Genomic DNA, 57,671 nt, shown 5'->3' with positions numbered 1-57,671 from the left:
GATGGGGGCAATCTGCGACCGCACGGTGTCACGCTGGGGAAAATTCCGTCCATGGCTATTATGGATGGCGCTTCCGTTTGGTCTAGGCGCGGTACTGATGTTCACTACCCCAGAACTCAGCATGAACGGAAAGATTATCTATGCCTGGGTTACTTATCTGGTCATGTCGCTGATTTATACCGCGATTAATATTCCCTATTGCTCCGTCGGCGGCGTCATTACCCTCAATCAAAAAGAGCGCATGGGTTGTCTGTCATGGCGCTTTTTCCTGAATGGCCTGGCAACATTAATTATCTCCTCCTCTATTCTGCCGTTAACCGACTGGCTGGGTAACGGCGACCGCGCCTCCGGTTTCCAGCTGACCATGGTCATTATGGGCGGGGCGGCAACGCTGATGTTCCTGTTCTGCTTTTCCAGCATTAAAGAGCGGGTGGTATCGGTTAAGCAAAACGAGTCGTTGAAGAAAGACCTGCGGGATATTATCAAAAACGATCAGTGGCTCTTAATGATCTCTATTACTTTCCTGAACGTTTTTCCGGCATTTATCCGCGGTGGCGTCACTATTTATTATGCGACTTATGTCATGAAGGCGTCTGTCGGATTTATTACCTTCTTTATGGCGCTGGGCGTGGCCTGTAATATGCTGGGCAGCGTGCTTGCCAAACCGCTTACCGATCGCTTTGATAAGCTGGCGCTGTTCCGTATTATTAATATTATTCTCGGGTTTCTGTCATTGGCGCTGTGGTTTATCGATCCGCAATCATTGACCCCGCTGATGGCGCTATTTATCGTCATTAACGTTCTGCATTTAATTCAATCTGGCCCCATTCTGTGGGCGATGATGTCCGATGTCGATGACTACGGTGACTGGAAGTTCGGTAAACGCCTGACCGGTATCTCTTTCGCGGGTAACCTTTTTATGCTCAAAATGGGGCTGGCGGTGGCTGGCGCAATCGTCGCCTGGATTCTGGCGTTTACCGGCTATATCGCTAATGAACCACAGCAAAATTCCCAGACCATTCAAGGCATTATCATGATGTTCTCACTGCTGCCGATGGTGAGTTATTTCATTAGTGCGTATCTGGTGCGCTACTTCAAGCTGAATAACGCCTTCCTTGAAAAAATCAAAGCCGATCTTGCAAAACGTGAACTGGAAAAAGGACGCGGTTAATGGGTAGGGGAGCAGGCTATCCGTATTATTTATCATTCAATATCAGTCTTAATGAAACTAGAATGTTTTAAGTGATTTTCTTTTCATATCAGAGGAGGTTCTTTATGACGCATAATAATTATTATGACGTGACGCAGTGGCATATCGGTAATCCTTATAAGGATATTGGGGAGGTTATTAACAGTATTATCCTCGATATTAAAAAACGACAAACCGCAACTGATGTTAATAACGGCGGGAAACCTGGCGCCGTTATCTATATTCCGCCCGGCGATTATCATCTCAAGACGCAGGTTTTTATCGATATCAGTTATTTAAAAATTATGGGTGCCGGACACGGTTTTGTCTCCTCAAGTATTCGTTTCAATACGCCGGCTGTCGAGTGGGCGTATTTGCATGATGTTTGGCCGGGTGGTAGCCGTATTCTGGTCGATATTTGTGTGCATCCCGGCGATGAAGAACATGCTGGCGCTGCATTTTACGTGAAACGCAGCGGAGCGCCGCGAATTAGTTCGGTGGCGTTTGAAAACTTCTGTATTGATGGCCTGCACTTTATTGATGATGGATTGGGAAACAACGATCCGGAAAATAGCTATATTAACGGCAAAACAGGGATTTATATCGCCAGCGCTCAGGATGCTTTCCGGATTACAGGCATGGGATTTATCTATCTTGAGCATGGTCTCACGACGTACAATAGTGATGCTATGGCTATCCATAATAACTTTATCGCCGAATGCGGCAACTGCATCGAGCTTCGTGGCGCCGGACAGGCTTCTAAAATAACCGATAATCTGATTGGCGCAGGCTATAAAGGTTATTCGATTTATGCCCAAAACTTCGGTGGGTTATTGATTTCCGGTAACAATATCTTTCCGCGTGGCGCCAGCAGCGTTCATTTATCTGGCGTTGTTCGTTCTAGCGTTACTAGTAATCGATTGCACTCATTTTATCCAGGAATGTTGGTTCTTGAAAATAACTGTGCGGAGAATCTCATCGCTGCAAATCATTTTTTCCGCGATCGCGAACCCTGGCCGCCGATGCAGACCTATGACAATGGCCTGGATGATGCCTATGGTCTGCTGCATATCAATGGTAGTAATAACTCGGTTATTGCCAATCATATTTCCGAAACTATTGATATCCAGTATCTTCGGCCACAGGGAATAAAGCCGGTCATCATCCGGCTGGTTGCCGGTAAAGGAAACTACCTTGCGAATAATCATATTGTTGCGACCACGGAAGCGTCAGTGCAGCAGGCGCACCCTTCCGAAGAGGACGCTTGCTTTGCGGCTCAGGTCAGCGCTTTGCTGACGACGGATAGATTAAAAGCCCTTGATGCGGTCGCGGTGCTGGTAGAAAAAGCGTCGTCTCAAAACACGATACTTGATTGCGGCAATAGCCAACAGGTGATGATGGACAGAGCGACGAATGCCTTCAGGGCTACGCCAGCTCCCGGCAATATAGAGATGGAATAAACCGGCAGGAGACGCAACGGCGCAGAGTAAGTCGTCCTACTCAGCGCTGAAAACGGCTGCCCCACTCAGCACAGCGAGGCAGCCATGATTTCACGCCAGATAAAACACTTCTTTGAGCTCCGCGCTCAGCGGGCTGTTGTCCGGGTTGCTGGGCATCACCTCGCGCATGTATTTCCACCAGCGCTGGCATACTTCCGTGCTGGCAACCGCCTCCCAGCGGGCTTCCGACTCAATCTCCACCGTCGCGAACAGCAGATGGCGTTCTTTATCGAGATAAATGGCGTAATGGTGCGCGCCGTGGTCCTTCAGCACCGCTTCCAGCTCCGGCCAGATGGGGTTATGGCGGCGCTGGTACTCCTCGTGCGCGTCGGGGTTCACCTGCATGACGAAAGCTTTACGGATCATAAGGCCTCCAGATAGAGCTCGCGAACCTCATCGCGGCTGGCGGGGCGCGGGTTACACGGCGCGCAAGGGTCGGCCAGCGCTTTATCCAGCCAGCCTTCGATATCGGCTTTGCTGACGCCAAGCTGGCTGAAACCCTGGGGGATCCCTACGCGTTTGCTCAGCGTGCGGATGGCATTGATGGCCTCCATGCTGGCAGCCTCGTCGCTCATGCCGCGGGTATCGACGCCCATCGCCTGCGCCACGCGGGCAAAGCGCGCCACCGCGTTCGGGCGGTTAAAGTTTTCGATGATCGGCAGCAGGATAGCGTTGCACACCCCGTGCGGCAGGTTGTGGGTGGCGCCAGGCTGATGGGCCAGGGCGTGTACCAGCCCGAGACCGGCGCTATTGAACGCCATGCCCGCCAGGTATTGGCCAAACGCCATCTGCTCGCGGGCCTGCAGATCGTGACCATCGTCTACCGCTTTCGGCAGCCACAGGTTGATCAGGCGAATGGCCTCGAGGGCGTTGGCGTCGGTCAGGGGATGGGCGCCAACGGAGACAAAGGCCTCGATGGCGTGGGTCAGGGCATCCATGCCGGTGGCGGCGGTAACGGCTGGCGGGATGTCGAGCATCACGCTGGCGTCGTCGACGGCGATATCCGGGATCAGGTTCGGGTCGATAATCACCTCTTTTACCTGCCGCTCGCTATCGATAATCACGGCGTTGCTGGTCATCTCCGCCGCCGTGCCGGCGGTGGTGTTGATGGCCACCAGCGGCACGCCAGCGTTTTTCACTTTGCCGACGCCGGAGTATGCGGTGGAGGGACCAGGGTTGGCGGTGAGGATTTTTATCGCCTTGGCGGTATCAATCGGGCTGCCGCCGCCGAAGGCGATCAGGTAATCGCAGCGGGCCGCCTGGTACGCCGCGTAGCCTTGCTGCACCAGCGCTTCGGTGGGATTGGGGTACACGCCGTCAAACAGCTGATAAGCCATCTGCTGTTCATCCAGCGCAGAAAACAGACTGTCCAGCAGGCCCAGCTTCACCAGTTGACCGTCGGTGACGATCAGCGCCTTGCCCCATTGTTTGCCCGCTACCAGCTTGACCATATCACCGATAGCGCCTGCACCGTGGAGGCTGATTTTAGGTAGTGCCAACATAAAACTCATGATAATTCTCCTTAATGTTGATTTTGGAAAATCCGTTTCCCCTCACCCCAGCCCTCTCCCGCAGGGAGAGGGGGAAAACCGGTCCCGGACTACAGGCTGCCTGCGTGCGCCGGGCAGTCCCCTCTCCCTTGGGGAGAGGGCCAGGGTGAGGGGGAAATTAACATCGTCTTCGCTGCATCATCCGCCGGGTAATAATCGGCAGGGAGATCACCACGATCAGCATGGCGCCGATAATCACCGACATCACGATGCCGGGGACGTTCAGCAGGCTCAGGCCGAAGGTCACCAGCCCCATCAGAAAGGCGGCAATGATCACCCCGGGCATGCTGCCGGAGCCGCCGAGAATATTGACGCCGCCGAGCACCGCCATGGTGACAACCGCCAGCTCCCAGCCCATCGCCAGGGTGGGGCGGGTACTGCCGAGCCGTGAGGTCAGCAGGACCGCCGCCAGCCCGGCCATCAGCCCGACCAGCGCGAACAGCACCAGGTTATGACGCTTAACATTGATCCCCGAAAACCAGGCGCCGGTCGGGTTATTGCCGATGGCGTAGGTCCGGCGACCAAAGTTGGTTTTATGCAGCAGGAAGGTGAAGGCGGCCGCGAGGAGGATAAACAGCGCAAACTCAAAAGAGAGCGCCCCCCACACGTAGCCCTGGCCGAACCAGGCAAAGCTCTCCGGATAGTGATTGAGCGCCTGATCGCCCAGCAGGATATAGGTGATGCCGCGATACAGGCTCATGGTGCCGATGGTGATCACAATGGACGACAGGTTAAAGCGAGTCACCAGCAAGCCGTTGAACAGGCCGCACAGCAGACCTACGCCCAGGCCGATGATCACCAGCAGCGGCGTGTCCACCCCCGCTGCCGCGCAGAAGCCCATCACCGTTGAGCTGAGCGCCATCGTCGAGGCCACCGACAGATCGATTTCCCGGGCGATAATCAGCATCGCCATCGGCAGGACGACGATCGCCTTCTCGGTAAAGGTAAAGGTCGCGTCCGAGAGGTTCCAGATATTGAGGAAGTACGGGGAAGCCACCGCGTTGCCGATAAATACCGCCAGGGTGACCGCCAGTAAAAACCCTTCCCAGCACAGCAGGCGGCGCAGCGGCGACGGCGCGGCCGGGGCGTTTTTCATCTCTTCAGATACCATCATTTTGCTCATGATTTCACCGCCTGTTTCTGTCGGGCTAACGCCGCGTTGCGCAGGATTAACCGCCCGTGACCGCGATTGCCGCGCTCGTTGAGCAGCACCGCCATGACGATCACCGCCCCGGAAATCGCCATTTGCCAGAAGGGCGAGATGCCGATCACCGGCAGGGCGTTATTGATGACCCCGAGGAACAGCGCGCCGCACAGGCAGCCCAGCACCCGTCCGCTTCCGCCCATGGTACTGATACCGCCGATCACGCAGGCCGCGACCACCTGCAGTTCAAAGCCGTTCGCCACGTCGACATAGGCGACGGCGAAGCGCGAGATCCACAGATAGCCGCAGAAGCCGGCCAGCGCGCCGGAGAGACAGAAACTGACGAACTGCATTTTTCCGGCGTTAATGCCGGTGTAGTACGCCGCCGTCGCGTTGCCGCCTGCGGTGTATAAGGCCCGGCCGGTGCGGCTGTAGCGCAGGAAATAACCCACCAGCAGCAGCGCGGCGATGGCGCACCAGCTCAGAAGCGGTAATCCCATGAGCGTGCTGCGCGGCAGACTGAGAAAATCAGCGCTCATCTGATGTGAGTTAACCCAGCCGCCGTCAGTCAGCAGGAAGATAATGCCGCGATAAATGCTCATGGTGCCCAGGGTCACCACGATGGCGGGAATGCCGAGGCGCCAGACCAGCAGGCCGTTAATCATCCCCATCAGCAGGCCCAGCAGGGTTGCCAGTGCCAGCAGCGCCACCACCGGAATACCCGGATAGTGGGCGTTAAGCAGGGCGACGATCATCCCGGTCAGCGCCAGGTTGGCGGCCATCGACAGATCGATGCCTTTGGTGAGCAACACCATCATCTGGCCGAGGGCGAGAATGATAAGGATGGCGGTATCGTTAAACATCTCCACCAGATTGCCCGGTGAAACGAACGACGGCGCCCGGCTGCCGATGGCGCCGATCATCAAAATGATGACCAAAGCCAGCAGCGCTTCGCGATGTTTAAGCCATGCGTGTCCCATCATGCCGCCTCCTGGCCGATGCCGCTGGCCGCGCTAACGATGGTTTCCGCTGTCGCTTCACCGGCCTGGTATTCGGCGACCATCAGCCCTTCGTGCATCACGATAATCCGGTCGGCCATGCCCATCACTTCCGGCAGCTCTGACGAGACCATAATCACCGCCAGTCCCTGGCTGACCAGCTCGGACATAAACTGATGCACGGCGGCTTTTGAGCCGATATCAATGCCTTTGGTCGGCTCGTCGAGGATAATCACCTCGGGATGGGTCGCCAGCCATTTGCCGATCACCACTTTCTGCTGATTGCCGCCAGAGAGGGTCTCCACCGGCTGCCGCCAGCTGAAGGCTTTAACCTGCAGGCGCGAGGCGTACTCGTCCGCCAGCCGCCATTCCCGGGCGTCGTTCAGGACGCCGTTAGGATTGAGCTTGCTGAGCTGCGGCAGACTGATGTTCTGGGCGATGGACAGGGCGATGATCGCCCCCTGTTTCTGCCGCTCTTCCGGCACGCAGACGATGCCCGCGCGGATGGCGTCGGCGGGCTGGCGAAAGCGCATGGGGCTGCCGTTCAGGCGGATCTCGCCGGAGGAGGGACGCGAGACACCGGAGAGCGCCTGCATCAGCTCGGTGCGTCCGGCGCCCACCAGGCCGTAAAAGCCGAGAATTTCGCCCTTGCGCAGGCGGAAGCTGATATGGGCAAACTCGGTAGGATGACAGAGATCGGTCACCTCCAGCACCGTTTCTCCGGGCGTGCAGCCGACTTTCGGGTAGGTTTGGGTGATCGCCCGGCCCACCATCATCGACACCATCCGCTCTTCGGTGATGTCGCTTATCGCCCCGGAGCTGACGTACACCCCATCACGCAGGATGGTGTAATAATCGGCCAGTTCGAAAATTTCATCGAACTTATGCGAGATAAACAGGATCGCTTTGCCGTCCTGCTTCAGACGCTCAACGATGTGATAAAACTCCAGGATTTCATGCTGGGAGAGCGCGGCGGTCGGCTCATCGAGGATCACCACCTGGGCGTCGAAAGCCAGCGCCCGGGCAATCGCCACCATGTGTCGCTGGGCGATGCTGAGGGTTTTCAGCGTGGCCCGCGGGTCGATCTGGACTTCCAGCCGGGTGAGGATCTCGCTGGCTCTGCGGTGCATCGCCGGCCAGTCGAGCGTTTTGAGCAGTCCCTTATACAGATACTGGCCGACGAAAATATTTTCACTGACCGAGAGTTCGTCAAACAGCACGGTTTCCTGGTGAATGGCGGTGATCCCTACCTTATGCGCCGATTCCGGCGTTGGCAGATGAATAGGGATCGCTTTATAGAGGATCTCGCCCTCTTCGGGCTGATAAATACCGGTCATCACTTTGACCAGCGTGGATTTCCCCGCGCCGTTTTCGCCGATTAAGGCGGTCACTTTGCCGGGCCAGAGATCAAGCTGCACGTTCTCAAGGGCGCGCACACCGGGAAAAATCTTGGTGATCCCCTTCAGCGACAGCAGTGGCGTTGATGCTGACATGATAGTTCTCCACAAAAATCACCCCTCACCCTAACCCTCTCCCCAAAGGGGCGTGGGAACGGTCCGGCGTCCGCTGGCCACATCGTGCAGAGGACCAGCCTTTCCCCCTCTCCCTCCGGGAGAGGGCCGGGGTGAGGGAACAAGGGTTAGAAAATTTTCGAGAACTTATCGATGTTGCTCGCATCGTAGACGAACGGCTCGGCCATCGCGCCATTCCCCTCAGCATCCAGCTTCACTTTGCCCAGCTTGCCCATACTGGCTTCGGTTTTGGTCGCCGTGCCTTTGACTAAATCGTCGGCCAGATAGGTGGCGGCGTAGCCCAGGTCAATCGGGTTCCAGATGGCGAAGCTTTTGCTGGCGCCGGACTTGATCGCGCCGGCCATTTCCGACGGCAGCCCCAGCCCGGTGACATAGACTTTGCCGATTTTGCCCTGATCCTTCACCGCCTGCGCGGCGGCAACAATGCCCACCGATGACGGCGAAACAATGACTTTCAGGTCCGGATATGATTTCAGCAGGCCCACCGCTTCGCGGTAGCTTTTATCCGACAGATCGTCACCGTAGGCGACAGTGACCAGCTGCACGGACGGATACTGCGGCAGCACCTTTTTCATCTCCTCAATCCAGATGTTCTGGTTAGTGGAGGTTGGGGTGGCGCTTAACACGGCCACCTCGCCTTTCTCAACGTTCAGCGCCTTCAGCGCATCGGCGGCGAGCTTGACGTTGGTTTCGCCAATTAAGGCGTTATTCGAGGGGTTAAGATGGATCTGGCGGCCTGCCGGCGCCACGCCGGAGTCCCACGAGACCACCTTGATGCCGCGCTGCATCGCTTTTTTCAGCATCGGTACCACGGCGTCCGGATCGTTGGCGGAAATGGCGATCGCATCCACGCCCTGGGCGATCAACCCGTTCAGCACATCGATCTGCGCTTCGGCGGTGGTAGTGGTCGGGCCGGTGTAGATCACTTTGACATCACCTAACTCTTTGGCTGCCTGTTGGGCGCCAACGTTGGCGGCTTCGAAGAAGCCATTTCCCAGCGATTTCGCCACAAGGGCGATCTTAACTTCTGCTAAGGCGGAACCGGACAACGCCAGGGCGGCAACGGTGAGGATCAAGCTTGTCTTTGTTTTCATTGCTTTTACTCCACATGAGTTAGTTTTGTAGGGTTTGCAGGTGATGTTTCGCCCCGTCTCGGTGAGCGGGGCGCGATGTTGTTATGGATAAAGATCTAAAGCGGACTGCAGCGGCTGCACGTTGAAGCGTTTGCCAAGGGCGATAAGCTCTTCGCGGGTGATGGTCTGCTTCATCCCGCCCATGGACAAGACTTTCACCAGCACTTCGGCGGACTTCTCGGCGGTGTCGATCAGGCCGAAGGTCTCATCCAGCGTGGGGCCGCTGCCGAAGACGCCGTGGAATGGCCACAGCACCAGCGAGTGTTTTTGCATGGTTTCGGCGGTCGCCTGGCCGATTTCATCGGTGCCCGGCACCATCCACGGCAGAATGCCGACGCCGTCCGGGAAGACCACCAGACATTCGGTGCTACCTTCCCACAGCTTGCGGGTGAACAGATCGCTGTGGTTCTCCAGAACATAGGTCAGGGCGATCAGGTTGGTGGCATGGCAGTGCATGATCACCCGGTCTTTGCCGCCGGTCAGTTTGATGCGCTCGCTATGCGACAGGAAGTGTGCCGGCAGCTCGGAGGTCGGTACGGCATCCTCGGTGAGGCCCCACAGGATATGGTATCCCGCGCCATCGCTGTCGACCTTTACCACGCCGAGGTTAGCGGCCGGGTCGAGCTGGACGTTACGGAAGAATTTGCCGGAGCCGGTGACGATAAATGGCTGGTTGGCCAGGATTGGCATCGGCTGGCTGAGGGCGATGTAACGCGGTTTGGCGTGGAAATCCGCCGCATAAGGTTCGATATCCGCTTCATCCAGACGCAGCGTCAGGTTGCCGCCGTTGCGTTCGTCCCAGCCTTTCAGCCAGGCGTCGGAGGTGGCTTTGATCATGCCCTGGACGAACCAGGCGTCGATAATGGTCTGCATAGTCTTGTCTTTCCTGTTGATTTGGTGGGGGTAGCCCCTCACCCTAACCCTCTCCCCACAGGGGAGAGGGAACTGTTCGGTGCGCTCTGGCAACATCGCGCAGTTCGTAGCCCGGGTAAGGCGTCAGCCGCGACCCGGGAAAGCCCGTGCATTACCCGCGCTGGCTCAGAACCGCATTCTCATAAGCCCGTACGTTGTCCAGCCACTGACTGCCCGCCGGCGTGTCGTGACGCTGACAGTACATCTCCCAGATGGCCTGCCATGGCAGCGATTTTTGCTCTTCGAGCAGCGCCAGGCGGGCGGTGTAATCGCCGTCGTTCTCCAGCTGACGAAGCTGAGCGGTCGGTTCCAGCAGGGCGCGCAGCAGCGCTTTTTTCATATTGCGGGTACCAATTACCCAGGCCGCGATGCGGTTGATGGAGGCATCGAAGAAGTCGAGGCCGATGTGCACGCGGTCAAACAGGTTGTGGCGAATGATTTCACTGGCGATGGCCTGGGTTTCATCATCCAGCAGCACCACGTGGTCGCTGTCCCAACGTACCGGGCGGCTGACGTGCAGCAGCAGGCGCGGGATGTAGAGCATGGCGGCAGAGATTTTGTCGGAGATCACTTCCGTCGGGTGGAAATGGCCGGCATCGAGACACAGCGCCGTCTGGCGGCTGGTGGCGTAGCCCATATAGAACTCGTTGGAGCCGACGGTGTAGCTTTCGGCGCCGATGCCGAACAGCTTGCTCTCCACGGCGTCAATATGGTGCGCCGGGTCGAGCTTCTCGCTGATCACCTCATCAAGGGCATTCAGCAACCGCTGGCGCGGCGCGAAGCGGTCAACGGTAATATCTTTCATGCCGTCCGGCACCCAGATATTCATCACCGATGGGGTACCCAGCTGTTCGCCAAAATAAGCGGATACGCGACGGCTGGCTTTGCAGTGGTCGATCCAGAACTGGCGGATCTCATCGTTGGCGTGCGACAGGGTAAAGCCGTCGGCGCTCAGCGGATGCGAGAAGCAGGAGGGGTTGAAATCCAGCCCCAGTTTGTTGGCTTTCGCCCACGTAACCCAGTTTTTAAAGTGCTCCGGCTTAATCTCATTGCGCGCTACCGGCGCGTCGGATTCCAGGTAAATAGCGTGCAGGTTGAGACGCTTTGGTCCCGGGATCAGGCTCAGCGCCTGCTCAAGGTCGGCGCGTAGCTCTTCAGCATTGCGCGCTTTGCCTGGGTAGTTGCCGGTCGCCTGGATGCCGCCGGTCAGGCTTCCCGCCGGGTTTTCGAAACCGGCGACGTCGTCACCCTGCCAGCAGTGCATGGAGACGGGCAGACGGTCCAGCTGGCGCAGGGCCTCCTCGACATCCACGCCGACGGCGGCGTAGCGCTGCTTAGCAATTTCCCAGGCTTGTTCAAGTTGAGTGGTCATGCGCAAAGCTCCTTGGTCTGTTGTGGCTGAAACTGCGCCACGAAACGGGCAATTTCACTATCAGGATTGGGGGTAAAAGCGGTGAGCGCCGCGTTGTCGCGCACCACTTGACGAAACTCATCGACATTGGCCAGCTCGTCGAGGGTCATTAACTGGATGCCGATATTGCCGAGGGTGGAGGCCTCCACCGGGCCGGCCACGACGGCGATCCCGCAGGCGTCAGCGCACAGCTGGTTAAGCAGCGCGTTCTGGCAGCCGCCGCCGACGATATGCAGCTGGCTGAAGGGCTGGCCGCGCAGCGCCACCAGCTCGTTAAGCACCCGGGCGTAGAGCAGCGCCAGGCTGTCGAAAATGCAGCGCGCCAGCTCGGCATCGCTTTCAGGAACGGGCTGCCCGGCATCGCGACAGGCGGCCTGGATCTCGGCGCTCATACTGGCCGGGTTGATAAAGCGGTCATCGTTGCAGTCAATCATGAAGCGGCACGCCGGTAGCGCGGCGGTGCGGGCGATCAGCCCCTGCAGGTCGCTGACGTTTTGCTCTTTCAGCACCCGCTGCAGCAGCCACAGGCCCATGATATTTTTCAGCACCCGATAGCGGCCTTCCGCTCCGCCTTCGTTGGTGATATTGGCCTGCAGCGCCGCGTCGCAGTTGTATGGGGTCAGGCTTTCAAACCCCATCAGCGACCAGGTGCCGGAGGAGAGATAGGCGGCATCACGGTCGGCCAGCGGAGAGGCGATCACCGCGCTGGCGGTGTCGTGGCTGGCGACAGCGACCACCGGAATACGGTTGCCCTGCGGGCAGATCCAGTGACCAATCACATTGCCGGGGTGGGTCGGCGTTCCGAACCACGCCAACGGCGCGCCGGTCCAGTTCAGCAGCGTCTCATCCCAGCTATCGCTATTGATGTTAACCAGCTGGGTGGTGGTGGCGTTGGTATATTCCCAGTTCAGATTGCCGGTCAGGCGGAAGCTGAAATAGTCGGGGATCAGCAGGGCATGCGCGGCCTGACTGACCAGCTCCGGCTGCTGCTCCACCAGGGCGCGCAGCTGGTAAAGGGTGTTAAACGGCAGAAACTGAATACCACTGCGGCGATAGATCTCCGCCCGGCCCAGCTGTTCTTCAGCGTGACGTAGCAGGCCCTGGGTGCGGTCGTCGCGATAGGAGATCGGCAGTCCGACGCGCTGGCCCTGCTTATCCAGCAGGACATAATCCACCCCCCAGGTATCGATGCCGATACTGTCGATCAGGATGCCCTGCTCACACACTTTCTCCAGCCCGCGACGGATCTCGCCTTCCAGGCTATCCACATCCCAGCAGTCGAAGCCATCCACCTTCTGCAGGCTGTTGGTGAAGCGATGGATTTCCCGCAGGGTCAGGGCGCGTGGCCCGGACTGATAGCTGGCGAGCATCACCCGCCCGCTGGAGGCGCCTAAATCGACGGCGACACAATGACGAATACTCATGGAAAGACCCTTCTTAAAATCATTGTCCGCAGTCTAAAAAAGGCCGCTTACTGACACCTTCTCGCTACGGACAGTCAAAACTGGCCGCTGGCAAGAAAGCAAAGGTGACCGTGAGGGAAATCACAATTTGCGGTTTTAGGGGGTGGCGAGGGGGATGTGATGGCGTCCGCAGTTCCGTATCTTTCCGACTGATTCTTGAAAAAGCGGCAGGATTTACGAATTTCATGGTCAAAAATTGAAGGCCGGATAGCCAACCCTTCATTACTATCAGCCGGTGACTGATAATTTTTCTCATTACGAGGGTGGCATCATGACCATATTGCACAGTACGGATTTCTTTAAGGCCGGGATCTCGACGGTGGCTATTGAACCCCGCCTCCCTCAGTCGGCCTTTCCGGAACATCACCATGATTTCCATGAAATAGTTATCGTGGAGCAGGGATCGGGTATTCACGTCTTCAATGGCCAGCCCTACACCATTGGCGGCGGTTCGGTCTGTTTTATCCGCGATCACGACCGGCATCTTTACGAGCACACGGATAATCTGTGTCTGACCAATGTGCTCTATCGCGCGCCGGATGCGTTTCGCTTTCTCGCCGGGGTCAGTCAACTACTGCCCCAGGAACAGGAAGGAAACTACCCCTCGCACTGGCGGGTGAATCAAACCGTCCTGCAACAGGTGCGGCATATCGTGGCGCAGATCGAGGCCGTGGGGAGCGATACGGATACTCATGCCGTCGCCAGCCGTGAGATCCTGTTTATGCAGCTGCTGGTGCTGTTGCGTAAAAGCAGTCTTGCGGAAGAGGCTACCAACAATGATGCGCGGCTGAATCAGCTGCTGGCCTGGCTGGAAGATCATTTTGCCCAAGAGATCTGCTGGGAGGAGGTGGCGGCGCAGTTTTCGCTGTCGCTGCGTACCCTGCACCGCCAGCTGAAGCAGCAGACCGGCCTGACGCCGCAGCGCTATCTTAATCGGGTGCGCCTGATGAAGGCCCGGCATCTGCTGCGCCACAGCGATGAAAGCGTGACTGATATCGCTTTTCGCTGCGGCTTCGGCGACAGTAACCACTTTTCGACGCTTTTTCGCCGCGAATTTGACTGGTCGCCGCGCGATATCCGCCAGGGCCGCGACGCCATTCTTCAGTAACGCGAGAAGAGTCAACGTATTGCGGGCTAAAAACGCGAATAATGCGCCCTTATCCGCGTTTGGAGTGTGAGCCGTGGCCGGTCTGATTCTACGTAAAGAGGAGTTTTTCCCTTCCGCCACGCAGGCAGTGGCGGTGGCTGACCGCTACCCGCAAAATGTTTTTGCCGAGCATACCCACGAGTTCTGCGAGCTGGTGCTGGTGTGGCGCGGCAACGGGCTGCACGTCCTTAACGATCGCCCCTGGCGCATTACCCGCGGCGATCTGTTCTATATTCGCGCCGAAGATAAACACTCCTATGCTTCGGTTAATGATTTAGTCCTGCAGAACATCATCTATTGCCCGGAGCGGCTGCAGCTCAATTTTGACTGGGCGGGGACGATCCCTGGCCTCTTTGGCACGCCGTGGAAGCCCCACTGGCGCATGGGCAGCACAGGTATGGCGCAGGCGCGCCAGGTGATTAGCCAGCTTGAGCATGAGTGCGCCCGGCGCGACGCGCAGGGAAATGCGATGGCCGAACTGCTTTTTGCCCAGCTGGCGCTGACGTTGCAGCGCCATCGCTACGCGACGGATGATCCCGCGGCGACGCAGCGCGAAGCGCTGCTGGACAAACTGCTGGCCGCGCTGGCGGCCAGCCTCAGCCGCCCCTTTGTTCTGGAGCGTTTCTGCGAGCAGGAGGGCGGCAGCGAGCGGGCGCTTCGCCAGCAGTTTCGCCAGCAAACCGGGATGACCATCAATCACTATTTACGCCAGCTGCGGATCTGCCATGCGCAGTATCTGCTGCAGCATACCGAGCGCTTAATCGGCGATATCGCCATGCAGTGCGGCTTTGAGGACAGTAACTACTTTTCGGTGGTTTTTAGCCGGGAAATCGGCATGTCGCCGGGGCAGTGGCGGCAGCGCAGTCGCGCCGCCGCCTGAAGACCGTCGTTGTCTGGCTGATGACCCGGTGGTTAACTGGCCATCCCCAGACCGACGATATTGGCGGCGATGATGATCACCACGCAGCCGAGGCTCAGGACGCTCACCGGACGACGACCGGCGTTGTTCCACTCCTTCAGCACCAGACCCACCAGACCGCCGCACAGCACGTAGAAACTCATGTGCAGCATCCAGCTCATATAGTCATACTGCGCCGGAATGCTGGCGTGGCCCCAGGCATAGAAGAAGAACTGGAGATACCACATCAGGCCGCCGAGGGCGGAGAGCAGAAGGTTGCTGATGATGAGCGGTTTGGCCAGCGAGAAATCGGCTTTGACTGACAGGTTCTTCACTTTCGCCAGACGAATAAAGCAGAAGCCGAGGTTGACCAGCGCCCCGCCGCCCATAATGACTACGTAGCTTGGCAGCGCCGCGTACAGCGGGTCGACGCCGAGCGCTGCGGCGGCGTCATGCATCGGTTTGGCGGCGTTCATCGCGAACGACATCCCTGCGGAGAAGATACCGCACATCACCGCCAGCAGAAGTCCTTTCTTCAGATTGAACTCTTCGGCTTTGATGCCCATTTTGCGCTCTTTCAGCTGGCCTGCGCGGGTGACGATGCCGACGCCAATCACCGCCACCAGCACGCCGAGCAGCGTCATTTGACCGCCCTGGGTGTGCATCAGCACCGAAAACTGACCGTTAATAATCGGCGTCATCAGCGTGCCGACAATCAGCGTGATGCCAATGGCGATGCCAATCCCCATCGACATGCCAAGATAGCGCATGGTCAGGCCATAGTTGATATTACCGATGCCCCACATAGCGCCGAACAGGAAGACCGGCAGCAGCGTGGAGGCGTTAAAGGAGCGGTAGTAGGCCCAGAAGTCGGGTAACAGCGTGGCGCTGATGGCCCAGGGCAGGATCAGCCAGGAGACGATCCCTCCAACCGACCACATGGTTTCCCACGACCAGTGTTTTACTTTTTTGAACGGGGCATAGAAACAGGCGGCACTGGCGGCCCCTATCAAATGCCAAAAAATACCCATCGTAATCGCGTGGTTCATTGATTTTATCCTCATCTTTTTTTATCGGAGACGGCGGCTTCCGATGTGATGAGTGTAAAAATTAGCCGCTTTGGCCGCCTTCAAGCCGTTGCCACAGGATGGCGAACCCTGGCAACCATGGGCTTAATTAGTTGTTCTACATCACAAAATGACGGGTATTTCTTCTGGTTATATCCATATGAAAAATACGGCATTGATAAGCATTTTCAATACCATTTAATTAACTATAATGGACAAACTGCTTACGCGGCGTTAACACTTGAGCCGCTCGACAATAATGGAGATGATTATGAGCTATACCCTGCCATCCCTGCCGTACGCTTACGATGCTCTGGAACCGCACTTCGACAAGCAGACGATGGAGATCCATCACACTAAACACCATCAGACCTACGTGAACAATGCCAACGCCGCGCTGGAAAGCCTGCCGGAGTTCGCTAACCTGTCCGCTGAAGAGCTGATCACCAAGCTGGATCAGCTGCCGGCTGACAAAAAGACCGTACTGCGTAACAACGCGGGCGGCCACGCTAACCACAGCCTGTTCTGGAAAGGCCTGAAAACCGGCACCACCCTGCAGGGTGACCTGAAAGCGGCTATCGAGCGCGATTTCGGCTCTGTAGACAATTTCAAAGCGGAATTCGAAAAAGCCGCTGCGACCCGTTTCGGCTCTGGCTGGGCGTGGCTGGTCCTGAAAGGTGACAAACTGGCCGTTGTCTCCACCGCCAACCAGGATTCCCCGCTGATGGGCGAAGCCATTTCCGGCGCTTCCGGCTTCCCGATCCTGGGTCTGGACGTGTGGGAACACGCTTATTACCTGAAATTCCAGAACCGTCGTCCGGACTACATCAAAGCCTTCTGGGACGTAGTGAACTGGGACGAAGCTGCAGCGCGTTTTGCCGCTAAAAAATAAGGTTGCATTGCGCTAAGAGAGAAGCGAGTCTGATGACTCGCTTTTTTTATATCTGTAGCAAGGAGAGCAGCCATGCATTATCCGGTGAATGTCTTTGTCGGCAAAATCAGGGACTACGCGGGCAGTCGCCCCAGCGCGATCGGCAAAATCCAGGTCGATGGCGAATTGCAGCTCGGCGATCTCGGCCTCGATGGGGATGAGCAGGCGGAGAAGAAAATACACGGCGGGCCGGACCGCGCGCTGTGCCACTATCCGCGCGAACACTATGCCGACTGGATGCGTGAATTCCCCCAGCAGGCCGAGCGCTTCTGCGCGCCGGCGTTCGGCGAAAACCTCTCCACCACCGGGCTCACCGAGCAAAATGTTTATATCGGCGATATCTTTCGCTGGGGCGAGGCGCTGATCCAGGTCACCCAGCCGCGATCGCCGTGCTTCAAGCTCAACTTTCATTTTGCGATCGGTGATATGGCGCAGCTGGTGCAAAACAGCGGGAAGACCGGCTGGTTGTATCGGGTGATTGCCGGGGGGCAAGTCTCCAGCGATGCGCCCCTAGAACTGGTTTCCCGGCTGAGCGATGTCAGTGTCCATGAGGCCGGGGCGATTGCCTGGCAGATGCCGTTTGATGATGATCAGTATCATCGTTTATTGTCGGCTGCGGGCCTGTCGGTGAGCTGGAGCAGAACGCTGCAGAAACGACGTTTAAGCGGTAAGATCGAGGATAGTTCGCGGAGATTGTGGGGGAAATAATTCCCCCACATTGAGTATTTTCGGGGATGCTCCCGGCTTAGCGCAGCGCAAGCCGGGACAGAGTCAGGTGCGCTTATACAGCGGCAGCCAAAGGGTTAAGCGCAAACCACCCAGCGGGCTGTCGTCGGCCTTCACCCAACCGCGGTGTTGCTGAATAGCGGTTTCGACAATCGCCAGCCCCAGGCCGGTGCCGCCGGACTCGCGGTCGCGCGCCTCGTCGGTCCGGTAGAATGGCCGGAAAATCTGTTCGCGATCCTCCGGGCTGACGCCCGGGCCGTCGTCGTCGACGTTAACCGTAATCCCGTCTTTATCCACCGAGAAGCTGACGGAAATCTTCGTGTGTGAGTAGCGCAGGGCGTTGCGGACGATATTTTCCAGCGCGCTTTCCAGCGCATTAGGATTACCGTACAGCGGCCAGGGGCCCGGCGGATACTCAACGGTGAAAGATTTACCCATCTGCTCGGCTTCAAACGCCGCGTTGTCCAGCACTTCGCCCCACAGCTGATTGGCTTTCACCGTCTCGCTGACCAGGGCATTTTTGGCCTGATTGCGCGACATCACCAGCAGGTCGTTGATCATGCTGTCCAGCCGGTGCGCCTCGGTTTCGATGCGCTCCAGCTCCTTGCTCTCACCGCTGCGGCGACGCAGCAGGGCGGTGCCCAACTGCAGGCGCGTAAGTGGTGTACGCAGCTCATGCGAGATATCAGACAGCAGCCGCTGCTGGCTGGTCATCATCCGCTCCAGCGCGGTGACCATCTGGTTAAAGCTGGCGCCAGCGGCTAAGAACTCCTGCGGCCCGGCTTCCAGCTCCGGATGCTGGCGCAGGTTGCCCTGGGCGACTTCGTCGGCGGCGTTTTTCAGCTTACGCGCCGGTTTCGCCAGGCTCCACGCCAGCCACAGCAGCAGCGGGGCGCTGACCAGCATCGTGACGATCAGCAGCAGCAGCGGCCGGTCAAACAACAGGTTGATAAAGTCGGATTGGGAGGTGCTGGCGGGACGAATCAGATAGAGCTGATAGTTATCCTCGCCGTCCCTGACGGAAAACGGGCCCACCATTTCCAGGCGGCCATAGCGTTTTTTCTGCGGATGATCGGCATTATCGGCCTGGCCGATAAAGTTACGAATGATCTGCATCTCGTTGCGTTCTGCGCCGATCACGCGGCCTTCGCTGGTCACCAGCAGCAGGCGTTGTCCCGGCGGCGCCCATTTATCGATGGCGCGAAACAGACGGCGCCACCACATCAGGTCGTTTGGCGGATCGTTGGCCAGCTCGGCCTCGACGTGCTGCTCGATCATGATGCCCTGACGCTGCTCGCTTTCCAGCAGCTCGGTCATCTGCCGGGAATCCAGTTTGGGCAACATCAGCACCAGCATCAACACCAGCGCCAGCGTGAGCCAGAAGATGGCGAAGATGCGTGCAGTCAAACTTCCAATCATGAAGCGGAAACCATCAGATACCCGCGGCCACGCAGCGTTTTAAACCACGGATGGCCATCTTTGCGCTCCGGCAGCTTACGCCGCAGGTTGGAAATATGCATATCGATGGCGCGGTCGAACGGCGTCAGGCGCTTGCCTAACACTTCCTGGCTTAAATGTTCACGCGACACTACCTGGCCGAGATGCTGCGCTAACAGATAGAGCAGGGTGAACTCGGTACCGGTGAGCTCCAGCGTCTGACCATCGAAATTGGCTTCCTGGCGGCCCGGGTTCAGGCTTAAGGCATCCACTTCCAGCGTTGGCGATCCGGCTTCGGTCGTCTGCTGCTGCTCGCTCCAGTGGGAACGGCGCAGAATCGCGCGTATACGGGCCACCAGTTCACGATCGTTGAACGGCTTAGGCAAATAGTCATCCGCGCCCAGCTCAAGGCCGAGAACGCGATCCAGCTCGCTCCCGCGCGCTGTTAGCATGATAACCGGGGTCTGGTGTGTCTGACGCAGCTCTTTCAGCGTATCGATACCGTTTTTCTTCGGCATCATCACGTCGAGCAGCAATAAATCAACGCTGTCGTCCAGAAGGGCCAGCGCCTGTTCCCCATCATGGGCCACCAGCACGTTAAAACCTTCCATATCGAGCAGCTCTTTTAACAGGGAGGTGAGCTCCCGGTCATCATCAACTAACAGGATTTTATTCATCTTTTAAATACCTCCGAGGCAGAAATTACGTCATCAAGGCCCGCTAATCCATGACTTTACGTTGTTTTACACCCCCTGACGCATGTTTGCAGCCTGAATCGTAGACTGTCTCTCGTTGAATCGCGACACAAACGTTTTGGGAGTATGTGATGCGCAATGTTATCGCTGCCGTCATGGCCTCAACGCTGGCGCTAAGTGCATATAGCCAGGCCGCTGAAGTCGTTACCAGCGTTAACTGGCTCCCCGGAGACGAAGGGGGACAGCGCGGTAGCCAGAGCCATATGTTTGACGGCATAAGTTTAACCGAGCAGCAACGTCAGCAGTTACGGGATCTTATGCAACGGGCACGCCACGACAGGCTCCCCGTTAATGTTAGCGAAATGGAGACAATGCATCGCCTTGTCACCGCAGAAAATTTTGATGAAAACGCTGTGCGCGCTCAGGCAGAAAAGATGGCGCAGGAACAGGTTGCTCGCCAGGTTGAAATGGCTAAGGTCCGCAACCAGATGTACCACCTGCTTACGCCAGAGCAGCAAGCGGTTTTAAATGCTAAGCACCAGCAACGTATGGATCAGTTGCGTGAGGTTGCAAGGATGCAGAAAGGCTCAGCAATGATGCTTTCGAGTAGTAGCAACACCCTGCAACCCCAGTAACAAACCCTGTTTTCCTTGCCATAGACACCATCCCTGTCTTCCCCCACATGATGTGGGGGTTTTTTTTGCCCTTTTTTCGGCAAATCAACTTCTTCGCGTATCCCGTGAGCGTCACAAGTTCAGGTTATACTAAGCGCATTGCAGGAGAAGGAGCCTATATGAATCAATCTTATGGCCGGTTGGTCAGCCGCGCCGCTATCGCCGCGACGGCCATGGCCTCCGCGTTACTTTTGATCAAAATTTTTGCGTGGTGGTATACCGGTTCAGTCAGTATTCTGGCTGCGCTGGTGGATTCGCTGGTGGATATTGCCGCCTCGCTGACCAACCTGCTGGTGGTTCGCTATTCGCTGCAACCTGCTGATGAAGAGCATACCTTTGGCCACGGCAAAGCGGAATCGCTGGCGGCGCTGGCGCAAAGCATGTTTATCTCCGGCTCGGCGTTGTTTCTGTTTCTCACCGGCATCCAGCACCTGGTGCGTCCGGAGCCGCTGCAGGCCGCTGGCGTCGGGGTCGTCGTCACGTTGATCGCCCTGTTCAGCACGCTGGCGCTGGTGACCTTCCAGCGCTGGGTGGTGCGAAAAACCCAGAGCCAGGCGGTGCGGGCGGATATGCTTCATTATCAGTCTGATGTTATGATGAACGGCGCTATTCTGGTGGCGCTGGGCCTTTCCTGGTACGGCTGGCATCGCGCCGATGCGTTGTTTGCCTTAGGAATTGGCATCTATATTTTATATAGCGCGCTGCGGATGGGCTATGAGGCGGTTCAGTCACTACTCGACCGCGCCTTGCCTGACGAGGAGCGTCAGGACATTATCACCATCGTGACCGCATGGCCCGGCATCCGCGGGGCGCACGATCTACGAACGCGGCAGTCAGGGCCGACCCGCTTTATTCAGATTCATTTGGAAATGGAAGATAACCTCCCGCTGGTGCAAGCCCACGTGATTGCAGACCAGGTGGAGCAGGCGATTCTGCGCCGTTTCCCGGGTTCCGATGTCATTATCCATCAGGATCCCAGTTCTGTGGTGCCAGCGGCGCAGCAGGGCTTTTTTGAGCGTTAGGTTATAGTCTGTAAACTCGATGTAAAAATGTGGGGCAGATCGGCATTTTTTGTATAAATTACCGCCGTTTGGTCTGACCTGAATCAATTCAGCTTGAGGCGTTTGATATACTATTGTCATTAGCGTCGTGCACTCCTGGTGAGGGAGCGCTTCAGGCAACAGAATTATTTTTTGCTTCCTAAGTTCAGAGGTAGTCATGATTAAGAAAATCGGTGTGTTGACAAGTGGCGGTGATGCGCCGGGCATGAACGCAGCAATTCGTGGCGTGGTGCGCGCGGCATTAACGGAAGGTCTGGAAGTTTTTGGAATCTATGACGGTTACCTCGGATTGTATGAAGACCGTATGGTTCAGCTCGACCGTTACAGCGTTTCCGACATGATCAACCGCGGCGGCACCTTCCTGGGCTCCGCTCGCTTCCCGGAATTCCGCGAAGAACACATTCGCGCTGTGGCTATCGAAAACATGAAGAAGCGCGGCCTGGATGCGCTGGTGGTTATCGGTGGTGACGGATCCTATATGGGGGCAATGCGCCTGACCGAGATGGGCTTCCCGTGCATCGGTCTGCCGGGCACCATCGACAACGATATCAAAGGCACTGACTACACCATCGGCTTTTTCACCGCCCTGAGCACCGTGGTGGAAGCGATTGACCGTCTGCGCGACACCTCTTCTTCACACCAGCGCATCTCCGTGGTGGAAGTGATGGGCCGTTACTGCGGCGACCTGACCCTGGCGGCGGCGATTGCCGGCGGCTGTGAGTTCATCATGGTGCCGGAAGTGGAATACACCCGTGACGATCTGGTGGCCGAAATCAAAGCCGGTATCGCGAAAGGTAAGAAACACGCTATCGTGGCGATCACCGAGCACATGTGCGACGTTGACGAGCTGGCAAGCTACATCGAGAAAGAAACCGGGCGTGAAACTCGCGCCACCGTCCTCGGCCACATTCAACGCGGCGGTTCCCCGGTTCCTTACGACCGCATCCTGGCTTCCCGCATGGGCGCCTATGCAATTGAGCTGCTGCTGCAAGGCCATGGCGGCCGTTGCGTCGGCATCCAGAACGAGAAGCTGGTGCACCACGACATCATCGATGCCATTGAGAACATGAAGCGTCCGTTCAAGAACGACTGGCTGGATTGCGCGAAGAAACTGTACTAAGTTGCGCGTCGGATAAACAAAAGGCCTTCTCATGGAGAAGGCCTTTTTTATGGCGGAGGGTTTATTCGATATCCAGCGGGTCTTCCGACAGGATCATCCCGGTGTTATCGGCATACAGATGGTCGCCGGAGAAGAAGGTCACCCCGCCGAAATTGACGCGCACGTCGCTTTCGCCGATGCCTTCGCCAGCCGCGCCGACCGGAATAGCCGCCAGCGCCTGGATGCCGATGTCCAGTTCCTCAAGATCGTCAACCTGGCGCACCGCGCCATAGACCACTAACCCTTCCCATTCATTCTGTACGGCCAGACGCGCCAGGTCGGCGTCAATTAACGCGCGTCGTACTGAGCCGCCGCCGTCGATCAGGAGAATATGACCACGGCCGTTCTGCTCGAGCAGATCATAGAGCAACCCGTTATCCTCGAAACATTTTACCGTAATGATTTGTCCACCAAACGACGACCGTCCTCCAAAGTTAGAGAACAGCGGTTCCACGACGTTGACATCTTCCTGGTAGATGTCACAAAGCTCGGAAGTATCGTATTTCATAGGCTTAACGTTCAGTTGCTGCGAGAGTTTTTAGTATATCCCGCGAATCCCATTGTTGGCAAAATCATCAATTGTTAATTGATATTTGTCAGTTAAGCCATCAGCTTACTGGCAATAATTCCGATGACAAACAGCAGGTTGGTCAGTAAGGCCCCTTTAACCGTCTTTTCGAGCATTGGCCGCATCGCCAGCGGATCGGATTCGCGCAGGACGTAGCGCGCCTGTTTCACCAGCAGCGGGGTGGCGAGAATAAACAGCCAGCCCCAGGCTGAATGCAGCGCCAGCAGGTTAAATAGCGCCAGACACAGCAGGGCGCCGAGCAGCAGGCAGGCATGATAGCGGCGGGCATTGACCGGGCCCAGGCGCACGGCGAGGGTGTTCTTCCCGTTCTGCCGGTCGCTGTCGATATCGCGCAGATTATTGATGTTCAGCACGGCGGTCGCCAGCAGACCGCAGGCTGTCGCCGGCAGAAAAATGGCCGCTTCCACATTATGGGCTTGCAGATACCAGCTGCCGAGGACGCTCAGCCAGCCGAAGAAAACGAGTACTGAGATATCACCCAGACCAATATATCCATAGGGGCGGGTGCCCACCGTGTAGGTGATGGCGGCCACGATGGACAGGCCACCCAGCACAAGGAAGCCGATAAAATCGCCGACACTCTGCCAGGCGGCGCACAGCAGCGCCAGACCAAACAGACAGATCAGCGCGACGGTGACGATGAGAGCGCGCTTCATCTGCTGGGGGGTAATCACCCCTTTCTGCATGCCGCGCAGCGGCCCGATGCGATCGGGTTTATCGCTCCCTTTGACCGCGTCGCCATAGTCATTCGCCAGGTTAGAAAGAATTTGCAGCAAGCCAGCGGTGATCAGCGCCAGCAGAGCAACCCAGGGATCAAAATGGCCCTGCTGCCAGGCAAGGGTGGTGCCAACAATAATCGCGGCAAAGGCCAGCGGTAACGTTTTAGGACGCAGGCTTTCCAGCCACGCCCGAGAACGGCTGATATCAGTCATAGTTATTTTAGCCAATAAAAATGGGGGCTATAGCCCCCATCAACAGTGATGAAAATGCATTGCACCGGATTATAGGATAAAACGGCTCAGATCTTCATCTGCCACCAGAACATCCAGGTGTTTACTCACATATTCGGCATCGATAATGACGGTCTGGCCGTTCATCTCGCTGGCATCATAGGAAATATCTTCCACCAGACGCTCCAGCACGGTATGCAGGCGACGCGCACCGATGTTCTCGGTGGTTTCGTTTACCTGCCACGCGGCCTGGGCGATACGCTTGATACCGTCTTCGGTGAATTCGATATTCACCCCTTCGGTCGCCATCAGCGCTTTGTACTGCACGGTGATGGAGGCATTCGGCTCGGTCAGGATGCGCTCGAAGTCATGGGTGGTCAGCGCTTTCAGCTCAACGCGGATCGGCAGACGCCCCTGCAGCTCAGGGATCAGATCGGACGGACTGGCCACCTGGAACGCGCCGGAGGCGATAAACAGAATGTGGTCGGTCTTAACCATCCCGTGCTTGGTGGAGACGGTGCAGCCTTCAACCAGCGGCAGCAGGTCGCGCTGTACGCCTTCGCGAGACACGTCCGGGCCGGAGGAGTTGCCGCCGCGCTTACAGATTTTGTCGATTTCGTCGATAAAGACGATACCGTGCTGCTCTACAGCGTCGATGGCTTCCTGCTTCAGCTCTTCCGGGTTGACCAGCTTGGCCGCTTCTTCTTCAATCAGCAGCTTCATCGCGTCTTTGATTTTCAGCTTACGCGGTTTCTGCTTCTGACCGCCGAGGTTCTGGAACATGGACTGCAGCTGGCTGGTCATCTCTTCCATGCCCGGAGGGGACATGATTTCAACGCCCATCGGCGCCGCAGCGAGATCGATTTCAATCTCTTTATCGTCCAGCTGGCCTTCACGCAGTTTCTTGCGGAACGCCTGGCGCGCAGCAGAGGGTTCCTGCGGCTGTTCAGCCTGGCCCCAGTTGTTTTTCGCCGGTGGGATCAGCACGTCAAGCACGCGCTCTTCCGCCAGCTCTTCCGCGCGGTAACGGTTCTTATCGATGGACTGCATGCGAACCATTTTGATCGCCGCATCGGTCAGATCGCGGATGATCGAGTCTACTTCTTTACCAACATAGCCCACTTCGGTGAACTTGGTCGCTTCAACTTTAATAAACGGCGCGTTGGCCAGTTTCGCCAGACGACGGGCAATCTCGGTTTTACCGACGCCGGTTGGGCCGATCATCAGAATGTTTTTCGGCGTGACTTCATGACGCAGCTCTTCGTTAAGCTGCATCCGGCGCCAGCGGTTACGCAGGGCGATAGCAACAGAACGCTTGGCGGCGTCCTGGCCGATAATGTGTTTGTCCAGTTCGCTGACAATTTCGCGTGGGGTCATTTCAGACATGGGAGATCCTTACGCTTTAGAAGGTAATTCTTCGATGGTGTGGAAATGGTTGGTATAGATGCAGATATCACCTGCAATATCCAACGCTTTCTCGGCGATGTCGCGCGCGCCCATATCGGTGTTTTCCAACAGCGCGCGGGCCGCGGCCTGGGCGTAAGGACCGCCGGAGCCGATAGCAATCAAATCGTTTTCTGGCTGTACCACGTCGCCGTTACCGGTGATGATAAGCGACGCGTTTTCGTCCGCGACGGCCAGCAGCGCTTCCAGCTTGCGCAACATCCGATCGGTTCGCCAGTCTTTGGCCAGCTCAACGGCGGCCTTCACCAGATGGCCCTGGTGCATTTCCAGTTTACGTTCAAACAGTTCGAACAGCGTGAAGGCGTCAGCGGTGCCGCCAGCAAAACCGGCAATCACTTTGTCGTTATACAGACGACGCACTTTCTTCACGTTGCCCTTCATCACGGTGTTGCCCAGCGTGGCCTGGCCATCACCGGCAATAACAACATGGCCGTTACGGCGAACACTTACAATTGTAGTCACGAGCAGACCCCTTGGTTGCAAAAGCGGAACAGGGGCCCCGCGCTGTCCGCGGGGCCGAATGCAATTATAGATGGGGGGGATTTTGAGGGTTTCAACCCCTGGCGGCGAGACGAATGCAGTTCGCGTGTCCGGCCATCTTCAGACGGGTGATCATCTCGTTGGCGCTTTCTTTGCCTTTCAGCGGGCCAATGACTACGCGGTTCCAGCCGTTGTTGGTGGTGATATGTGAAGCAAACCCTTCAAAAGCCAGCTGAGCGCGGACGGTTTCGGCCTGCTCGGCGCCTTTAAAGGAGCCACACTGGATCATCCAGCTACGATCGTCTTTCTTCTCGGCGGCTTTCGGCGCTTCCTCCACGCGGGTTACCGGCGCGGCGGCCTGCGTACGTGGCTGCGTGGTATTGGTATGCGCCGGCGTCTGCAGCAGATCCTGGTACGGCTGCTGGTTCGACGCGGTCTGCTTCGGCTGTTGCTGTTGCACCGGCTTCGGCTGCTGGACGCGCGGCTGCTGCTGCACGGCCTGCGGCTGAGTTTGCGCCCACTGCTGCTGTTGCTGCTGTGCTAAACGCTGACGCTGCAACGTCTGCTGGCGCTGTGCCGGGGTTTGTTCGTTCCACGGCACTTCGGTCAGCTGGGTCGGCTGCTGGCGCATATCGGCCTGCATCTGGGCGAGCAGCTGGCGCTGCTCGTCGGTCAGCTGTTCCGGTTTCATCACCTCGCCACCGGCGGTCGGTTCGGTCGGCGCGCGGACGCCAGGCTGGCGGCTTTCCAGCTCTTTGATATAGCGCCAGCGCTCTTCCGGTTTTGGCGGCAAGCCGTTACCGGCGGCCTGGCGATTTTGCATCGCTTCCGCTTCTTCTTTCTTATGGTGCGTAATGAAATAAAGTCCACCGATAAAGGCCACCAGCACCGCCGCCGCGATCGCCACCATAGCCGGTGAAATCGCCGGAAGGCTGCTTTGCTTATTCCTTGAGCTTCGGGTAGTGCTCTTTTTGCGCCGCGAAGAAGCCGGTTGGCTGCGGCGTACATAATCTCGTTGTGCCACTATCGTTTCGCTGTCTTATATTTGTTCGTCAGCCCGCCATGTTACTTAAGCGGCGGGCCTTTGACCAGAAGAGCAGGCCCGAAAGCCTGATGGTTATCGTCTGATTTTTTGCGTACTGCCGCGAACGATCAGTTCGCAATCGAGCAGACGCGAGCCGCTGTTCACATTATGACCCTGCATTTGCTCAAGTAATAGCAGCATTCCTTCACGGCCGATATCAAAACGCGGCTGTGAAACGGTGGTCAACGGCGGATCGCAAAATTCAGACAACGCGATGTTATCGAAGCCGACAATCGACAGGTCGTCCGGCACCTTCAGGCCGCGGCGTTTCGCCAGCGACAAGGCGCCCAGCGCCATCACATCACTATGGCAGAAGACCGCGGTGGGCGGCACAGGTTGCGCCAGCAGTTGTTCCAGCGCATTGGCGCCGGCTTCGAAAGTAAAGTTGCCGCGAGCGATATAGTGCGGATCGACGGTGATACCGCTGCGACGCAGCGCCTGCACGTAACCCTGCAGACGATAATGGCACAGCGGCATATCTTCCGGGCCAGCGATACAGCCAATACGCTGGTGTCCCAGTTCGTGGAGATAGTTCACCGCGTTAAAGGCCGCCGTCAGGTTATCGATGTGGACGGTGGGCAGCTCCAGCTCCGGCGCGAATTCGTTCGACATGACCATCGGCGGCAAATTGCGCTGCTCTTCCACGCTGGCGTCGAATGGCAGGCGCGAGCTGAGCAGCACCATGCCGTCGATCTGCTTGGTGATAATAAGGTCGATAAAGGTTTTTTCTTTCTGGTTCTGGTGGGCGCAATCGCCGATTAACACCAGATAACCGTGCTCGGCGGCCGTGACTTCAATTCCGCGGATGACTTCACTAAAAAAGGGATCGCAGATATCCGGCACGATCACGAGGATCGTCCGCGATTCGTTGCGCTTCATATTTCGCCCGAGCGACTGCGGTAAATAGCCGACTTCCAGCGCCGCCTGCTCGACCCGGTTACGGGTGGCTTGCGACACCTTATCAGGGTTCATCAACGCTCGGGACACGGTTGCCGTGGAAACGTTTGCCTTGAGGGCGACGTCTTTCATGGTGGCGGCAACCACTTGTTTTTTGGGCTTCACCTGGTTTCTCCTCGCTGAATGGCGCTGACATTTCCCTTGCGCGCTAACTGCTGCATCATTTTTATCAGATAGTCGCGGCAGTGAGTTACAGAATTTTCATGAAAAACGTGATGCTTGTTGAATTTTTCGATCCGGCTCGCAAGAGAAGCCTTACCCTTCAATAGGATCGACATCCAGCACCCATTTCACTTTTCTCGCCTCCGGTAGCGTATTGATTAACGCCAGCGTACCGCTAACGATGTGCTGCAGGCGCACCCGCGAAGGGTGCTGCAGTAATATTTGCCAGCGCCAGCGGCCGCCGCGCTTCGGCGCCAGCGCCGGAACCGGACCGAGCACCCACAGTTTATCGTCGGCCAGCGGGCTGGCCTGCAAGAGATTACGTAACTGCTGTAAAAAAAGCGGTGCCTGCTGGTTGTTATGGTCTTCAGCACGTATCAACACGTGACTGGTCCACGGCGGTAGCTGCATCGTCTGGCGTTCGGCCAGCGCCTGCTCGGCAAAGGCGTCGTAGCCTTTATACAGCAGGGTCTGCAGCAGAGGATGCTCCGGATGGTGGGTTTGCAGGATCACTTCGCCCTGTTTTCCTGCCCGGCCCGCTCGTCCGGAGACCTGGGTATAGAGCTGAGCGAAACGCTCTGCGGAGCGGAAATCAGCGGAAAATAGCGCCCCGTCGACGTCCAGCAGGGAGACGAGGGTCACGTCCGGAAAGTGGTGGCCTTTGGCCAGCATTTGGGTGCCGATCAAAATGCGCGCGCCGCCGCGGTGGACTGCGGCGAGATGTTCCTCAAGCGCCCCTTTACGGCTGGTGGTATCGCGGTCGATACGCGAGATAGGCACGCCAGGGAACAGCGGCGTCAGGGACTGCTCCAGTTGCTCGGTGCCGATACCCACCGGCACCAGATGTGTGGAACCGCAGGAAGGGCACTGGCGCGGGATAGGGCGCTGACTGTCGCAATGGTGGCAGCGCAGATGGTGCTGCGCCTGGTGCAACGTATAGTAGCTGTCGCAGCGCGGGCACTCCGCGATCCAGCCGCAGTCGTGGCACAGCAGCGCCGGCGCAAAGCCGCGGCGGTTAAGAAACAGGATCACCTGGTTATCCGCCTGCAGATGCTGGCGCATGCGGTTGATCAGCGCGGGTGACAGACCCGCCTGCAGCACCTGTCCTTTCAGGTCGAGCACGTGCTGCTGGGCTGGACGCGCGTTGCCCGCGCGTTTGCTTAAGGTTAACTGCCGATATTTGCCCTGGCGGACGTTGTGCAGGGTCTCCAGCGCCGGCGTCGCCGAGCCGAGAATAATCGGGATCTGTTCGCTGTGAGCGCGCCATACCGCCAGGTCGCGGGCGTGGTAGCGCCAGCCTTCCTGCTGTTTGTAGGAGCTGTCATGCTCTTCGTCGATGACGATGACGCCGAGATCTTTAAACGGCGTAAACAGCGAGGAGCGAGTGCCTATCACAATGGCCGCTTCGCCGTTTTTCGCCTTCAGCCAGGCCGAGAGACGTTCGCTGTCATTGAGTCCGGAGTGCAGCACTTCCACCGGCGCATTAAAGCGCTGGCGAAAACGGGCGATAGTTTGCGGCGTCAGGCCGATCTCCGGCACCATCACCAGCGCCTGGCGCCCCTGCGCCAGTACATTCTCCAGCACGCTCAAGTAGACTTCCGTTTTCCCTGAGCCTGTGATGCCTGCCAGTAGCCAGGCGGAGAAGCGATCGGCAGCGCTGTGGATCGCCCCGACGGCGGTGGCCTGTTCGGTATTCAGACGCAGGCGCTCGCCGGCAACCGAATACGTGCTGCGCCAGTCGGTGAGGACGGGCGCTTCACAGGCCAGCTCCGCCAGCCCTTTGCCACGCAGCGCCTGCAGCGCCGCTTCATTAAATTCCAGTTCGCTAACCTGATGACGCCAGATCTTTCCCTGGCGCAGCGCCGCCAGCGCCTGCTGCTGCTTTGGGGAGCGTTTCAGACCGTTGAGGTCGACAGCCTGCCCCTGCTCGGTGGCGAACCAGTACCACAGCGGCGTCGCGCTGGCGGGTTTGCCCTGGCGCAGCAGAATGGGCAGCGCATGGAACAGCACATCGCCAATCGGATGATGGTAATACTCAGCCGCCCACATCAGCAGTCGCCAGACGGTGCCAGAGAAGACCGGCTCGTCGTCCAGCGCTTCGGCGACCGGTTTGAGTTCATCCAGCGGCAGCTCGCTGCGCTCGCTCACCGCCGCGACAATGCCGATCCGCTCCTGTTTGCCGAACGGCACCCGCACCCGACAGCCCGCTTTGACCGTCATGCCATCAGGCAGCAGATAGTCAAAGGTGCGCGGTAGCGGAACGGGTAGGGCAACGTGGGCGACGGGCATGTCATCTTCCTGACTTGAAATCTGGCGGGATAGTATACACATTACGATAAGGCGGCGCGGATCAGTTTGCATATGCTGGTCAAATTCTGTATGATTCGCCGCCTTCAATGCACTTTATACCGCATTGGAGATTGACCATTACCGTACGCTTCGCGCTGTCAGCAGTGTGGAAGACGACGGGAAATTATTAATATCGCGTGGTGTCTGGCGTTAGGGCTGGAAGAGCGACGCGGCCTTAACTGAGGTTCTCCCATGAAAAAAGGTATTCACCCAAAATACGAAGAAATTACTGCTACCTGTTCTTGCGGTAATGTCATGAAAATCCGTTCCACCGTTGGTCACGACCTGAACCTCGACGTGTGCGGTAAATGCCACCCGTTCTTCACCGGCAAACAGCGTGATGTTGCTACCGGTGGCCGTGTTGACCGCTTCAACAAGCGCTTCAGCATCCCGGGCAGCAAGTAAGTTGCCAGAAAAAGCCGCCTCAGGGCGGCTTTTTTGTGCCTCTCGCCAGCCTGCGCGGGACACAAAAAAGGGCGGAAGATTGCTTCCGCCCTTTTTATCAACTCAGTATTCCCACGTATCCGGGTCGATCCCCAGTTCACGCATAATCTCTTTCGCCGCTTCCGGGATCTCATCGCTGCGCTCTTTACGCAGGTCTTCATCGTTAGGCAACGGTTGTCCGGTAAAGGCATGCAGGAACGCTTCGCACAGCAGCTCGCTGTTGGTCGCGTGACGCAGGTTGTTCACCTGACGACGCGTGCGTTCATCGGTGAGGATTTTTAACACCTTCAGAGGAATGGAAACCGTAATTTTCTTTACTTGCTCACTCTTCTTACCGTGCTCAGCGTATGGGCTGATATATTCGCCGCTCCATTCAGCCATGAGATACCTTAATCCTCTGTTTATTAGTGAAGGGCCAGAATATTCCGCCCGGGCTATAATTGCGCGTAGTTTACCGTATGAGCGCGCTTTCTAACATGAGATAAGCCGCTACCGACGTGCGCTAATGCATATAATTTTAACGGCTATTTGCACTTTGCTCAATCTATACGCAAAGAAGTTTAGATGTCCAGATGTATTGACGTCTATTGTGACAATGTTTACTCTGGAGCCTGACTTTTCACCGATTCAGCCCAGGAACTTCCCAACATGACGCGTAAACAGGCCACCATCGCAGTGCGTAGCGGTTTAAATGACGACGAGCAGTACGGTTGCGTTGTCCCGCCGATCCACCTTTCCAGTACCTATAACTTTACCGGCTTTAATGAACCTCGCGCCCACGACTACTCCCGCCGCGGCAACCCGACGCGTGATGTGGTGCAGCGCGCCTTAGCGGAGCTGGAAGGTGGCGCCGGCGCGGTGCTGACCAATACCGGTATGTCGGCGATCCTGCTGGTGACGACGGTGTTCCTTAAGCCGGGCGATCTGCTGGTGGCGCCGCACGACTGCTACGGCGGCAGCTACCGTCTGTTCGACAGCCTGGCGAAGCGCGGCTGTTATCGCGTCCAGTTCGTCGATCAAAATGATGAGCAGGCGCTGCGGGCGGCGTTGGCGGAAAAACCGAAGCTGGTGCTGGTCGAAAGCCCAAGTAATCCATTGCTGCGGGTGGTGGATATTGCGAAAATCTGTGGTCTGGCGCGTGAGGCAGGCGCGGTGAGCGTGGTGGACAACACCTTCCTGAGCCCGGCGCTGCAAAACCCGCTGGCGCTGGGCGCCGATCTGGTGTTGCATTCCTGTACTAAATACCTGAATGGCCACTCCGATGTGGTTGCCGGGGTGGTGATTGCCAACGATCCGGCGACTGTCACCGAACTGGCATGGTGGGCGAATAATATTGGCGTCACCGGCGGCGCCTTCGACAGCTATTTGTTGCTGCGCGGTCTGCGGACGCTGTCTCCGCGTATGGAAGTGGCGCAGCGTAATGCCCTGGCGATTGTTGAGTATCTGAAAACCCAGCCGCTGGTGAAAAAGCTGTATCATCCGTCGCTGCCGGAAAACCAGGGGCATGAAATTGCGGCGCGTCAGCAAAAAGGTTTTGGCGCAATGTTAAGCTTCGAGCTGGACGGTGACGAGCAGACGCTGCGCCGTTTCCTGAGCGGGCTGTCGCTGTTTACACTGGCGGAATCGCTGGGGGGCGTTGAAAGCCTGATTTCCCATGCGGCAACGATGACGCATGCCGGCATGGCGCCTGAAGCGCGTGCCGCCGCCGGAATTTCAGAAACGCTTCTGCGTATTTCAACCGGTATTGAAGATGGTGAAGATTTAATTGCCGACCTGGAAAATGGCTTCCGGGCAGCAAACGAGGAATAAAAATGAGTGTGATTGCGCAGGCAGGGGCGAAGGGTCGTCAGCTGCACAAATTTGGTGGGAGTAGTTTAGCGGATGCGAAATGTTACCTGCGCGTCGCGGGGATCATGAAGGAATATTCGCAGGCGGGCGACATGATGGTTGTCTCCGCCGCTGGCAGCACCACCAACCAGCTGATCAGCTGGCTTAAACTTAGCCAGAGCGATCGCCTTGCTGCGCATCAGGTTCAGCAGTCGCTTCGCCGTTATCAGACCGAGCTGATTGGCGGTCTGGTGGAGCCGGCGGCCGCTGACACGTTAATTGCCGCCTTCATCCATGACCTTGAGCGTCTGGCAGGGCTGCTTGATGGCGGGGTTACCGAAGCGGTTTATGCGGAAGTAGTCGGCCATGGTGAAGTCTGGTCCGCACGCCTGATGGCGGCGGTCCTTAACCAACTGGGTATGGAAGCGGCCTGGCTGGATGCTCGCGCTTTCCTGCGTGCGGAACGCGCCGCGCAGCCGCAGGTGGATGAAGGATTATCTTATCCACTGCTGCAACAGCTGATGGCGCAACATCCGAATAAGCGTCTGGTGGTGACCGGCTTTATCTCCCGCAACCAGGCCGGGGAAACCGTCCTGCTGGGCCGTAACGGGTCTGACTACTCCGCCACGCAGATCGGCGCGCTGGCGGGCGCCTCTCGCGTCACCATCTGGAGTGATGTCGCCGGGGTGTACAGCGCGGATCCGCGTAAGGTCAAAGATGCCTGTCTGCTGCCGCTGCTGCGTCTGGATGAAGCCAGCGAGCTGGCGCGTCTGGCCGCTCCAGTGCTCCACGCCCGCACGCTGCAGCCGGTGTCCGCCAGCGATATCGATCTGCAGTTACGTTGCAGCTATACGCCGGAACAGGGTTCTACGCGCATTGAGCGCGTGCTGGCTTCGGGTACTGGCGCGCGGATTGTCACCAGCCATGATGACGTCTGTCTGGTGGAGTTCCAGGTGCCGGCCAGCCATGATTTCAAACTGGCGCATAAAGAGCTGGACGCCCTGCTCAAACGCGCCCAGCTGCGCCCGTTAGCCGTTGGCATCCATGCCGACCGCAAGCTGCTGCAGTTCTGTTATACCTCCGAGGTCGCCGACAGCGCGCTGAAGCTGCTCGATGAAGCGGGTCTGCCGGGCGAGCTGCGTCTGCGTCAGAAGCTGGCGCTGGTGGCGATGGTGGGCGCGGGAGTCACCCGTAACCCACTGCACTGCCATCGTTTCTGGCAGCAACTGAAAGGGCAACCGGTGGAGTTCACCTGGCAGTCCGAAGAGGGGATCAGTCTGGTAGCCGTGTTGCGCGCCGGGCCAACGGAAAGCCTGATCCAGGGGCTGCATCAGACCTTGTTTCGTGCAGAGAAGCGTATTGGCCTGATGCTGTTCGGCAAGGGGAACATTGGCTCCCGCTGGCTGGAGCTGTTTGCCCGCGAACAAACCACCCTGTCGGCGCGCACTGGCTTCGAGTTTGTTCTCGCCGGCGTAGTCGACAGTAAACGCAGCCTGCTGAACTACGACGGGCTGGATGCCAGCCGGGCGCTGGCCTTCTTCAACGATGAAGCGGTGGAGCAGGATGAAGAGTCGCTGTTCCTGTGGATGCGCGCGCATCCGTACGATGATTTAGTGGTACTGGACGTCACCGCCAGCGAACAGCTGGCCGACCAGTACCTTGATTTCGCCAGCCATGGCTTCCACGTGATCAGCGCCAACAAGCTGGCGGGCGCCAGCAGCAGTGATAAATATCGCCAGATCCACGACGCGTTTGAGAAGACGGGTCGCCACTGGCTGTATAACGCTACGGTTGGCGCGGGTTTGCCGGTGAACCATACCGTGCGCGATCTGATCGACAGCGGCGACACCATCCTCGGTCTGAGCGGTATCTTCTCGGGAACGCTCTCCTGGCTGTTCCTGCAGTTTGATGGCACCGTGCCGTTCACCGACCTGGTGGATCAGGCCTGGCAGCAGGGGCTGACCGAGCCGGATCCGCGCGTCGATCTGTCCGGTAAGGATGTGATGCGTAAGCTGGTGATCCTCGCGCGGGAAGCGGGTTATGACATCGAACCGGATCAGGTCCGTGTGGAATCACTGGTCCCTGCACACTGCGAAGAGGGGTCGGTCGATCACTTCTTTGAAAATGGCGAAGAGCTGAACGAGCAAATGCTGCAGCGCCTGGAGGCGGCCCGCGAAATGGGGCTGGTGCTACGCTACGTGGCGCGCTTTGATGCTAACGGCAAAGCACGCGTCGGCGTGGAAGCGGTACGTGAAGAGCACCCGCTGGCGGCGCTGCTGCCGTGCGATAACGTGTTCGCCATCGAAAGCCGCTGGTATCGCGATAACCCGCTGGTGATCCGCGGACCCGGCGCCGGGCGCGATGTGACCGCCGGGGCGATCCAGTCGGATATTAACCGTCTGGCGCAGCTGCTGTAGTTCCGAGAAAAAGACCAGGCGCTGCCTGGTCTTTTTTGTTAGTGCGCCGCAAAAACCGCTTTAGCGGCAAACAGGCCGTTGAGCGCCGCCGGGAAGCCGGCGTAGACCGCCATCTGCATGATCACTTCCGTAATCTCCTCTTGTGTCAGGCCGACATTTAATCCTGCGGCAATGTGTACTTTCAGCTGTGGCGCGGCGTTACCCAGCGCGGTGAGCGCGGCAATAGTAGCGATTTCCCGGCTGCGTAAATCGAGCCCCGGCCGGGCGTAAATATCGCCGAAGGGGAACTCAATCAGATAGCGGGCGAAATCGGGGGCGATATCCTGCAGGCTGTCGACGACGGCTTCCCCGCCGTGGCCATCCACCCGCTGCAGCATTTCCTGACCGGTGATATAACGTTCGCTGGACATCATTTTTTCCTCTCTGTGATGAAGCGTTGAGAGGAAGGGTAGGGAAGTGTGCCGGACTTGAGTAATACCCTTTTCGTGATACCTTTTCAGTATGACAACTTCGCGATTACATTCCCTGGATATTCGCCTGCTGCGCGCCTTTGCCGTGGTGGCGGAGGAAAATAACATCAGCCGGGCGGCGCAGCGGTTATTTATCTCGCAGCCGCCGCTGACCCGCCATATCCGCCATCTGGAAGCGCAGCTGGGGGTGACGCTGTTTCAGCGCCACAGCAAAGGCTTGATCCTGACCGACGCGGGAAGAGAGGTGCTGGAGATGATTCGACCTCTGCTGGCGCTCCAGGAACGCACGCTGGCGGCATTGAGCCAGCTCTCCGCTCACTCGCCGCAGCCCTTGTGTCTGGGATTGACCACCGCCTTTGAACAGGGCATTTTCGCCGCCGTTGAATCTGCGCTGAGCGATCATACCCGCACGTTGCATATTACCCGCCACGCCTCACCGGCACTGGCTCAGCAGGTACGCAAAGGCAAACTCGATGCGGCGCTGGTCGCGCTGCCGCTGAATACTGAAGGGCTGCACCTGCATCCTTTGCCGTATCAGGAGCCGCTCATCGCGGCATTGCCTGTCTCCTGGCCGGAAGCCGCCAGACCAGCGTTAACGCTACGCGCGCTCAATCATCGGCCGCTGTTCTGGTTTAAACGCGAGCGCAATCCCGATTTCTTTGACTACACGCGACGTATTTTCGACCGGGCTGGTTATACCCCCGCTTACGTGGAAGAGCCTGCCGAACATGATGTGCTGCTGGCGCGTATTGCGCGTGGCGAAGGCATGATCCTCCTGCCGGCGTCCTTTTCCGCGATCCAGCGTCAGGGGGTGGTGTTCTGTCCTGTCGCTGAAGGCGACAGCATGCCGTTAAGCCTTGGCGTGGTCTATGCGCCTCACCAGGCAGAATCCGTGCAGCAATGGCTCTCACTGCTGGATGATCACCTGACGACTCGCTAGTCTCAGGCTGAACATCGTGCTACCCCATATTGACTGCAGAGCGAGCTCTTTCGGCTGGCAAAGCGCCGGAAGATGAATTTTTTTCATTTTAGAGGCCTATTCCTCACTCTTTACGCAGATTTTTCTATTGACGCCCGCGCGCTTTTCCGTCATTTTTACATCTGGACGTCTAAACGTATAGAAGTTCGCAATATAACAGCCATTACATGCGATTGATGAGGTAAGGTATGAGCTTTTTTCACGCCAATCAGCGGGAAGCCCTGAATCAGAGCCTGGCGGAAGTCCAGGGCCAGATTAATGTGTCTTTTGAATTCTTTCCGCCGCGCACCAGTGAAATGGAGCAAACCCTGTGGAAATCCATCGATCGCCTGAGCAGTCTGAAACCGAAGTTTGTTTCGGTAACCTATGGCGCGAACTCTGGCGAGCGCGATCGCACCCACAGCATCATCAAAGGCATTAAAGAGCGAACTGGTCTGGAAGCCGCGCCGCACCTGACCTGTATCGATGCCACTCGTGATGAGCTGCGTACTATCGCTCAGGATTACTGGAACAACGGTATTCGCCATATCGTCGCCCTGCGCGGCGACCTGCCGCCGGGCAGCGGTAAACCGGATATGTATGCCGCCGATCTGGTGACGCTGCTGAAAGAGGTGGGCGATTTCGATATCTCTGTCGCCGCGTATCCGGAAGTGCATCCGGAAGCGAAAAGCGCACAGGCGGATTTGCTGAACCTGAAGCGTAAAGTCGAGGCGGGCGCCAACCGCGCGATCACCCAGTTCTTCTTCGATGTGGAAAGCTACCTGCGTTTTCGCGATCGCTGCGTTTCGGCGGGCATCGACGTGGAAATCATTCCGGGTATCCTGCCGGTCTCCAACTTTAAACAGGCGAAAAAGTTTGCGGATATGACCAACGTCCGTATCCCGGTGTGGATGTCGAAAATGTTCGAAGGGCTGGATAACGACGCCGAAACCCGTCAGCTGGTGGGGGCGAATATCGCCATGGACATGGTGAAGATTTTAAGCCGGGAAGGGGTAAAAGACTTCCACTTCTATACCCTGAACCGCGCCGAGATGAGCTACGCCATCTGCCATACGCTGGGCGTGCGTCCGGCCTGAGTGCTTGCCGTTTCCGCGGTCAGTAGGCGGCGCGTTCGACAGATAGACATAAAAAAACACCCGGCTGATGCCGGGTGTTTTGCTCTGGGTTATTCCCATTCCTGCAGGAAGCGCTGACCGTATTGGTCGGCCACCAACAGCGCGGCGTAGACCTGGTCTGAGTCGACGCCGCCCGGCATATTGTGAATGGTTTCGCCTTCAGCGCAGGCGGCTTCCGCCACCAGGCGCATTTTGGTCGGGATATCACCTTTGATGTCCAGCTGCGCCAGGGTGATCGGCAGCCCAACGCTGTGGCACAGCGCGGCGACGGTCTCTATTTCGTCCACCGGCGCATTTTCCAGCACCAGCTGCGTCAGGGTACCGAACGCCACTTTTTCCCCGTGATAATAGTGGTGGGCGTCAGGGATGGCCGTCATGCCGTTGTGAATCGCGTGCGCCGCCGCCAGGCCGCCGCTTTCAAAGCCGACGCCGCTCAGGTAGGTGTTGGCTTCCACCACTCGCTCCAGCGCCGGGGTGACCACGTGCTGTTCGGCGGCCAGCATCGCTTTTTCACCCTCTTCAAGTAAGGTGTTGTAGCACAGCTCGGCCAGCGCCAGCGCCGCCTGAGTGCATTTCCCACCCGCCATGGTGGTGGCGCCGCTACGGGAGCAGGCGCGGGCTTCGAACCAGGTGGCCAGCGCATCGCCAATCCCGGCGGCCAGCAGGCGAGCTGGCGCACCGGCAACAATCTGCGTATCGACAATGACCATGTTGGGGTTGTGCGGCAGCATCAGGTAGCTGTCGAACTCCCCTTCGTCGGTGTAAATCACCGAGAGCGCGCTGCACGGCGCATCGGTAGAGGCGATGGTGGGGGCGATCGCCACCGGCACATTCATAAAGTGAGCCAATGCTTTTGCGGTATCCAGCGTTTTACCACCGCCGATCCCCAGCACGGCGGTGCACTTCGCGCTGCCGGCGATATCGCGCAGGCGATTGATTTCATTATGCGAACACTCACCGCCAAACGGCGCAATTTCGGCCGCCAGGCCAGCGTCGGCCAGGCTTTTACGCAGCATCTCTTCCGCAAACCCCAGTACGAACTTATCGCCGACTACCAGCCAGCGTTCGGCCAGCGGCTTCAGATAGTCGCCGAGGCGCTTGATGGCGCCTGCGCCCTGAATGTATTTGCCTGGTGATTGAATAATGCGATCCATTTCGATTCCTCCTCGATGACCGTGCTGCCGCCCGCAGGCGACTCTCAGGTCCGGTTACAGGTTCAGCGTGCCAAAGGCGTTATTCCAGTCCTGTTCAAACTTCTCTATGGCTGACTCTACCGCAGGGGTGCCGAGCATTTGTTGCGCTACATCTAATGGAAGGGTGATGGCTTCGCAACCGGCCAGCAGGCAATCCAGCGCCTGACGGGGCGTTTTGAAGCTCGCCGCCAGCACTTTGCTCTCGGGCGCATGCATTTCCAGCAGAGATTGCAGCTCCTGCACCATGCAGATGCCGTCTCCGCCCTGGGCGTCAACGCGGTTAACGTAAGGCGCGACGTACTTTGCGCCGGCCAGTGCGGCCAGCAGGCCTTGCGAAGCGCTGTAGACGGCGGTGCCAAGAGTCGGGATGCCTTCCTTCTTCAGCATTTTGATAGCGGCGAGGCCTTCGGCGGTCACCGGGATTTTAACCACGATGCCCGGCACGGCGTTGCTCAGGCGTTTAGCTTCTTCCACCATGCCCTGCGCATCGCGGCTCATGGTCTGCGCGAAGAGGGTGCCCTCCGGACCGATGGCTTTCTGCAGGCGTGGGAGCACGTCCCATACCGGGGTTTTACCGGCGGCGATAATGCTCGGGTTGGTGGTTACCCCGGCCAGCGGGTAGATGCGGGCCAGGCGTTCCACTTCGGCGACGTTGGCGGTATCCAGATAGAGTTCCATCGTGTTTTCCTCAATGCTTAATTCGATATTGTCATTGAGGTAAGCATACGGCTTTCGTTCGAAGGACCGCCAGATGACAAATTTGCCAAAAACTGGATAAATGTACGCATCACGATTAAGGATGATTTAGATCACATTTATCGGCGATGGTGGGGTTGTGCAGCAATAAAAGCGCGCACAAAAGTCAGGTTTAACACACAAAAATCTAGTTTTTGGCCGGAGAAGATATTTCCGTTAACTGGCTATGATACTGACGGCGGTATTCAGACGGCGAGCGCTCGGTGGTTTTGCGAAACAGGCGGCAGAAATAATTGCTGTCGGCGAAGCCGCAGGCGTGGGCGATATCTTTCACTTTCATATCGTGGCCCTTCAGCAGCATACGGGCCTGTTCAAGACGAATATGGTTCAGATATTCATTGAAGCCCATTGGCCCGCATTTCTGGAACAGGTGAGAAAGATAGTTGGGGGAGAGATAGAACGCCTGGGCCACCGATTCCCGGCTCAGCGGCTCTGCATAATGGGCGTCCATGTACTGGCGGATCGCCTCAAACAGCGCCTGGCTGCGCGAGGAGGTTTGCGCCTGGCTGCCGAGAAGGTCATGGCAGTGGCTGAGCAGGCTGACGACAATGCTGCGGGCGGTTCGCTGCTCCTGCGGCTGCATCCGGAGCTCATTGAGCGCCTGCAGCAGAAATGAACCGACGCGCGGCCCGCGGCGCAGCACCTGCCGCTTTTCGACAACGGTTATCGCCTTGCCATTCCAGTGCTGCAGCGAGCACTCCAGTCGCTGCTTATCGAACAGGAGACTTAACAGCAGGCAGGGCGCCTGCCACTGCGGGCAGTTCCAGCTATCGCCAGGGATATAAAGCACGTCGTTCGCCTCAAGAGGGCTGGCGTTTTCGCCGAGTACCCGGTCGGGCAACTGCCCATCGATGATGATGTTCAGGCGGGGAAAATCAACTTGCACTACCGGCTCAGCAGGCGAGCGCATCTCGCCGGCAAAATAGACCCGGCCGATACCATTCTGCTTTTTTATTAATGAATCAATAAGTTGATTGATATCGTTGTCCATCATTCTTCCGTTCAGCGCATCACCTCTTTCATCATACCGGACATTTTTCCAGCGGTAAAAGCGCTTGCCAGTCACGCTTGCTTCCCAGATAAGATATGTTATATCGTAACAATTTGTCGCCATTGATATCAAACTCAGGAGAGAGTAATGACCAGAAAGATCCCCCTGCTGGCCTTTGGATTCGGCATGGTGCTAGCCAGCGCCCAGGTGTTTGCCCACGGCAATCATAACCATGGCCCGGCGTTAACCGACGTCGAGCGTCAGGCCAGCGAAGGCATTTTTGCCGATAAAGATGTGCAGGATCGCGCGCTGAGCGACTGGGAGGGCGTCTGGCAGTCGGTAAACCCGTATCTGCTCAACGGCGACCTTGACCCGGTGCTGGAGCAGAAGGCGAAAAAGCCCGGCGGCAAGAGCGTCGAGGAGTATCGCGCCTATTATAAGAAGGGCTACGCCACCGATGTGGAGCAGATTGGCATTGAAAATGATGTGATTGAGTTCCACGTTGGCGATGTCGTCAACAGCTGCAAATACCGCTATTCAGGCTACAAAATTCTGCATTACGCCTCCGGCAAGAAAGGCGTACGTTACCTGTTTGAGTGCCAGCAGGGCAATGCCAACGCGCCGAAATTTGTGCAGTTCAGCGACCATATCATTGGCCCGCGTAAATCGCAGCATTTCCATATTTTCATGGGTAATGAATCACAGGAGGCGTTGCTGAAAGAGATGGATAACTGGCCGACCTATTATCCATATGCGCTGCATAAAGAGCAGATCGTTGATGAGATGCTGCACCACTAGAACAGGTGAAAATCCCCCGACCGGGCGGCCGGGGGAGAGAGGCTTCGATTAGCCGGTGTTACGCATACCGGCGGCAACGCCGGCGATGGTGACCATCAGCGCTTGTTCAACGCGCGGATCCGGGTCCTTGCCTGCTTCTTCGGCCTGGCGTGAACGGTGCAGCAGTTCCGCCTGCAGGACGTTCAGCGGGTCGGTATAGATATTACGCAGCTGGATAGACTCGGCGATCCACGGCAGGTCGGCCATCAGATGGGAGTCGTTGGCGATGGCCAACACGACGTTGATGTCGGCAGCCAGCAGCTTACGCAGCTCGGTACCCAGCGCCCACAGCTCCGGCTTCACCAGGCGCTGATCGTAGTACTCTGCCAGCCACAGGTCAGCCTTCGAGTAAACCATCTCCAGCATGCCGAGGCGGGTAGAGAAGAACGGCCAGTCGCGACACATCGCTTCCAGTTCACTCTGTTTTCCACCTTCGACCACCTTCTGCAGCGCGGCGCCAGCGCCCAGCCAGGCCGGTAGCATCAGGCGGTTCTGGGTCCAGGCGAAGATCCACGGAATGGCGCGCAGCGACTCGACGCCGCCGGTCGGGCGACGTTTTGCCGGACGCGAACCCAGCGGCAGTTTGCCCAGCTCCTGCTCCGGAGTCGCAGAGCGGAAGTAAGGCACGAAATCTTTGTTTTCACGTACGTAGCCGCGATACATCTTGCAGGAGACGTCGGACAGCTCAGCCATGATGTCGCGCCATTCGGCTTTCGGTTCCGGCGGCGGCAGCAGGTTGGCTTCCAGAATGGCGCTGGTATACAGCGACAGACTGCTGATGGTCACTTCCGGCAGGCCGTACTTAAAGCGGATCATCTCGCCCTGCTCGGTGACGCGCAGGCCGCCTTTCAGGCTTCCCGGCGGCTGCGAGAGCAGCGCCGCGTGGGCTGGCGCGCCGCCGCGGCCGATGGAACCGCCGCGTCCGTGGAACAGCGTCAGTTCGATACCGGCTTTCTCACAGGTTTTGATCAGCGCGTCCTGCGCCTGGTACTGCGCCCAGGAGGCGGCCATCACGCCAGCATCTTTGGCGGAGTCAGAATAGCCAATCATGACCATCTGCTTGCCCTGGATAAAGCCGCGGTACCAGTCGATATTCAGCAGCTGAGTCATGACATCGTTGGCGTTGTTCAGGTCGTCCAGCGTTTCGAACAGCGGGGCCACCGGCAGAGCAAAACCAATCCCGGCCTCTTTCAGCAGCAGATGAACCGCCAGCACGTCGGACGGCGTTTTGGCCATCGAGATCACGTAGGCGGCGATCGATCCGCGCGGCGCCTCGGCGATCACTTTGCAGGTATCGAGGACTTCGCGCGTCTCTTCGCTTGGCTCCCACTGACGCGGCAGCAACGGACGTTTGGAGTTCAGTTCGCGGATCAGGAAAGCCTGTTTGTCGGCTTCTGACCAGCTTTCGTAATCGCCGATCCCGAGGTAACGGGTCATTTCGCCCAGCGCTTCGGTATGGCGAGTGCTTTCCTGACGGATATCAATACGCACCAGTGGTACGCCGAAAGACTTCACGCGGCGCAGGGTGTCGAGCAGTTCGCCGTTGGCGATAATGCCCATGCCGCAGGCCTGCAGCGATTTATAGCAGGCGTACAGCGGTTCCCACAGCTGCTCGTTCTGAGTGATCAGTCCCGCCGGTTTCGGCAGCTTCTGACCTTTCAGGCGCGCTTCCAGCCAGGCCTGGGTCTCCATCAGCTGAGTGCGCAGTTTCTTCATCAGATAACGGTACGGTTCCTGAGCACCCTCGGCGCCAGCCAGCGCGCGAAGTTCGTCGGTACACTCCACCATCGACAGCTCGGAGATCAGCACCTGCACGTCTTTGAGGAACAGATCGGTGGCTTTCCAGCGGCTGAGCAGCAGCACGTGGCGAGTGATGTCGGCGGTCACGTTCGGGTTGCCGTCGCGGTCGCCGCCCATCCACGAGGTGAAACGCACCGGGACGAAGTCCACCGGCAGCTGATAGCCAAGGTTGGCTTCCAGCTGTTCGTTCAGCTCGCGCAGATAGTTAGGCACCCCTTCCCACAGGCTGTTTTCCACCACCGCGAAGCCCCATTTGGCTTCGTCGACCGGAGACGGGCGGTATTTACGGATCTCGTCAGTATGCCAGGACTGGGCGATCAGCTGGCGCAGACGGCGCATCAGCTGATGGTGTTCGTAGTCGGCGATGTCTTTATTGTCCAGTTGCTTGAGGCAGCTGTTCACTTCCACCATTTTATGGATCAGCGTCCGGCGGGTGATCTCGGTCGGGTGGGCGGTTAATACCAGCTCCAGAGACAGAGATTCCACCGCTTTTTTAATGGTGTCTTTGTTGAGATTGGGTTGGTCTTTGAGCTTTCTCAGGGTACGCGCAATGACTTCCGGATTGCTGGCCGCTTCGCCATTCGGCGAAATGCTGTGATACTGCTCAGCGGTGTTCGCCAGATTCAGAAACTGGCTGAAGGCACGGGCAACCGGCAGCAGTTCGTCGTTAGACAAATTCTGCAGCGTGGTCAGCAGCTCCTGGCGGTTAGCTTCGTTGCCGGCGCGTGAAGATTTGGACAACTTACGGATAGTTTCGACACGATCAAGAATATTTTCTCCCAATGCATCCTTGATGGTATCGCCCAGCACCTTGCCGAGCATACTGACATTACTACGCAATGCGGAATATTGTTCGTTCATGTTACCCCAGACACCCCATCTCATTTTATTTTGTTATATCCGCTGCGCTGGAACGTGAGCAACGGATAAGCAACCCGTCTTTTATAAAGCCACGTAAATACCCCCACGTCAATTACTGCGAAATCGCTTCAGCAAACGAGTAAATCGCCGTAATTTGCGAAATTTAATTCAGGGGGCGCTGGATAAGCATCGCTTATGGAAATGTGACGATCGTCACCGTTCCGCCCCGGGAGAACGGGGCGGAAAAAGAGGGCGATTTTAGTGCCAGCAGAAGTGGTGGACGACCTGGCTAATCAGCTCCCGGGTCGGCTTGATAAAGCGCGTCTCCAGATACTCGTCAGGCTGATGGGCCTGGTTGATGGAGCCTGGGCCAAGAACCAGCGTCGGACACAGCGTCTGGATAAACGGCGCTTCGGTGCAGTAGTTCACCACGTCGGTCTGCGCGCCGAGCAGTTTCTCAACCACCTGGACCAGCTTATGGTCCGGCGGGCATTCGTAGCCGGGGATCGGCGGGTGCAGCTCTGAGACCGTCAGGCGGCCCGGCCAGCGCTCACTGACGGGCGCCAGCGCTTCGCCCAACAGACCATTAAGATCGTTGAGGGTCATCCCCGGCAGCGGGCGGATATCCATATGCAGTTCGCAGCAGGCGCAGATACGGTTTGAGGCATCGCCGCCATGGATAGCGCCCAGGTTGAGGGTTGGGTAAGGGACCGTGAACGCCTCGAAGTGGTAGCGCTCTTTTAGCAGATCGCGCAGCTGCATAATGCGGCCGATGGCGTCGTGCATAAGCTCAATCGCGTTAACTCCGCGTGCCGGATCGCTGGAGTGGCCGGACTGGCCCTGAATACGGATCGCGTTGGACATATGTCCTTTGTGGGCGCGGATCGGCTGCAGGGAGGTGGGCTCGCCGATGATGGCGCAGTCCGGGCGCAGCTGGGTGGTTTCGGCAAAATAGCGCGCGCCGGCCATGCTGGTCTCTTCGTCGGCGGTGGCCAGAATATACAACGGTTTTTTCAGCGTGGTGACGTCGACATCGCGCAGGGCGTCGAGAATAAAGGCGAAGAAGCCTTTCATGTCAGCCGTGCCGAGGCCGTAGAGCTTGTTATCGTGTTCGGTGAGGGTGAACGGATCCCGCGTCCAGCGGCCATCATCGAATGGCACGGTATCGGTATGCCCGGCGAGCAGCAGACCGCCGGCGCCGTGTCCGGTGCTGGCCAGCAGGTTGAATTTATGGCGCGTATCCGGCACCGGCTGTATCTCAACATTGAAGCCGAGATCGCGGAACCAGCCTGCCAGCAAATTGATTAAAGACTCATTGCTTTGATCGAGAGCCTCTTCGGTCGCGCTGATGGACGGTGTGGCGATCAACGCGCGGTAAATCTCGATAAAGGGCGGTAAATTGTTTTTCATTGTTGACACACCTTGGGTCGTGATAGTATCAATATTCATGCATTTATTGTGAATAAAAATACAATATCGTTGAGCGTAAGAAAACCCATCGAATGTAAGGAGATGCGCTTCCAATGTTAAATACGCTGATTGTGGGTGCCAGTGGTTATGCCGGCGCAGAGCTGGTGACCTATATCAATCGTCATCCGCATATGAACATAACCGCTTTGACGGTCTCCGCGCAAAGCAATGATGCGGGAAAATTAATTTCCGACCTGCATCCGCAGCTCAAAGGCATTGTCGATATGCCGCTGCAGCCGATGTCCGATATCAGCGAATTCAGCGCTGGCGTGGACGTGGTGTTTCTCGCCACCGCGCACGAAGTGAGTCACGACCTGGCGCCGCAGTTCCTTGCCGCCGGCTGCGTGGTGTTCGATCTTTCCGGTGCCTTCCGCGTTAACGATGGGGCGTTCTACGAAAAATATTACGGTTTCACTCATCAACATCCCGACCTGCTCAAACAGGCGGTGTATGGTCTGGCGGAGTGGAGCGTGGATGCGCTTAAAGAAGCGCAGTTAATCGCGGTGCCTGGCTGCTATCCGACGGCGGCGCAGCTGTCGCTGAAGCCGCTAATTGATGCCAATCTGCTGGATCTGAACCAGTGGCCGGTGATCAACGCCACCAGCGGGGTGAGCGGCGCGGGTCGTAAAGCCGCGATCGGCAATAGCTTCTGTGAAGTGAGCCTGCAGCCATACGGCATATTTAACCATCGCCATCAGCCGGAGATTGCCAGTCACCTCGGGGCAAAGGTGATTTTTACCCCGCACCTGGGTAATTTTAAGCGCGGCATCCTTGAAACCATTACCTGCCGCCTGAAGCCGGGCGTCGGCCACGCGCAGATCGCAGCGGTTTACCAGAAAGCTTACGCCGATAAACCGCTGGTACGTTTATATGATAAAGGCGTACCCGCATTGAAAAGCGTCGAGGGTCTGCCATTCTGTGATATCGGTTTTGCCGTGCAGGACGACCATCTCATCGTCGTCGCGGCTGAAGATAACCTGCTGAAAGGCGCCGCAGCGCAGGCAGTGCAGTGCGCGAATATTCGTTTCGGCTTCGCTGAGACGCAGTCTCTTATTTAAGGTGTGATGATGAACCCATTAATTATCAAACTCGGCGGCGTATTACTCGATAGCGAAGAGGCGCTGGAGCGCCTGTTTACCGCGCTGGTTAACTACCGTGAAGCGCACCAGCGCCCGCTGATTATCGTCCATGGCGGCGGCTGCGTGGTGGATGAGCTGATGAAGCAGCTTAATCTGCCGGTGAAAAAGAAAAATGGCCTGCGGGTTACGCCTGCCGATCAGATTGACATCATTACCGGCGCGCTGGCGGGAACCGCCAACAAAACGCTGCTGGCATGGGCGAAAAAACATGGTATTTCCTCGGTAGGCCTGTTCCTCGGCGATGGCGATAGCGTGAAGGTCACGCAACTGGATGCCGAGCTGGGCCATGTCGGGCTGGCGCAGCCGGGCTCCCCGGCGCTGATCAACACCCTGTTGGCGGGCGGTTACCTGCCGGTGGTGAGCTCTATCGGGGTGACCGATGAAGGTCAGCTGATGAACGTCAATGCTGACCAGGCGGCGACAGCGCTGGCGGCCACCCTGGGGGCGGATCTGATCCTGCTGTCTGATGTCAGCGGTATCCTCGACGGTAAAGGACAGCGCATTGCCGAGATGACCGCCGAGAAAGCGGAGCAGCTGATCGAGCAGGGCATTATCACTGACGGCATGATTGTTAAAGTGAATGCGGCCCTTGACGCCGCACGTGCCCTGGGCCGTCCGGTGGATATCGCCTCCTGGCGTCACGCCGAGCAGCTGCCAGCGTTATTTAACGGCACGCCGATCGGCACACGTATTCTGGCTTAAGATTTCATGCCCGGCGGCGCGTCGTCTGCCGGGCTTACAGACTGTAGGCCGGGCGGCACAATGCCGCCGGCAGAACTAACGAATAAAGGAAGCATGTTATGGCACTTTGGGGCGGGCGTTTTACACAGGCAGCAGATCAACGGTTCAAACAGTTCAACGACTCGTTGCGCTTCGACTATCGTCTGGCGGAGCAGGATATCGTTGGCTCTGTCGCCTGGTCGAAAGCGCTGGTAACGGTCGGCGTTCTGAGTGCCGCTGAACAGCAGCAGCTGGAAGAAGCGCTGAACGTGCTGCTGGAAGAGGTGCGCGCCAATCCGCAGCAAATCCTCGCCAGCGATGCCGAAGATATTCACAGCTGGGTGGAAGGCAAGCTGATCGATAAAGTGGGCCAGCTGGGCAAGAAACTGCACACCGGGCGCAGCCGTAACGACCAGGTCGCCACCGATCTTAAACTGTGGTGCAAAGATACCGTTGTCGAACTGCTGTCGGCGAACCGCCAGCTGCAGAGCGCGCTGGTGGAGACCGCCCAGCATAACCAGGACGCGGTGATGCCGGGGTACACTCACTTGCAGCGCGCGCAGCCAGTGACGTTCGCACACTGGTGTCTGGCCTACGTTGAAATGCTGGCGCGTGACGAAAGCCGCCTGCAGGACGCGCTGAAGCGCCTCGACGTTAGCCCGCTGGGCTGCGGCGCGCTGGCGGGGACGGCGTATGAAATCGACCGCGAGCAGCTGGCCGGCTGGCTGGGCTTTGCCTCTGCCACACGCAACAGCCTCGACAGCGTTTCCGATCGCGACCATGTGCTGGAGCTGCTTTCCGATGCGTCTATCGGCATGGTGCATCTGTCGCGCTTTGCTGAAGATCTGATTTTCTTTAACTCCGGCGAGGCGAACTTCGTCGAACTTTCTGATCGCGTGACCTCCGGCTCCTCGCTGATGCCGCAGAAGAAAAACCCGGACGCGCTGGAATTAATTCGTGGTAAATGCGGCCGCGTGCAGGGCGCGTTGACCGGCATGATGATGACGCTGAAAGGGCTGCCGCTGGCCTACAACAAAGACATGCAGGAAGATAAAGAGGGGCTTTTCGACGCTCTGGATACCTGGCTCGACTGTCTGCATATGGCGACCCTGGTGCTGGATGGCATCCAGGTGAAGCGCCCGCGCTGTGCGGAAGCGGCGCAGCAGGGCTATGCCAACGCCACAGAACTGGCAGATTATCTGGTGGCGAAAGGCGTTCCGTTCCGTGAAGCGCACCATATTGTTGGTGAGGCGGTAGTGGAAGCCATTGCGCAAGGGAAACCGCTGGAAGCGCTGCCCCTGGCCGATCTGCAGAAATTCAGTCCGGTCATCGCAGACGATGTTTATCCGATTCTATCTCTGCAGTCCTGCCTCGATAAACGCGCAGCGAAAGGCGGTGTTTCGCCGCAGCAGGTGGCGCAGGCTATCAGCGACGCAAAAGCGCGCCTGAGCTAATTCTTTGGCATCCGCCTCTCTGAACCCGGCCGAGCCTGATGACGCCGGGTTTTTTATGCAAAAAAAAAGCGGACACAAGGTCCGCAAAAGTTCACGTTGGCTTTAGTTGTTCGGGTAGAGAAACAGTGTGACGGGCCAATGATTTTCACAGGTATACCGTCTCTATGGGCGTATTATTGAACAGAAAGCTTGATAGGGATAATCGTTCGTTGCTATGCTATCTATCGCCATGGACTATCGTGGCGATGGAGGATGAATAATGAATATTCGCGATCTTGAATACCTGGTAGCGCTCGCCGAACACCGCCACTTCCGGCGGGCGGCTGACTCATGCCACGTGAGCCAACCGACGCTCAGCGGACAGATCCGCAAGCTCGAGGATGAACTTGGCGTCATGCTGCTGGAGCGCACCAGCCGTAAGGTTCTGTTTACCCAGGCGGGGCTGTTGCTGGTGGATCAGGCGCGTACCGTGTTACGCGAAGTAAAAGTGCTCAAGGAGATGGCAAGCCAACAAGGGGAAACCATGTCCGGGCCGTTGCATATCGGCTTGATCCCGACAATTGGCCCGTACCTGCTGCCGCAAATCATTCCGATGCTGCACCAAACCTTTCCGAAGCTGGAAATGTACCTGCACGAAGCGCAGACCCATCAGCTGCTGGCCCAGCTCGACAGCGGTAAGCTCGACTGCGCCATTCTGGCGCTGGTCAAAGAGAGCGAGGCCTTTATCGAGGTGCCGCTGTTTGATGAGCCGATGATGCTGGCTATCTATGAGGATCACCCGTGGGCGAACCGCGACCGCGTGCCGATGTCGGATCTGGCTGGTGAAAAGCTGCTGATGCTGGAGGATGGCCACTGTCTGCGCGATCAGGCGATGGGCTTTTGCTTTGAAGCGGGAGCGGATGAAGATACCCACTTCCGGGCGACCAGTCTGGAAACGCTACGCAATATGGTGGCGGCAGGCAGCGGCATTACCTTGCTGCCTGCGCTGGCGGTACCGCAGGAAAGAAAACGCGATGGCGTGGTCTATCTGCCGTGCATTAAGCCAGAGCCAAGACGAACCATCGGCCTGGTTTACCGTCCCGGCTCCCCGCTGCGCAGCCGCTATGAACATCTGGCGGAGGCCATCCGCGGTACGATGGATGGCCATTTCGACAAGGCGTTAAAACAGGCGGTTTAAGCCGTTCAGCGCGGCAACCCGATACGCTTCCGCCATGGTCGGGTAGTTAAAGGTGGTGTTGACGAAGTACTCAATGGTGTTACCACCACCTTTCTGCTCCATGATCGCCTGGCCGATGTGAATGATTTCGGCTGCGCGTTCGCCAAAGCAGTGAATGCCGAGGATCTCCTTGGTCTCCCGATGGAACAGGATCTTTAGGGTTCCCACGCTCATGCCAACGATTTGCGCCCGCGCCAGGTGTTTAAACTGGGCGCGACCCACCTCATACGGCACTTTCATCGCCGTCAGTTGCTGCTCGGTTTTCCCGACGGAGCTGATTTCCGGAATGGTGTAGATCCCGGTTGGGATATCTTCAATCAGATGCGCCGAGGCTTCGCCTTTCACCAGCGCCTGGGCGGCAATGCGCCCTTGATCGTAGGCGGCAGAAGCCAGACTTGGATAGCCGATGACATCGCCAACCGCATAGACGTGCGGGAGGGCGGTCTGGTACATGCTGTTGACCTTCAGCTGGCCGCGGCTGTCAGTCTGCAGACCGATGTTTTCCAGCGCCAGGGTGTCGGTATTGCCGGTGCGGCCGTTGGCGTACAGCAGGCAATCGGCCTTCAGCTTTTTGCCGGACTTCAGGTGCATGATCACGCCGTCATCCACCCCCTCAATTTTCTCATACTCCTCATTGTGGCGAATGACCACGCCGCTGTTCCAGAAGTGATAAGAGAGCGAGTCTGACATCTCCTGATCGAGGAAGGCCAGCAGACGATCGCGGGTGTTGATCAGATCGACCTTCACCTCCATGCCGCGGAAGATCGAGGCGTATTCACAACCGATCACCCCGGCGCCGTAAATGATCACGTGGCGCGGCTCATGCTGCAGGCTGAGAATCGAATCGCTGTCATAGATGCGTGGGTGGTGGAAATCGACATCGGCCGGATGATAGGGGCGTGACCCGCAGGCGATAACGAATTTCTCCGCAGTCACCGTCTCGACCGTGCCGTCATGGCATTCCAGCGCCAGAGTATGTTCATCAACGAAGTGCGCATTGCCCTGCAGAATTTCACAGTGGTTGCGCTCATAGAATCCCTGGCGCATATGAGTCTGCTGGTTGATGACGCTGTCGGCATGGTTGAGGATGTCGGCGAAAGAAGAGCGAAGAAGGCGGGAGTGGTCGCTGTAGAGGGGGTTTTGGTTAAACTCGATAATACGGCTGACGGCATGGCGGAGGGCTTTCGACGGGATGGTGCCCCAGTGGGTGCAACCGCCGCCGACATTATGGTAGCGCTCAATGACGGCAACGCGTACTCCCTGTTTCACCAGTCCCATGGCGGCGCCTTCGCCGCCAGGACCGGAACCAATCACTATTGCATCATAATCCCAAGAGTGTGACATGGCATTACTCACCTGTTTTATACATAAAATAAACACGATGATAACATTCGCTGCGCTTTAACCCAATTATCGTTGTGCTTTTTTGCGGCATAAAAGCAGAAACGGCTCGTAAACAATCATTCACAATCCAGTGCAAACCGATTAGTTTTAATCTCTGGTATAGTGCCAGCAGGGCTATTGGAAGGATTCATACATCGTGATGGGCGTAAGAGCACAACAAAAAGAAAAAACCCGCCGTTCGCTGGTGGAAGCAGCATTCAGCCAACTTAGCGCTGAGCGGAGTTTCGCCAGCCTGAGCTTGCGCGAAGTGGCGCGGGAAGCTGGGATCGCGCCGACGTCCTTTTATCGTCATTTTCGCGATGTCGATGAGTTAGGCCTGACGATGGTCGATGAGAGCGGACTGATGCTGCGCCAGCTGATGCGCCAGGCGCGCCAGAGAATTGCTAAAGGCGGCAGCGTGATCCGTACCTCGGTCTCCACCTTTATGGAGTTTATCGGTAACAACCCGAACGCCTTCCGCTTGCTGTTGCGAGAGCGCTCGGGAACCTCTGCGGCGTTTCGCGCCGCCGTCGCGCGCGAGATCCAGCACTTTATCGCGGAACTCGCCGACTATTTAGAACTCGAAAACCATATGCCGCGCGCCTTCACCGAAGCGCAGGCTGAAGCTATGGTCACCATCGTCTTTAGCGCTGGCGCGGAAGCGCTGGATGTCGGCCCTGAACAGCGCCGGCAGCTGGAAGAACGGTTGGTGCTGCAGCTCAGAATGATCTCGAAAGGCGCGTATTACTGGTATCGCCGTGAACAAGAAAAAATGTCACATCATTCCGAATAACGTGAAGGACGAGCAATGAAACACTCAGTTCAAGATAAAGGTACGCTGCTGCTGGCGCTGATTGCCGGGTTATCCATTAATGGCGCCTTTGCGGCGCTGTTCAGTTCGATAGTTCCGTTTTCCGTCTTCCCGATTTTATCCCTGCTGCTGACGGTCTACTGTCTGCATCAGCGCTATCAGAATCGCAGTATGCCCGTTGGGCTTCCGGGCCTGGCCGCCGCCTTTTTTATTCTCGGGGTGCTGTTGTACAGCACCGTCGTGCGTGCGGAGTACCCGGATATCGGCTCTAACTTCTTCCCGGCCGTTCTGTCCGTCGCGATGGTCTTCTGGATCGGCTACAAGATGCGTAACCGCAAAAATACGGCAGCCGAGTAAGCCGCCAGTGGTGTAAAAAAACCGGCAATATGACATTGCCGGTTTTTTTGGGCCTATTTCCTGGTCAGCAGAACGCCGCATTCCATATGATGGGTGTACGGGAACTGGTCGAACAGCGCCAGCCGGGTGACGTTGTGCGTCTGGCTTAACGTCTCCAGATTGCGGCACAGCGTTTCCGGGTTGCACGAAATGTACAGAATGCGCGGATAGGCCTGCACCATTTTTTCCGTTTCGCTGTCCAGTCCGCTGCGCGGCGGATCGACGAAAATGGTCTCGCACTGATAGCTCTGCAGATCGATACCCTGCAGCCGGTTGAACTCCCGCACGCCATTCATCGCCTGAGTAAACTCTTCCGCCGCCATGCGGATAATCTGCACGTTGTCGATATGGTTAGCGGCGATGTTGTACTGCGCCGCAGCCACCGACGGTTTGGCGATTTCGGTGGCCAGCACGCGATCAAAATTACGCGCCAGCGCCAGCGAGAAGTTACCGTTGCCGCAGTACAATTCCAGCAGGTCACCGGTCGCCCCTTTGGTGACATCCAGCGCCCACTCCAGCATCTGAATGTTCATGGCCGCGTTCGGCTGGGTAAAGCTGTTTTCCACCTGACGGTAGATCATCTCTCGCCCGCCAACTGGCAGACGTTCATCTATATAGTCCTGATCGAGCTCGATTTTGGTTTTGGTCGCCCGTCCAATCAGATGCACATTGAGTCCCTGGGCTCGCAGGGCGTCACGCAGCGCCTCCGCTTGCTCACGCCAGGCATCATCCAGCTTTTTATGATACAGCAGCGAAACGACCGCCTGGTTGCTGAGGGTGGTCAGATAGTCAATCTGGAACAGCTTATGGCGCAGCACGGGATTGTTGCGCACGCCCTCCAGCATGGCGGTCATCAACTGATTGATAAGCGCGCTGGCGGCCGGAAAGCTGTCAACGCGAATCCGCGACCGGGTCTGCTGATCGAAAATAATATGGTACAGATCGTCGCCATCGTGCCACAGACGGAACTCGGCGCGCATCCGGTAGTGGCTGACCGGCGAACGAAACACTTCCGGAACCGGCGCGGCAAAAGGCGCCATCATGGTTTGCAAACGGACGACTTTTTCTGCCAGCTGCGCTTCGTATTGTTCGGTAGGAAGGTGTTCGGGGGTCATGATGCATCCTGAATAAAATAAGTACGCGGGGATTGTAGGGAAAGCGCCGGGGATGTCCAGCCTCGAATGTGGCGGGAAATATAATTAGCAGTCTGGACATCTATATGATTCTAATTGTAGCATTCGCCTACCGGTCCTGTGAGTTAAAAGGGAACCCAGTGGAAATCTGGGGCTGACGCGCAGCGGTAAGGAAGGTGAGAAATGAGCGCACTCGGTGCAGACACTGCGGCTAGCCGTGGGAAGTCATTATTTCTTGAAACAGCCTCCAAGCCCGAAGACCTGCCGGAATACGTCGCACTGGGTTTTATCGTCGCGAGCAACTGATAAAACCAGCGGCATCCTTTTTCTGTTTCGGATGCTTTTACAATGATTAAAAAAGCTTCGCTGATGACGGCTTTATCCGTCACGGCATTTTCCGGCTGGGCGCAGGATAGCAATTCAGATACGTTAGTGGTGACAGCAAACCGTTTTCAACAGCCGGTCAATACCGTGCTGGCGCCGACCGACATTGTGACGCGCGATGATATCGACCGCTGGCAGTCCAAAGATTTAAACGATGTCATGCGTCGTCTTCCTGGGGTCGATATTGCCCGCAACGGCGGCATGGGGCAGAGCGCTTCGCTGTATGTTCGGGGGACGGAGGCTCGTCACGTGCTGGTGCTGATCGACGGTGTGCCGATGGCGCGTCCGGGGATCTCCAATGGCGTAGATATCAGTCAGATCCCTATCTCGCTGGTCCAGCGGGTGGAATACATCCGTGGCCCGCGCTCCGCAGTCTACGGCTCCGGAGCGATCGGTGGGGTGGTGAACATTATCACCATGACCGATTCAGACCGTTCACAGGTTAACGTCGGAATGGGGAGTAACGGTTATCAGACTTATGACGGCGCCATTAATAAACGTTTTGGCGATACCGTAGTGACTGCAGCTGGTGCTTATCAGACCACAAAAGGTTTTAACGTCCAGCCGAATTCGCCGTACAGCGGCGACAGCGATCGTGATGGCTATCGTAACAAGCTTTTCCTGGGCGGTGTGCAACATAAGTTTGACGATAACTTCTCTGGTTTCTTCCGGGGCTATGGTTACACAGCCAATACTGACTACGATCAGGGCTCGTATGGCTATGTTGGCGGCAATGATGAACGACAGAATTACACGCAGTCCTGGGACACGGGTCTGCGTTACAGCTCCGGTATCTATTCCTCCCAGCTGATTGCTAACTATCAGCGCATCAAAGATTACAACTACAGCAGCGACGCTGGCCGCTATGCCGCGGGCGCCACCCTGGATGATATGGAACAGCGCTATATCCAGTGGGGTAATAACATTGAGGTTGGGCACGGGGCGATTAGTGGCGGCGTCGACTGGAAGCAAGAAAAGCTCACCTCCAGTAGCACAACATTGTCTGATGCCTACAAACGCGATACCACCGGTCTTTACCTGACCGGGCAGCAGCAGATTGACAGTGTGACCCTGGAAGCATCCGGACGTGAGGATCATGACGAGCAGTTTGGTTGGCACGGAACCTGGCAGACGGCGGCAGGCTGGGAGTTTATTGATGGCTACCGGGCTACGCTCTCTTACGGTACCGGATTCCTGGCGCCGTCACTGGGTCAGCAATATGGCGCGACGCGTTTTGCTTCGTTTTATGGGCCTGGCATTGCTTCCAACCCAAACCTGAAGCCGGAAGAATCTAAACAGTGGGAAGCCGGAATTGACGGGCTAACGGGGCCGCTGGATTGGCGAATCTCAGCATATCATTATGAGATTCAAAACCTGATCGACTATAAAAACAATCAATATATCAACGTGAAGTCAGCCACGATTAAAGGTCTGGAGTGGACGGGGAACGTGACGACTGGCCCGGTGGAGCATCATCTGACGTTGCAGTATGTCGATCCGCGTGATGATGATACTGGCAAGGTACTCTATCGCCGCGCGAAGCAACAAGTGAAGTATGAACTGACCGGACAGATCTACGCTCTTGACTGGAACGTGATGTATCAGTACCTCGGCAAGCGTTACGATGATGACTACGACAATGGGCGCGATGTCAAAATGGGCGGTCTGAGCCTCTGGGATGTCGGTTTATCGTATCCCGTCACCTCACACCTGACAGTTCGTGGTAAAATAGCCAATCTGTTCGATAAAGATTACGAGACAGTTTATGGCTACCAATCTGCAGGACGGGAATACACCTTGTCTGGCAGCTACACCTTCTGATCCACGTCCCACCGTGCTGGTGTTTGATTCCGGCGTCGGTGGGTTGTCGGTTTATAATGAGATTCGGCAGCTGCTGCCGAATCTGCATTACATCTATGCTTTTGATAACGTCGCTTTCCCGTACGGTGAGAAGAGCGAGGAGTTTATCGTTGAGCGCGTTGTGGAAATCGTGACTGCCGTTCAGCAACGCTATCCACTGGCGCTGGCGGTCATCGCCTGTAACACCGCCAGTACCGTCTCACTGCCTGCCCTGCGTGAAAAGTTCGCTTTCCCCGTCGTTGGCGTGGTGCCGGCGATCAAGCCCGCCGCCCGCTTAACGGCGAACGGTATTGTTGGCCTGCTGGCGACGCGCGGTACCGTTAAGCGTCCTTATACCCGTGAGCTGATTGACCGCTTTGCCAATGAATGTCGGATTGAGATGCTGGGGTCGGCGGAGCTGGTGGAGCTGGCGGAAGCGAAGCTGCATGGCGAGCCTGTGCCGTTAGAAGAGCTGCGCCGTATCCTGCGCCCGTGGCTGCGGATGCAGGAGCCGCCGGATACGGTGGTGCTGGGCTGCACCCACTTTCCTCTTTTACAGGAGGAGCTGCAGCGCGTTCTGCCGGAGGGCACGCGGCTTATCGATTCTGGCGCGGCGATTGCCCGCCGCACCGCCTGGCTGTTAGAGCATGAAGCGCCGGATGCGAAGTCCAGTGACGAGAATAAAGCATTCTGCATGGCGCTGACGGCAGAAACAGAACAACTTTTACCCGTTCTGCATCGCTATGGTTTCCCAACGCTGGAAAAATTACCGCTTTAAGGGCGTTTTGCACAAAAAAGAGACGGTTGAATAATTTTTTGAAAACAGGGCTTGTCAACGTCTCAGAACTCCCTATAATGCGCCTCCACTGACACGGAACAACGGCAAGCAAGCCGCCGGGTCAGCAGGGTTTCGGCGATGAAGTTCAACGCTGAAAACCGACAGAGAAAAGCAAAATAAGCGCTTGACTCTGCATGAGGAAAACGTATTATACGGGACCTCGCAACGGTGAGCTGAAAGCCGCGTTGCAACTGCTCTTTAACAATTTATCAGACAATCTGTGTGGGCACTCAAAGTGACATGGATTCTTAATGTCTTCGGACGATAAATGAATACCAAGTCTCTGAGTGAACATACGTAATTCATTACGAAGTTTAATTCACGAGCATCAAACTTAAATTGAAGAGTTTGATCATGGCTCAGATTGAACGCTGGCGGCAGGCCTAACACATGCAAGTCGAGCGGTAGCACAGAGAGCTTGCTCTCGGGTGACGAGCGGCGGACGGGTGAGTAATGTCTGGGAAACTGCCTGATGGAGGGGGATAACTACTGGAAACGGTAGCTAATACCGCATAACGTCGCAAGACCAAAGTGGGG

The 57,671-nt window shown here is 57.4% G+C and carries 51 protein-coding genes, 1 rRNA gene and 1 riboswitch (1 of these 53 running past the window's edge); of the genes, 24 read left to right on the top strand and 28 right to left on the bottom strand.

The window, feature by feature from the left end:
• Together N438_RS26180 and N438_RS26175 are read left to right on the top strand one after the other, a co-directional pair.
• Positions 1 to 1,171, top strand: partial view of a glycoside-pentoside-hexuronide (GPH):cation symporter gene (locus tag N438_RS26180; RefSeq protein WP_004187899.1) — the 3' portion only. The gene continues 218 nt to the left of window position 1, outside the view; 1,171 of the gene's 1,389 nt are visible here — the last part of the coding sequence; its start codon lies off the left edge, out of view; it ends in the stop codon at positions 1,169 to 1,171.
• Positions 1,172 to 1,275: 104 nt separating this feature from the next.
• Complete coding sequence (locus N438_RS26175; RefSeq protein WP_064180742.1) at positions 1,276 to 2,649, top strand: NosD domain-containing protein; 1,374 nt, start codon at positions 1,276 to 1,278, stop codon at positions 2,647 to 2,649.
• 90 nt (positions 2,650 to 2,739) lie between these two features.
• Here the strand turns inward: N438_RS26175 and rhaM are convergent, their stop codons facing one another.
• The 9 genes from rhaM to rhaB form a co-directional block, all read right to left on the bottom strand.
• Complete coding sequence (gene rhaM / locus N438_RS26170; RefSeq protein ID WP_002882870.1) at positions 2,740 to 3,054, bottom strand: L-rhamnose mutarotase; 315 nt, start codon at positions 3,052 to 3,054, stop codon at positions 2,740 to 2,742.
• The gene (fucO, locus tag N438_RS26165) at positions 3,051 to 4,199 is read right to left on the bottom strand and encodes a lactaldehyde reductase (RefSeq protein WP_016162045.1); all 1,149 of its coding nucleotides are present in this window, start codon (positions 4,197 to 4,199) and stop codon (positions 3,051 to 3,053) included. The genes rhaM and fucO overlap by 4 nt, the downstream gene beginning before the upstream one ends.
• A 157-nt stretch (positions 4,200 to 4,356) precedes the next feature.
• Complete coding sequence (locus tag N438_RS26160; RefSeq protein ID WP_008807887.1) at positions 4,357 to 5,361, bottom strand: ABC transporter permease; 1,005 nt, start codon at positions 5,359 to 5,361, stop codon at positions 4,357 to 4,359.
• On the bottom strand, positions 5,358 to 6,365 hold the full coding sequence (locus N438_RS26155) for an ABC transporter permease (RefSeq protein ID WP_023323427.1): 1,008 nt from the start codon (positions 6,363 to 6,365) through the stop codon (positions 5,358 to 5,360). Before N438_RS26155 ends, N438_RS26160 begins: the two co-directional genes overlap by 4 nt.
• Entirely contained in the window at positions 6,362 to 7,873 is a 1,512-nt protein-coding gene (locus tag N438_RS26150; protein ID WP_012543274.1) for a sugar ABC transporter ATP-binding protein, read from the bottom strand. The genes N438_RS26155 and N438_RS26150 overlap by 4 nt, the downstream gene beginning before the upstream one ends.
• Before the next feature lie 146 nt (positions 7,874 to 8,019).
• Entirely contained in the window at positions 8,020 to 9,006 is a 987-nt protein-coding gene (gene rhaS / locus N438_RS26145; RefSeq protein WP_116696586.1) for a rhamnose ABC transporter substrate-binding protein, read from the bottom strand.
• Positions 9,007 to 9,087: 81 nt separating this feature from the next.
• Positions 9,088 to 9,918 carry a rhamnulose-1-phosphate aldolase gene (gene rhaD, locus N438_RS26140; protein WP_008807883.1) on the bottom strand — a complete coding sequence of 277 codons (831 nt, stop codon included), beginning with the start codon at positions 9,916 to 9,918 and terminating at the stop codon, positions 9,088 to 9,090.
• Positions 9,919 to 10,069: 151 nt separating this feature from the next.
• The gene (rhaA, locus tag N438_RS26135) at positions 10,070 to 11,329 is read right to left on the bottom strand and encodes an L-rhamnose isomerase (RefSeq protein WP_012543272.1); all 1,260 of its coding nucleotides are present in this window, start codon (positions 11,327 to 11,329) and stop codon (positions 10,070 to 10,072) included.
• Positions 11,326 to 12,792 (bottom strand): rhamnulokinase, encoded by a 1,467-nt coding sequence (gene rhaB / locus N438_RS26130; protein WP_116696585.1) that lies wholly within the window; start codon positions 12,790 to 12,792, stop codon positions 11,326 to 11,328. The genes rhaA and rhaB overlap by 4 nt, the downstream gene beginning before the upstream one ends.
• 310 nt (positions 12,793 to 13,102) lie before the next feature.
• Between rhaB and rhaS (N438_RS26120) the strand changes: the two genes are divergently transcribed.
• Together rhaS (N438_RS26120) and rhaR are read left to right on the top strand one after the other, a co-directional pair.
• On the top strand, positions 13,103 to 13,939 hold the full coding sequence (rhaS, locus tag N438_RS26120; RefSeq protein ID WP_004146257.1) for an HTH-type transcriptional activator RhaS: 837 nt from the start codon (positions 13,103 to 13,105) through the stop codon (positions 13,937 to 13,939).
• 73 nt (positions 13,940 to 14,012) lie between these two features.
• Complete coding sequence (gene rhaR / locus N438_RS26115) at positions 14,013 to 14,858, top strand: HTH-type transcriptional activator RhaR (RefSeq protein WP_008807878.1); 846 nt, start codon at positions 14,013 to 14,015, stop codon at positions 14,856 to 14,858.
• A gap of 32 nt (positions 14,859 to 14,890) precedes the next feature.
• On the opposite strand, the gene rhaT is transcribed toward rhaR, so the two are convergent.
• Positions 14,891 to 15,925 carry an L-rhamnose/proton symporter RhaT gene (rhaT, locus tag N438_RS26110; RefSeq protein ID WP_012543269.1) on the bottom strand — a complete coding sequence of 345 codons (1,035 nt, stop codon included), beginning with the start codon at positions 15,923 to 15,925 and terminating at the stop codon, positions 14,891 to 14,893.
• Between the two features lie 289 nt (positions 15,926 to 16,214).
• Between rhaT and sodA the strand changes: the two genes are divergently transcribed.
• Together sodA and yiiM are read left to right on the top strand one after the other, a co-directional pair.
• Positions 16,215 to 16,835, top strand: coding sequence for a superoxide dismutase [Mn] (sodA, locus tag N438_RS26105; RefSeq protein WP_004203668.1), 621 nt, complete (start codon positions 16,215 to 16,217; stop codon positions 16,833 to 16,835).
• A gap of 72 nt (positions 16,836 to 16,907) precedes the next feature.
• Positions 16,908 to 17,582, top strand: a complete 675-nt coding sequence (gene yiiM, locus N438_RS26100; RefSeq protein WP_008807875.1) for a 6-hydroxyaminopurine reductase — start codon at positions 16,908 to 16,910, stop codon at positions 17,580 to 17,582.
• 63 nt (positions 17,583 to 17,645) lie between these two features.
• Here the strand turns inward: yiiM and cpxA are convergent, their stop codons facing one another.
• Positions 17,646 to 19,019, bottom strand: coding sequence for an envelope stress sensor histidine kinase CpxA (gene cpxA, locus N438_RS26095; RefSeq protein WP_008807874.1), 1,374 nt, complete (start codon positions 19,017 to 19,019; stop codon positions 17,646 to 17,648).
• Positions 19,016 to 19,714: an envelope stress response regulator transcription factor CpxR gene (cpxR, locus tag N438_RS26090; protein ID WP_002882901.1), complete on the bottom strand. Its 699-nt coding sequence runs from the start codon at positions 19,712 to 19,714 to the stop codon at positions 19,016 to 19,018. Before cpxR ends, cpxA begins: the two co-directional genes overlap by 4 nt.
• Before the next feature lie 149 nt (positions 19,715 to 19,863).
• Here cpxR and cpxP point away from each other — a divergent pair, with 149 nt between their 5' ends.
• The 3 genes from cpxP to pfkA all read left to right on the top strand — a co-directional run bounded on the left by cpxP (position 19,864) and on the right by pfkA (position 22,587).
• The gene (gene cpxP / locus N438_RS26085) at positions 19,864 to 20,367 is read left to right on the top strand and encodes a cell-envelope stress modulator CpxP (RefSeq protein WP_004178004.1); all 504 of its coding nucleotides are present in this window, start codon (positions 19,864 to 19,866) and stop codon (positions 20,365 to 20,367) included.
• A 158-nt stretch (positions 20,368 to 20,525) separates the two neighbouring features.
• Positions 20,526 to 21,428, top strand: coding sequence for a CDF family cation-efflux transporter FieF (gene fieF / locus N438_RS26080; RefSeq protein WP_008807873.1), 903 nt, complete (start codon positions 20,526 to 20,528; stop codon positions 21,426 to 21,428).
• A gap of 196 nt (positions 21,429 to 21,624) precedes the next feature.
• A complete protein-coding gene (pfkA, locus tag N438_RS26075; protein WP_002882911.1) occupies positions 21,625 to 22,587 on the top strand; it encodes a 6-phosphofructokinase in 963 nt (320 codons plus the stop codon).
• Between the two features lie 61 nt (positions 22,588 to 22,648).
• Here the strand turns inward: pfkA and rraA are convergent, their stop codons facing one another.
• From rraA to priA, 7 genes are all read right to left on the bottom strand, one after another.
• Positions 22,649 to 23,134, bottom strand: coding sequence for a ribonuclease E activity regulator RraA (gene rraA, locus N438_RS26070; RefSeq protein ID WP_002882913.1), 486 nt, complete (start codon positions 23,132 to 23,134; stop codon positions 22,649 to 22,651).
• Between the two features lie 92 nt (positions 23,135 to 23,226).
• Positions 23,227 to 24,147: a 1,4-dihydroxy-2-naphthoate polyprenyltransferase gene (menA, locus tag N438_RS26065; RefSeq protein WP_008807872.1), complete on the bottom strand. Its 921-nt coding sequence runs from the start codon at positions 24,145 to 24,147 to the stop codon at positions 23,227 to 23,229.
• 69 nt (positions 24,148 to 24,216) lie between these two features.
• Complete coding sequence (gene hslU / locus N438_RS26060) at positions 24,217 to 25,551, bottom strand: HslU--HslV peptidase ATPase subunit (RefSeq protein WP_008807871.1); 1,335 nt, start codon at positions 25,549 to 25,551, stop codon at positions 24,217 to 24,219.
• Between the two features lie 9 nt (positions 25,552 to 25,560).
• On the bottom strand, positions 25,561 to 26,091 hold the full coding sequence (gene hslV, locus N438_RS26055; RefSeq protein WP_002882918.1) for an ATP-dependent protease subunit HslV: 531 nt from the start codon (positions 26,089 to 26,091) through the stop codon (positions 25,561 to 25,563).
• Between the two features lie 91 nt (positions 26,092 to 26,182).
• Positions 26,183 to 27,133: a cell division protein FtsN gene (gene ftsN / locus N438_RS26050; RefSeq protein ID WP_116696584.1), complete on the bottom strand. Its 951-nt coding sequence runs from the start codon at positions 27,131 to 27,133 to the stop codon at positions 26,183 to 26,185.
• Positions 27,134 to 27,226: 93 nt separating this feature from the next.
• Positions 27,227 to 28,255 carry a DNA-binding transcriptional regulator CytR gene (gene cytR, locus N438_RS26045; protein WP_002882921.1) on the bottom strand — a complete coding sequence of 343 codons (1,029 nt, stop codon included), beginning with the start codon at positions 28,253 to 28,255 and terminating at the stop codon, positions 27,227 to 27,229.
• A gap of 150 nt (positions 28,256 to 28,405) precedes the next feature.
• Positions 28,406 to 30,601 (bottom strand): primosomal protein N', encoded by a 2,196-nt coding sequence (gene priA / locus N438_RS26040; RefSeq protein WP_008807869.1) that lies wholly within the window; start codon positions 30,599 to 30,601, stop codon positions 28,406 to 28,408.
• A gap of 252 nt (positions 30,602 to 30,853) precedes the next feature.
• On the opposite strand from priA, the gene rpmE reads away from it, so the two are divergent.
• The gene (gene rpmE, locus N438_RS26035; protein WP_008807868.1) at positions 30,854 to 31,066 is read left to right on the top strand and encodes a 50S ribosomal protein L31; all 213 of its coding nucleotides are present in this window, start codon (positions 30,854 to 30,856) and stop codon (positions 31,064 to 31,066) included.
• A gap of 102 nt (positions 31,067 to 31,168) precedes the next feature.
• Here rpmE and metJ read toward each other — a convergent pair whose 3' ends face one another.
• A complete protein-coding gene (metJ, locus tag N438_RS26030; RefSeq protein ID WP_004107547.1) occupies positions 31,169 to 31,486 on the bottom strand; it encodes a met regulon transcriptional regulator MetJ in 318 nt (105 codons plus the stop codon).
• A gap of 267 nt (positions 31,487 to 31,753) precedes the next feature.
• Here metJ and metB point away from each other — a divergent pair, with 267 nt between their 5' ends.
• Positions 31,754 to 32,914, top strand: coding sequence for a cystathionine gamma-synthase (gene metB, locus N438_RS26025; RefSeq protein WP_008807867.1), 1,161 nt, complete (start codon positions 31,754 to 31,756; stop codon positions 32,912 to 32,914).
• Between the two features lie 2 nt (positions 32,915 to 32,916).
• Positions 32,917 to 35,349, top strand: a complete 2,433-nt coding sequence (locus tag N438_RS26020; protein ID WP_049008645.1) for a bifunctional aspartate kinase/homoserine dehydrogenase II — start codon at positions 32,917 to 32,919, stop codon at positions 35,347 to 35,349.
• Between the two features lie 38 nt (positions 35,350 to 35,387).
• On the opposite strand, the gene N438_RS26015 is transcribed toward N438_RS26020, so the two are convergent.
• Positions 35,388 to 35,759, bottom strand: a complete 372-nt coding sequence (locus tag N438_RS26015; RefSeq protein ID WP_008807865.1) for a carboxymuconolactone decarboxylase family protein — start codon at positions 35,757 to 35,759, stop codon at positions 35,388 to 35,390.
• A gap of 91 nt (positions 35,760 to 35,850) precedes the next feature.
• On the opposite strand from N438_RS26015, the gene N438_RS26010 reads away from it, so the two are divergent.
• The gene (locus N438_RS26010) at positions 35,851 to 36,759 is read left to right on the top strand and encodes a LysR family transcriptional regulator (RefSeq protein ID WP_110234175.1); all 909 of its coding nucleotides are present in this window, start codon (positions 35,851 to 35,853) and stop codon (positions 36,757 to 36,759) included.
• 227 nt (positions 36,760 to 36,986) lie between these two features.
• Entirely contained in the window at positions 36,987 to 37,874 is an 888-nt protein-coding gene (metF, locus tag N438_RS26005) for a methylenetetrahydrofolate reductase (RefSeq protein WP_008807863.1), read from the top strand.
• Positions 37,875 to 37,963: 89 nt separating this feature from the next.
• On the opposite strand, the gene N438_RS26000 is transcribed toward metF, so the two are convergent.
• The 3 genes from N438_RS26000 to N438_RS25990 all read right to left on the bottom strand — a co-directional run bounded on the left by N438_RS26000 (position 37,964) and on the right by N438_RS25990 (position 40,976).
• Positions 37,964 to 39,067: a glycerol dehydrogenase gene (locus N438_RS26000; protein WP_016162055.1), complete on the bottom strand. Its 1,104-nt coding sequence runs from the start codon at positions 39,065 to 39,067 to the stop codon at positions 37,964 to 37,966.
• Between the two features lie 54 nt (positions 39,068 to 39,121).
• Positions 39,122 to 39,784, bottom strand: coding sequence for a fructose-6-phosphate aldolase (fsa, locus tag N438_RS25995; protein WP_040970709.1), 663 nt, complete (start codon positions 39,782 to 39,784; stop codon positions 39,122 to 39,124).
• Between the two features lie 205 nt (positions 39,785 to 39,989).
• Positions 39,990 to 40,976, bottom strand: a complete 987-nt coding sequence (locus tag N438_RS25990) for an AraC family transcriptional regulator (RefSeq protein ID WP_165818822.1) — start codon at positions 40,974 to 40,976, stop codon at positions 39,990 to 39,992.
• Positions 40,977 to 41,000: 24 nt separating this feature from the next.
• Here N438_RS25990 and zinT point away from each other — a divergent pair, with 24 nt between their 5' ends.
• On the top strand, positions 41,001 to 41,651 hold the full coding sequence (gene zinT, locus N438_RS25985) for a metal-binding protein ZinT (RefSeq protein WP_032731556.1): 651 nt from the start codon (positions 41,001 to 41,003) through the stop codon (positions 41,649 to 41,651).
• Between the two features lie 48 nt (positions 41,652 to 41,699).
• Here zinT and ppc read toward each other — a convergent pair whose 3' ends face one another.
• Together ppc and argE are read right to left on the bottom strand one after the other, a co-directional pair.
• Positions 41,700 to 44,351 carry a phosphoenolpyruvate carboxylase gene (ppc, locus tag N438_RS25980; protein ID WP_116696583.1) on the bottom strand — a complete coding sequence of 884 codons (2,652 nt, stop codon included), beginning with the start codon at positions 44,349 to 44,351 and terminating at the stop codon, positions 41,700 to 41,702.
• Between the two features lie 258 nt (positions 44,352 to 44,609).
• Positions 44,610 to 45,761 carry an acetylornithine deacetylase gene (argE, locus tag N438_RS25975; RefSeq protein ID WP_012969211.1) on the bottom strand — a complete coding sequence of 384 codons (1,152 nt, stop codon included), beginning with the start codon at positions 45,759 to 45,761 and terminating at the stop codon, positions 44,610 to 44,612.
• Between the two features lie 113 nt (positions 45,762 to 45,874).
• On the opposite strand from argE, the gene argC reads away from it, so the two are divergent.
• The 4 genes from argC (at position 45,875) to oxyR (ending at position 50,311) form a co-directional block, all read left to right on the top strand.
• Positions 45,875 to 46,879 carry an N-acetyl-gamma-glutamyl-phosphate reductase gene (gene argC, locus N438_RS25970; protein ID WP_110198341.1) on the top strand — a complete coding sequence of 335 codons (1,005 nt, stop codon included), beginning with the start codon at positions 45,875 to 45,877 and terminating at the stop codon, positions 46,877 to 46,879.
• Between the two features lie 6 nt (positions 46,880 to 46,885).
• Positions 46,886 to 47,662, top strand: coding sequence for an acetylglutamate kinase (argB, locus tag N438_RS25965; RefSeq protein WP_086070891.1), 777 nt, complete (start codon positions 46,886 to 46,888; stop codon positions 47,660 to 47,662).
• A gap of 98 nt (positions 47,663 to 47,760) precedes the next feature.
• Complete coding sequence (gene argH / locus N438_RS25955; protein ID WP_023340882.1) at positions 47,761 to 49,134, top strand: argininosuccinate lyase; 1,374 nt, start codon at positions 47,761 to 47,763, stop codon at positions 49,132 to 49,134.
• 259 nt (positions 49,135 to 49,393) lie between these two features.
• A complete protein-coding gene (gene oxyR, locus N438_RS25945; RefSeq protein ID WP_008807853.1) occupies positions 49,394 to 50,311 on the top strand; it encodes a DNA-binding transcriptional regulator OxyR in 918 nt (305 codons plus the stop codon).
• On the opposite strand, the gene sthA is transcribed toward oxyR, so the two are convergent.
• The gene (gene sthA, locus N438_RS25940; protein ID WP_032731557.1) at positions 50,294 to 51,694 is read right to left on the bottom strand and encodes a Si-specific NAD(P)(+) transhydrogenase; all 1,401 of its coding nucleotides are present in this window, start codon (positions 51,692 to 51,694) and stop codon (positions 50,294 to 50,296) included. The two genes, oxyR and sthA, sit on opposite strands and share 18 nt — an antisense overlap.
• 196 nt (positions 51,695 to 51,890) lie before the next feature.
• On the opposite strand from sthA, the gene fabR reads away from it, so the two are divergent.
• Together fabR and N438_RS25930 are read left to right on the top strand one after the other, a co-directional pair.
• Entirely contained in the window at positions 51,891 to 52,526 is a 636-nt protein-coding gene (gene fabR / locus N438_RS25935; RefSeq protein ID WP_004151856.1) for an HTH-type transcriptional repressor FabR, read from the top strand.
• A gap of 15 nt (positions 52,527 to 52,541) precedes the next feature.
• Positions 52,542 to 52,901, top strand: a complete 360-nt coding sequence (locus tag N438_RS25930; protein WP_004203691.1) for a YijD family membrane protein — start codon at positions 52,542 to 52,544, stop codon at positions 52,899 to 52,901.
• Positions 52,902 to 52,954: 53 nt separating this feature from the next.
• On the opposite strand, the gene trmA is transcribed toward N438_RS25930, so the two are convergent.
• Positions 52,955 to 54,055 (bottom strand): tRNA (uridine(54)-C5)-methyltransferase TrmA, encoded by a 1,101-nt coding sequence (gene trmA, locus N438_RS25925; protein WP_004203692.1) that lies wholly within the window; start codon positions 54,053 to 54,055, stop codon positions 52,955 to 52,957.
• A gap of 114 nt (positions 54,056 to 54,169) precedes the next feature.
• A riboswitch (cobalamin riboswitch) is annotated at positions 54,170 to 54,357 on the top strand.
• 64 nt (positions 54,358 to 54,421) lie between these two features.
• Here trmA and btuB point away from each other — a divergent pair.
• From btuB to N438_RS25910, 3 genes are all read left to right on the top strand, one after another.
• Complete coding sequence (btuB, locus tag N438_RS25920; protein WP_039102696.1) at positions 54,422 to 56,278, top strand: TonB-dependent vitamin B12 receptor BtuB; 1,857 nt, start codon at positions 54,422 to 54,424, stop codon at positions 56,276 to 56,278.
• Positions 56,223 to 57,074, top strand: a complete 852-nt coding sequence (gene murI, locus N438_RS25915) for a glutamate racemase (RefSeq protein WP_008807849.1) — start codon at positions 56,223 to 56,225, stop codon at positions 57,072 to 57,074. The genes btuB and murI overlap by 56 nt, the downstream gene beginning before the upstream one ends.
• A 396-nt stretch (positions 57,075 to 57,470) precedes the next feature.
• Positions 57,471 to 57,671 (top strand): 16S ribosomal RNA (locus tag N438_RS25910); the annotation flags it as partial.

It is taken from the genome of Klebsiella sp. GL120222-02 (assembly GCF_003097195.1).
Lineage (GTDB): Bacteria > Pseudomonadota > Gammaproteobacteria > Enterobacterales > Enterobacteriaceae > Klebsiella > Klebsiella variicola.
The sequence above is the reverse complement of the archived record's forward strand: the minus strand, read 5'-3'. Positions and strand labels throughout refer to the sequence as shown.

Coding starts and splice junctions, on each gene's coding strand:
- metB (WP_008807867.1), top strand. CDS start 31,754: ATGACGCGTAAACAGGCCACCATCGCAGTGCGTAGCGGTTTAAATGAC.
- sthA (WP_032731557.1), bottom strand. CDS start 51,694: ATGTCACACTCTTGGGATTATGATGCAATAGTGATTGGTTCCGGTCCT.
- zinT (WP_032731556.1), top strand. CDS start 41,001: ATGACCAGAAAGATCCCCCTGCTGGCCTTTGGATTCGGCATGGTGCTA.
- metJ (WP_004107547.1), bottom strand. CDS start 31,486: ATGGCTGAATGGAGCGGCGAATATATCAGCCCATACGCTGAGCACGGT.
- N438_RS26020 (WP_049008645.1), top strand. CDS start 32,917: ATGAGTGTGATTGCGCAGGCAGGGGCGAAGGGTCGTCAGCTGCACAAA.
- N438_RS25930 (WP_004203691.1), top strand. CDS start 52,542: ATGAAACACTCAGTTCAAGATAAAGGTACGCTGCTGCTGGCGCTGATT.
- rhaT (WP_012543269.1), bottom strand. CDS start 15,925: ATGAACCACGCGATTACGATGGGTATTTTTTGGCATTTGATAGGGGCC.
- hslU (WP_008807871.1), bottom strand. CDS start 25,551: ATGTCTGAAATGACCCCACGCGAAATTGTCAGCGAACTGGACAAACAC.
- N438_RS26000 (WP_016162055.1), bottom strand. CDS start 39,067: ATGGATCGCATTATTCAATCACCAGGCAAATACATTCAGGGCGCAGGC.
- fucO (WP_016162045.1), bottom strand. CDS start 4,199: ATGAGTTTTATGTTGGCACTACCTAAAATCAGCCTCCACGGTGCAGGC.
- N438_RS26015 (WP_008807865.1), bottom strand. CDS start 35,759: ATGTCCAGCGAACGTTATATCACCGGTCAGGAAATGCTGCAGCGGGTG.
- argB (WP_086070891.1), top strand. CDS start 46,886: ATGATGAACCCATTAATTATCAAACTCGGCGGCGTATTACTCGATAGC.
- rhaA (WP_012543272.1), bottom strand. CDS start 11,329: ATGACCACTCAACTTGAACAAGCCTGGGAAATTGCTAAGCAGCGCTAC.
- rhaD (WP_008807883.1), bottom strand. CDS start 9,918: ATGCAGACCATTATCGACGCCTGGTTCGTCCAGGGCATGATCAAAGCC.
- cpxA (WP_008807874.1), bottom strand. CDS start 19,019: ATGATTGGAAGTTTGACTGCACGCATCTTCGCCATCTTCTGGCTCACG.
- N438_RS26010 (WP_110234175.1), top strand. CDS start 35,851: ATGACAACTTCGCGATTACATTCCCTGGATATTCGCCTGCTGCGCGCC.
- sodA (WP_004203668.1), top strand. CDS start 16,215: ATGAGCTATACCCTGCCATCCCTGCCGTACGCTTACGATGCTCTGGAA.
- N438_RS26175 (WP_064180742.1), top strand. CDS start 1,276: ATGACGCATAATAATTATTATGACGTGACGCAGTGGCATATCGGTAAT.
- ppc (WP_116696583.1), bottom strand. CDS start 44,351: ATGAACGAACAATATTCCGCATTGCGTAGTAATGTCAGTATGCTCGGC.
- fieF (WP_008807873.1), top strand. CDS start 20,526: ATGAATCAATCTTATGGCCGGTTGGTCAGCCGCGCCGCTATCGCCGCG.
- menA (WP_008807872.1), bottom strand. CDS start 24,147: ATGACTGATATCAGCCGTTCTCGGGCGTGGCTGGAAAGCCTGCGTCCT.
- N438_RS26150 (WP_012543274.1), bottom strand. CDS start 7,873: ATGTCAGCATCAACGCCACTGCTGTCGCTGAAGGGGATCACCAAGATT.
- N438_RS26155 (WP_023323427.1), bottom strand. CDS start 6,365: ATGATGGGACACGCATGGCTTAAACATCGCGAAGCGCTGCTGGCTTTG.
- argE (WP_012969211.1), bottom strand. CDS start 45,761: ATGAAAAACAATTTACCGCCCTTTATCGAGATTTACCGCGCGTTGATC.
- rraA (WP_002882913.1), bottom strand. CDS start 23,134: ATGAAATACGATACTTCCGAGCTTTGTGACATCTACCAGGAAGATGTC.
- murI (WP_008807849.1), top strand. CDS start 56,223: ATGGCTACCAATCTGCAGGACGGGAATACACCTTGTCTGGCAGCTACA.
- rhaS (WP_116696586.1), bottom strand. CDS start 9,006: ATGAAAACAAAGACAAGCTTGATCCTCACCGTTGCCGCCCTGGCGTTG.
- metF (WP_008807863.1), top strand. CDS start 36,987: ATGAGCTTTTTTCACGCCAATCAGCGGGAAGCCCTGAATCAGAGCCTG.
- oxyR (WP_008807853.1), top strand. CDS start 49,394: ATGAATATTCGCGATCTTGAATACCTGGTAGCGCTCGCCGAACACCGC.
- pfkA (WP_002882911.1), top strand. CDS start 21,625: ATGATTAAGAAAATCGGTGTGTTGACAAGTGGCGGTGATGCGCCGGGC.
- trmA (WP_004203692.1), bottom strand. CDS start 54,055: ATGACCCCCGAACACCTTCCTACCGAACAATACGAAGCGCAGCTGGCA.
- rhaB (WP_116696585.1), bottom strand. CDS start 12,792: ATGAGTATTCGTCATTGTGTCGCCGTCGATTTAGGCGCCTCCAGCGGG.
- btuB (WP_039102696.1), top strand. CDS start 54,422: ATGATTAAAAAAGCTTCGCTGATGACGGCTTTATCCGTCACGGCATTT.
- cpxR (WP_002882901.1), bottom strand. CDS start 19,714: ATGAATAAAATCCTGTTAGTTGATGATGACCGGGAGCTCACCTCCCTG.
- argH (WP_023340882.1), top strand. CDS start 47,761: ATGGCACTTTGGGGCGGGCGTTTTACACAGGCAGCAGATCAACGGTTC.
- N438_RS25990 (WP_165818822.1), bottom strand. CDS start 40,976: ATGGCGACAAATTGTTACGATATAACATATCTTATCTGGGAAGCAAGC.
- fsa (WP_040970709.1), bottom strand. CDS start 39,784: ATGGAACTCTATCTGGATACCGCCAACGTCGCCGAAGTGGAACGCCTG.
- N438_RS26160 (WP_008807887.1), bottom strand. CDS start 5,361: ATGAGCAAAATGATGGTATCTGAAGAGATGAAAAACGCCCCGGCCGCG.
- rhaM (WP_002882870.1), bottom strand. CDS start 3,054: ATGATCCGTAAAGCTTTCGTCATGCAGGTGAACCCCGACGCGCACGAG.
- argC (WP_110198341.1), top strand. CDS start 45,875: ATGTTAAATACGCTGATTGTGGGTGCCAGTGGTTATGCCGGCGCAGAG.
- rhaS (WP_004146257.1), top strand. CDS start 13,103: ATGACCATATTGCACAGTACGGATTTCTTTAAGGCCGGGATCTCGACG.
- yiiM (WP_008807875.1), top strand. CDS start 16,908: ATGCATTATCCGGTGAATGTCTTTGTCGGCAAAATCAGGGACTACGCG.
- cpxP (WP_004178004.1), top strand. CDS start 19,864: ATGCGCAATGTTATCGCTGCCGTCATGGCCTCAACGCTGGCGCTAAGT.
- priA (WP_008807869.1), bottom strand. CDS start 30,601: ATGCCCGTCGCCCACGTTGCCCTACCCGTTCCGCTACCGCGCACCTTT.
- rpmE (WP_008807868.1), top strand. CDS start 30,854: ATGAAAAAAGGTATTCACCCAAAATACGAAGAAATTACTGCTACCTGT.